Here is a 57,671-nt window from a genome sequence, read left to right as displayed (position 1 = left end):
CTGGAGTTCCTGGGCGATTCGGTCCTCGGTTTGAGCATCACCGAGCGCCTGTACCTCGAGCATCCGGAGAAATCCGAGGGTGAGCTCGCCAAACTGCGTGCCAGTGTGGTGAATATGCACGCCCTGGCCGAGGTCGCGCGCGGCCTGGGTGAGGGCGGCCTCGGCCGTCATCTGCTGCTCGGCAAGGGCGAGGAGCTCACCGGCGGTCGGGACAAGGCGAGCATCCTCGCCGACGGGATGGAATCGCTGCTGGGCGCGGTCCATCTGCAACACGGCATCGAGGTCGCGCGCGGAGTCGTGCTGCGGCTGTTCGCCGAACTGCTCGAACGCGGTCCCCGGATGGGCGCCGGCCTGGACTGGAAGACCAGCCTGCAGGAGCTCACCGCGGAACGCGGTATCGGCGTGCCCAGCTACGAGATCACCTCGACCGGTCCCGACCACGACAAGGAATTCACCGCTACCGCGGTGATCGGCGGCACGGCCTACGGGCAGGGCGTCGGCCGGTCGAAGAAGGAAGCCGAGCAGAAGGCCGCCGGCGCCGCCTGGCAGGCGCTCACCGCGGACGGTTCCACCGAAGCCGGGGACTGATGCCCGAGCTGCCCGAGGTCGAGGTGGTGCGGCGTGGACTCGAGGAACACGTCGTCGGCCACGTCGTGGAATCGGTCCTGGTCAAACATCCGCGGTCGGTACGCCGCCACGAACTCGGCGGCGACGATCTCGCCGCCCGGATGGCGGGCCTGCGGATCGAAGCGGCCCGCCGCCGCGGCAAATTCCTCTGGCTGACCTTCGACGATCCCGATGCCGCACTCGTCGTCCACCTCGGTATGAGCGGGCAGATGCTGGTGCAGTCCGCGCAGGCCCCGCTGGAGAAGCATGCGCATATCGTCGCCGGACTCGACAACGGCTCGCAGTTGCGCTTCATCGATCAGCGCACCTTCGGTGGCTGGGCGCTGAACCGGCTCGTCACGCTCGACGGTGAGGAGCTGCCGGAATCGGTCGCCCACATCGCGCGCGATCCGCTCGACCCCCGTTTCGACACCGAGGCCGTGGTCGCGCGCATGCGGACCAAATCCTCCGAGATCAAACGCGTGCTGCTGGATCAGACGGTGGTCTCGGGCATCGGCAACATCTACGCCGACGAGGCGTTGTGGCGAGCCCGCGTCCACGGCGAACGCCCCGCCGCGGCGCTCACCCGGCCCGCGCTGCGGCGACTGCTGAGCGAGGTGCAGGCGGTGATGGGCGCGGCCCTCGACGCGGGCGGCACCTCCTTCGACGCGCTGTATGTCAACGTCAACGGCAATTCCGGTTACTTCGAGCGGTCGCTGGCCGCCTACGGTCGTGAGGACGAGCCGTGCCGTCGCTGCGGCGCCCCGATCCGCCGCGAGAAGTTCATGAACCGCTCCTCCTACTCCTGTCCGCGATGCCAGCCGAAGCCCCGGCGATAGTGGCGAGCACGCGCTAAATTTGCGGTGTGTCCGATGACGCCACTTCGCATGAAGGGAGAACGGATGCGCAAGCTCACCTACTTCGTGGCCTCGACCATCGACGGGTATATCGCCACCTCGGACGGATCGGTCGATTTCTTCCCGGTCGGCGGTGACCACGGCCCGGCCATCACCGCCCAGTATCCGGAGACGCTGCCGACCAAGATCCGGGAATCGCTCGGGATCGACAGTCCGGGGGAAAGCTTCGACACCGTGCTGATGGGCCGCAAAACCCACGATTTCGGCGTGCGGACCGGCACGTCGAGCCCGTATTCACATCTGCGGCAGTTCGTCGTGTCGACCACCCTGCCCGGCGATCCGGCCCGAGACGTCGAGCTGATCTCCTCCGACCCGCTGGGACGCGTGCGCGGACTCAAGCAGGAGCAGGGGTCGGGCATCTGGTTGTGCGGCGGCGGCGAATTGGCCCAGGCGCTGCTGCCGGAAATCGACCAGATCTTCCTGAAGTTGTATCCGATCGTGCTGGGGCACGGCCGGCCGCTGTTCGGCGCGGGACCGCGGCTGCCGGAGCCGGCACTGTTCCGGGTCCTCACGGGCCGCGTGTTCGAGGACGGGGTGGCATTCGTCAAGTACAGCCGGATCCGCTAGTGGCCGATCACGTTCCGGACCCGGGGGCCGCGCTGCGCGAGATCGCGTTCTGGATGGAACGCGATCGCGCCCAGACCCATCGGGTCAAGGCCTACCGGCGCGCGGCCGATGTCGTGTCCGAGCTGTCGGACGCCGATTTCGATCGGTACCGCGAATCCGGTGCCTGGCAGGAGCTTTCGGGTATCGGACCCAAGACCGCCGCGGTGATCGAGCAGGCCGTGTCCGGTGCCGTACCGCAGCGGCTGGCCGAATTGCGTTCCGGCGCACAGCCGATCGCACCCGCGGGCGCCGAGGTTCGCGCGCTGCTGCGGGGCGATCTGCACACCCACTCCGACTGGTCCGACGGCGGCAGCCCGATCGAGGAGATGATGCGCACCGCGCAGGCGCTGGGCCACGAATATTGTGCGCTGACCGATCATTCGCCGCGGTTGAAAGTCGCCAACGGCCTGTCCGCGGAGCGGCTGCGCCGCCAGTTGGACGTGGTCGCCGAACTCAACGAGCGGCTGGCGCCGTTTCGGATCCTCACCGGTATCGAGGTCGACATCCTCGACGACGGCACCCTCGACCAGGAGGCCGATCTGCTCGCTCGCCTGGATGTCGTTGTGGCCAGCGTACATTCGAACCTGCGGGCCGACTCGGCGACGATGACGAAACGCATGGTGTACGCGGTGGCGAATCCGAATGTCGATGTGCTCGGCCACTGCACCGGACGATTGGTCGCCGGCAATCGCGGCATCCGGCCGGAATCGTCGTTCGACGCCGAACTCGTCTTCGAGGCCTGCCGCCGCTACGGGACGGCGGTGGAAATCAACAGCCGCCCGGAACGTCTCGATCCGCCGAGCCGGTTGCTGCGCCTGGCCGTGGAGATGGGCTGCCACTTCAGCATCGATACCGACGCGCACGCGCCGGGCCAGCTGGATTGGCAGGGCTACGGTTGCGAACGTGCCGCGGCGAACCAGGTCCCGGCCGACCGGATCATCAACAGCCTTCCGCTGAGCGAACTCCTGGCGTTCACCGCGCGGTGACACCGCGCGGCCGACCGCGCCCGTTCAGAGGATCGCGAACGCGACGACCATGCCGATCGCCAGGTGCGCGGCGGCCACCAGCAGCGACTGAATCTGGTACGTGGCCGATTTCAGCAGATCGCCGATGTGCAGGCCGACCAGCCATTCCAGCAGCCGGATGGAGACCACCTGCGCGATGATGCCCACCAGCCCGTAGATCCCGGTGGCGATGAGGCCCTCGATGAGCCGGCCGCCGGAGGAGTAGATCGCCAGCACCACGATCAACGCCATACTCACCATGCCCGCGGAGGCGATGACGACCGCGTTCGGATTACCGGCGGCGACCATCTTGCGCAGCGGTCCGGGCGTGGAGCTGTCGATGGCCTGGAAGCCGATCAGCATCAGGGCCAGACCCAGCACCGCGTAGAGCGCGATCGCGCCGACGCCGTGGCCGACGGAGCTCCAATACCCTGATTCGAGCGCGAGGGTGGACGACACAGGTTCCTCCGGTGATGTTGATCGAGTCGCTGAATGCTACTTGGTCGGAATACGATGCGGAACGAAGGTGGCGCCGTCGTCGGTGATCAGGCCGGGTGATTCGCGGATGCCGAGACCGGCCGAGGTGTCGCCGACGATCCAGGCGCCGAGCACCGGGCGCAGGCCGTCGAACTCCGGCAGCGGATCGAGGAGTTGGTAGACGAACCCCTCCTCGCCGTACACACCGCCGGTCGAGGTTTCCATCCCGGCGCCGACGATGGTCATATTGGCGCCCTCACGACCCAGCTTCGGTTTGCGGATGTATTCGGTGAGTTCGTGCGGATCGTCGAGGTAGGCCGGCAGCAGATTCGGATGCCCGGGATACATCTCCCACAGCACCGCCAGCAGCGCCTTGTTGGAAAGCAGTGTCTTCCACAGCGGTTCGACCCAGGCGGTCTCCGGGACGGAGTTCACCACGCGCTTGCCGAAATCGTCGTCGAGGGCCCATTCCCACGGATACAGCTTGAAGATCGAACCGATCGGCGCCTCGGCCAGATCGACGAAACGCTCCAGCTCGGTGTCGAAGCCGATCTCCTCGATCGGCAGCGCGATGGTGTCGAATCCGGCCTCGGCGGCGGTCTCCTGCATATACGCGGTGGTCACGTTGTCCTCGCCGGAAGCGTCGGCCGAGGACCAGGTGAAGTGCAGCTGGTTGGTGGGCAGCTGGTCGAGCAGCTCGCCCCAGCGCTCGACGAGGCGTTCGTGCAGCGAATTCCACTGGTCGTCGTCGGGGTAGACGTCGGTGAGCCAGTGCCACTGCACGATGGCCGCTTCCAGCAGTGAGGTCGGCGTATCGGCGTTGTACTCCAGCAGTTTCGCGGGTCCGCGGCCGTCGTAGCGCAGATCGAAACGTCCGTAGACGTACGGGTCGCTGCGCTGCCACGACTTCTTGATCGGCTCCCAACTCCATTCGGGCAGGCCGAAATCGGCGAAGCGCTCGGTGAGCACGATCTGCTCGACCGCGTGCAGGCACATCGAATGCAGCACCTCGACCTGGGCCTCGAGCGCGAGGATTTCGTCGAGATCGAATTCGTAGTGCACCGATTCGTCCCAGTACGGGCGCGACTGTCCGTTCGCGTCGCGGCCGGGCGAGCCGAATACCAGCCCTTGATCGGCGATGATCTTCTGCCAGCCGGTACGTTGCCGGTTGCGCATCCGACGCATCTAGGAGCCTCCACTGGTGGAACCGGATTTACTGCCGAGACCGCCTCGTACGACGGTCCCGCTCTTGGTGCTGACGGTGGCCTTCTTCGGCGCGACCGTGCTGCCGCCGACGGGCGCGCGCCCGACGGCGTTGTTGCCGCCGTAGTAGTAGCGGTACTGGTGGCCGTTGTAGAGGAAGATGCCGGGCCCGAGCCCGCCACCGCCGTAATAGCCGCCGGTACTGGCGTAGGACTGGGCGCGCACGCAGTCGTCGTCGGGGACGACCTGCTGCTGCCCGTTGTCGTCGGTGATGCAGTAGGCGGTCACATTCGCCGGCCGGTGTGCGGCCTGGTAGGCGAGATAGCCGGTGCCGACCACCGCGGCGATGCCGGCGACCGCCACGCCGCCGATGAGCAGCCGTTTGCGGTTGCGCCGCTTGGTTTCCGCGGCCTCGGCCGCGGCCCGTTCGGCCTCTTCGGCGCGTTTGCGGGCCTTGTCGCGCGCTCGCGCCTCGGCCACCGTCGGCGGCCGGGGCTGGGTGACGCCGGCCTCCTGCCGTTGCATGCTGCCGCGCATGCGTCGGGGTTTGCCGGATTCGCCTGCGCCGCCGGGATTCTCACCTTCGGATCCGGTCGAGCCCCCGGCGTCGGCGCCGAAGGCGTTGTCCGACAGCGGGTTCGGCACGCCGGGGGTGGCGAGGCCGGGGATCGGCGCGGTGGGGTCGGGGAAGCCGGGCAGGATGGGTGTGCCCGGAAGCGTCGGCGCGGTCTGAGGATTCGGGAGTGTGGGGTCCGGTTCGCCCAGCCGTCGCGTCGGTTCCGCTCGGGATCCGCCGGTCTCGCCCTCGCCGGGCTGTGCGCCGAAACGCACCGTCGGATCCGAGGCGCCTATTCCCTTCGGCTTTCCGGACTCCGGGCCGCCGTCGGTGCTGTCGTCCCCCGCGGGTGGGGTGTCGCGGGGGACGTGCGAATCCCGATCCCCGGGCCCGCCCGGCTCATGTGTTGCCAACGATCGACTCCTGTATCCCCGCCGCTACCGTTCCTCGAACCCGGTGATTCCGCCGAGGGCGGCGCCCCAGTTTTCCACAACCAGATCGACTCGACCAGGAGTGTCACCCGAACGCAACAATGCCAGCAAACGCTCGCACGCCGGTCGCGGACCCTCGGCCACCACGTGCACCCGCCCGTCCCGGGTGTTGCGGGCGTGGCCCACCACACCGAGCTCCAACGCCCGCGCGCGCGTCCACCAGCGGAACCCGACGCCCTGCACGTAGCCGTGCACCCAGGCGCTGAGCCGGACGGGGTCGGAGCTCACGACTCGATCTTGTCGATCTGGAACGTCAGGTTCACCGTGGTGCCCGCCTTCAGCGTCCGTCCTACGGTGCACACCTTGTCGATGGCGCGCTGCACGGTGACCAGCAAGCGCTGGCGACCGGCCTCGTCGAGTTCGGACAGGTCCAGCTCGACGACCTCTTTCAGCTCCGGATACACCTCGTTCTCGCGGTCGGCGTCGCCGGAGACGCGGATGGTGGTGTCGTAATTCTCGCCGAGCCGGTTGGACAGCGGGAAGTCCGAACTCATCCCGGTGCAGGCGGCCAGCGCGATCTTCAGCAGCTCACCGGGGGTGAAGACGCCCTCGACGCCGTCGGAGCCGATGAGCACCTCGGCCCCGCGCGAACTGCGCCCGGTGTAGCGGCGGGTGCCGGTCCGCTCCACCCACAATTCGGTCACCGGCTTCGGTGCCTTGGTCTGCGGTGCCGCCGCGACGGTCGCGGGCTGCGAGGCGGCGGCGGTGGGTGCGGCGGAGTTGGCGGTCTGTTCGGACATACCGTCGATCCTGCCATCGGGCCCGGCGCAGGCGCATCGCACACCGGATTTCACCACGGCGTGAGTGGGTGGTTGTGTCCGATATCACCGGTTTTGTCCAGCTCGGGCGGGGACTGGTCAGGCCTGGAAGCGGTATCCCATGCCGGCCTCGGTCAGCAGATGTTTCGGCTGCGACGGATCGTCTTCGAGCTTGCGCCGCAGCTGCGCCAGATATACCCGCAGATAGTGGGTTTCGGTCGCGTACGTCGGCCCCCACACCTCGCGCAGCAGTTCGCGCCGCCCCACCAGCTTGCCCTGGTTGCGCACCAGCATCTCCAGCACACCCCATTCGGTCGGGGTGAGGTGCACGTCGCGGCCGCCGCGGACGACCTTCTTCGCCGCGAGATCGACGGTGAAGGAGGAGGTTTCGACAATCGGCGCGGACTCCTCGGCCGCCGAGGCGGACCGCCGCACCGCCGCCCGCAGCCGGGCCAGCAGCTCGTCCATGCCGAACGGTTTGGTGACGTAGTCGTCGGCTCCGGTGTCGAGGGCCTGCACCTTGTCCGAGGAATCGGTGCGGGCCGAGAGCACGATGACCGGCATCGAACTCCAGCCGCGAATGCCGGCCAGCACCTCGACACCGTCGATATCGGGCAGGCCCAGATCCAGCACGACCACGTCGGGATGCTTCTCCGCGGCCGCGCGCAGGGCCGCCGCGCCCGTGGCCGCGGTGATCACCTCGTAGCCGCGTACCGACAGGTTGATCCGCAGTGCGCGCAGGATCTGCGGTTCGTCGTCGACGACCAGCACCCGGACGGCGGCCGGCGGTCGTTCGGCCGATGTCACGACGCCTCCTGTGTTGTGCGGGACACCCGCACCCGGTCGGCGTCGCGAGCGGGCTGCGCAGTGTCGCTCACGACGCCTCCTGTGTTGTGCCGGCCGGCAGCTCGATCACCATGGTCAGACCACCTCCCGGCGTCGGCTCGGCGTGGACGGTGCCGCCCATCGCCTCGACGAATCCGCGGACCACCGACAGGCCCAGGCCCACGCCGGTCGAATTGTCGCGGTCGCCCAATCGTTGGAACGGTTCGAACATCTGGTCCTCGAGTCCGGTCGGAACGCCCGGACCGTAGTCGACCACTGTGATGGATACCCGGTCGCCGTCGCGTTCGGCGCCAACCCGCACCGGTGTGTCGGGGGCCGCCATACCGGTCGGGGCCGAGTAGCGCAGCGCGTTGTCGACCAGATTGGCCAGCACCCGTTCCAGCAGGCCGCTGTCGGCGCAGACCGAGACCTCGCCGACCTCGACCTTGACCCGGTCCATCGCCGCCTGGCGGACACCGCGGGTCCCCATCCCGACACCGACGACCGCGCGGTTGACCACCTCCTCCAGGTACACCTGTTTGAGGTTGGGCTCCACCGCGCCGGCCGCCAGCCGCGAGGAGTCGAGCAGATTGCCGACGAGCGCGGTGAGCTGATCGGTGGATTCCTCGATGGTTTCCAGCAATTCGGCGGTATCGGCGGGGGAGAACTGCACGTCCTCACTGCGCAGACTCGACACCGCCGCCTTCGCCGCGGCCAGCGGCGTGCGCAGGTCGTGGCTGACCGCCGACAGCAGCGCGCGCCGCAGCCGGTCCGTCGCCATCACACCCGCGGCGGCCTGGGCCTGATCGGCGAGTTCGCGCTGGCGCACGAGCCCGGCCGCCTGCCCGGCCACCGCCGCGAGCACCCGGCGGTCACCGGGGGTCAGCGCGCGCCCGCTGAGCAGCAGCCAATGTTCCTCGTCGCCGGCGCCGATCGCGGTATCGGCGGCGGCGGGTGTGCACGCCGGATCGTGACCGACGCAGGCGATCACCTCCTCGTCACCGACGAAACTCACCGCCCGCTGCCGGTAGATCTCGCGGGCCCGCTCGAGCAGATCGGGCAGGTCGGCGCCGTGCAGGATCGCCCCGGCGAACAGGGTCAGCAACTCGGCCTCACGGGAGGCGGTGCGTGCCTCGCGGGTGCGATTGGCGGAGATGTCGACCAGCGCCGCCACCGCCACCGCGACTCCCGCCATCACGACGATGGTGAGGAAATTGTTGGGTTCGGCGATGGTGAGACTGTGCCGCGGGGTGGTGAAGAACCAGTTCAGCAGCAGCCCGCCCAGCACCGCCGACAACGCGGCCGGTGCGACACCGCCGAGCAGCGCGACCGCGATCACGCCGATGAAATACATCGCGCTCTCACCGGCCAGATCCAGGCGCGAATCCAGCCACAGATAGCAGACCAGGGTGATCAGGGTGGGCACCACCAGGGCGGCCAGCCATGACACCGTCGACCGCTGCCGCCGTAGCAGGGCCGACCAGCGCAGCCCCCGTTGCGCCTCCTCGTGGGTGACCATGTGGACGTCGATACTGCCCGAGCGCTGCACCACGGTCGCGCCGATGCCCTGGTCGAGGATGCGCGCCCAGCGCGAGCGGCGGGAGGTGCCCACCACCAGCTGAGTGGCGTTGACCTGGCGGGCGAAATCCAGCAGGGCATTGGGGACGTTCTCGCCGGTCACCGTGTGCAGGCTGGAACCGAGCCCGGCGGCCAGCTCACGCAGCCGATGCAGCCGTTGTGCCGACACTCCGGCCAGTCCGTCCCCGCGCACGACGTGCACGACGAGCAGTTCGGCACTGGATTTGGTGGCGATGCGGCTCGCGCGCCGCACGATCGTCTCCGATTCCGGGCCGCCGGTCACCGCGACGACCACGCGTTCGCGCGCCTCCCAGGTCGCGGTGATCTTGTGGTCGGCCCGGTATCTGGCCAGCGCGGCGTCGACCTGATCGGCCAGCCACAACAGGGCCAGTTCGCGTAACGCGGTGAGATTGCCCGGCCGGAAGTAGTTGCGCAGCGCCGCGTCCACCTTGTCGGCGGTGTAGACGTTGCCGTGGGAAAGCCTGCGCCGCAACGCCTCCGGCGTGATGTCGACCAGTTCGACCTGATCGGCGCCGCGCACCACCCAATCCGGCACGGTTTCGCGCTGCACCACGCCGGTGATCTGCTCGACGACGTCGTTGAGGCTGTCCAGGTGCTGAACGTTGACCGTGGAGATGACGTCGATACCGGCGTCGAGCAGTTCGTGGACGTCCTGCCAGCGCTTCTCGTTCTTCGATCCCGGCACGTTCGTATGCGCGAGTTCGTCCACCAGCGCGACGGCCGGCGCCCGCCGCAGCACCGCCTCGACATCCAGTTCGGGCAGGGTCGTGCCGCGGTAGGTGCGCATCGCCGGCGGTATCCGCTCGATGCCCTCGAGTAGTTCCGCGGTCTTGCTGCGGCCGTGGGTCTCCACCACCGCGGCCACCACGTCGCGGTCACGGCCTATTCGCCGGTGCGCCTCGCCGAGCATCGCGTAGGTCTTACCCACGCCGGGCGCGGCCCCGAGATAGATGCGTAGTTGTCCGCGCTTCACAGGTCCATCATCGCGCGATTCGGACGACGTGGACGGCGCGAAACCCGGACGACCCGAGTGGTGCGCCCGGCGGCCACGCGCAGGCCCAGCGCGCAGCTGACGAAGGCGAGGATCACCATCGCCGCGACCGCGAAATCCGGCACTGTCTTCTCCTCACGACCGGGTGATTGCCGCTGTGCCGGTCGACTGGACCGGACAACACACTGTGCACCGCCGCGCGGGCCCGATCGCCGATCTTTACGACTCCTTGACGGGGTCGCCGCCGACCTTGACGGCGCGGCAGCGGGGCCGCGGCGGCCTGTAAGCACCCCGTCAATGCCGTCGCCGCGACCGCTAAGAAGCCGTCAACGCCGTCGAAATCGGTCGTTTCGCGAGCTTGACTCACTGCGGCGCATTCGCTTCCGGATGCCGTCAACAGAGAGGACTGCACTATGTCCGTCGCGGTGTTCACCGTCGTGACCGTGGCGATCTTCGCCCTGCTCGGCCTGCTCCAACGGGGGGTGGAACGGCTGTGATCGCGAACATCGTCGGTCTGATCCTGGCCCTCGGCGTCGCCGTCTACATGGTCGCGGCGCTGCTGTTCCCGGAAAGGTTCTAGGTGAGCACAACCACTGCCGGGGTCGTGTTCGTCGCGACCCTGATCATCGCGCTCGCGGCGGTCCACATCCCGCTCGGCGACTACATGTACCGGGTGTACTCGGGCACGAAACACTCGCGGGCCGAACGCATCGTCTACCGCGCCATCGGGGTCCAGCCCGGCGTGGAGCAGACCTGGGGCGTCTACGCCCGCAGCGTGCTGGCCTTCTCCGCGATGAGCGTGCTGGCGCTGTTCTTCCTGCAGCTGATCCAGGGCCGGCTGCCGCTGCATCTGCACGAGCCCGGGACCGAGATGACCGCGGCGCTGGCGTGGAATACCGCGATCAGCTTCGTCACCAATACCAATTGGCAGAACTACGCCGGGGAGTCGACCCAGGGACATCTGGTCCAGATGGCGGGCCTGGCCGTGCAGAACTTCGTCTCGGCCGCGGTCGGGACGGCGGTCGCGGTCGCGCTGGTGCGCGGTTTCGCCCGCCGTCACACCGGTGACCTCGGCAACTTCTGGGTCGATTTGGTGCGCGGCACGCTGCGGATCCTGTTGCCGATCGCGTTCGTGTTCGCGATCGTGCTGATCGCCGGCGGCGCGATCCAGAACTTCCACCTTTACGATCAGGTCGCCCAGACGATCACCGGTGCGCCACAGACGATTCCGGGCGGCCCGGTCGCCTCGCAGGAAAGCATCAAACTGCTGGGCACCAACGGCGGCGGCTTCTTCAACGTGAACTCCGCGCACCCGTTCGAGAATCCGACGGCCTGGACCAACTGGGTCGAGATCTTCCTGATCCTGCTGATCGCCTTCTCGCTGCCGCGAACCTTCGGCCGCATGGTGGGCAGCACGAAGCAGGGGTATGCGATCGCGTCGGTGATGGCAGTGCTCGCGCTGATCAGCGTGACGCTGACCAACCTCCTGCAGCTGCGCCACCACGGCACCGTGCCGACGGCGGCCGGCGCGGCGCTCGAGGGTGTCGAAACACGATTCGGCGTAGCGGATTCCGCGACGTTCGCGGCGTCGAGCACGCTGACCTCCACCGGCGCCGTCGACTCCGCCCACGATTCCTACACCAGCCTCGGCGGCATGGTGACGATGGTGAACATGCAGCTGGGCGAGGTCGCGCCCGGCGGTGTCGGATCGGGCCTGTACGGCATGCTGATCCTGGCCGTGATCACCGTCTTCGTCGCCGGGCTGATGGTCGGGCGCACGCCCGAATATCTCGGCAAGAAGATCACCCCGCGCGAAATCAAGTTCGCCGCATCGTATTTCCTGGTCAGTCCGCTGATCGTGCTGGTGGGCACCGCGCTGGCGATGGCGTTGCCGGGCGAGCGCGCGGCCATGGCGAATGCGGGGCCGCACGGCCTGTCGGAGGTGTTGTACGCCTTCACCTCGGCCGCCAACAACAACGGCTCGGCCTTCGCCGGGCTCGGCGGCAACACCGTGTGGTGGAATACCGCCCTCGGTCTGGCGATGGTGTTCGGCCGGTTCGTTCCGATCGTTCTCGTGCTCGCGCTGGCCGGATCGCTGGCGCGCCAGGGGCATACGCCGGAATCGATCGGCACCCTGCCGACGCACCGGCCGCAGTTCGTCGGCATGGTCGCCGGCGTGACGCTGATCCTGGTCGCCCTCACCTTCCTGCCCATGCTGGCGCTCGGGCCGCTCGCCGAAGGAATTCACTGAAATGACCGCTCCGACAACCAATTCCGTGGCCGTCCCGCGCGCTGCCGGACCGTCGCCGCGCCGAGGCAGCCGTGGCATGTTCGATCCGGCGATACTGGCCCGGTCGCTGCCCGACGCCCTGCGCAAACTGGATCCGCGCACACTGTGGCGCAATCCGGTGATGCTGATCGTGGAGCTCGGCGCACTCTGGTCCACCATCCTCGCGGTCGCCCATCCCACGGTCTTCGCCTGGGCGATCGTGATCTGGCTGTGGCTGACGGTGATCTTCGCCAACCTGGCCGAGGCCGTCGCCGAGGGGCGCGGCAAGGCGCAGGCCGATACGCTGCGAAAAGCCAAGACCGACACCGTCGCCCGGCGATTGGTGAACTGGCACCCGGGCGCCGCGGCGCCGCTCGAGGACACCGTTGCCGCACCCGAACTGCGGCGCGGCGACTACGTGGTGGTCGAGGCCGGGCAGGTGGTTCCGGGCGACGGTGACGTCGTGGAGGGCATCGCCTCGGTCGACGAATCGGCGATCACCGGTGAATCGGCGCCGGTGATCCGCGAATCCGGCGGCGACCGGTCCGCGGTCACCGGCGGCACCACCGTGCTCTCGGACCGCATCGTCGTCGAGATCACCCAGGAGCCGGGCGGCAGTTTCATCGACAAGATGATCGCCCTGGTGGAGGGCGCCAGCCGGCAGAAGACACCCAACGAGATCGCGCTGAACATCCTGCTGGCGGCGTTGACGATCATCTTCGTGTTCGCGGTCGTGACGTTGCAGCCGCCCGCGATCTTCGCCAAGGCGAACAATCCGGGAGTCGGCGACAGCGCGGCGCTGAACGCGCACGGGGTCACCGGCATCGTCATGGTGTCGCTGCTGGTCTGTCTCATCCCGACCACGATCGGCGCACTGTTGTCGGCGATCGGCATCGCGGGAATGGATCGGCTCGTCCAGCGCAATGTGCTGGCGATGTCGGGTCGCGCGGTCGAGGCCGCCGGCGATGTGAACACGCTGCTGCTCGACAAGACCGGCACCATCACTCTCGGCAACCGGCAGGCCGCCGGCTTCGTCGCCATGCCGGGTGTCACCGAGGACGAGATGGCCGACGCCGCACAGCTTTCCAGCCTCGCCGACGAAACTCCCGAGGGCCGTTCGATCGTGGTGTTCGCGAAATCCGCGTACGGCAAACGCGAGCGCACGCCGGGTGAACTGGCGGGCGCGACCTGGGTGGAATTCAGTGCCCAGACCCGGATGTCGGGCGTGGACCTGCGCGACGGGCATGGGTTGCGCAAGGGCGCGGCGAGTGCGGTCACCGAATGGGTACGGGCCCACGGTGGTTCGGTGCCGGAGGAGGTCGGGCGGACCGTGGACGGTATCTCGGCCTCCGGTGGCACACCGCTGGTGGTCGGCGAACTGCTCGACGGGCAGGCCCGGCTGCTGGGTGTGGTCCATCTGAAGGATGTGGTGAAACAGGGCATGCGGGAACGCTTCGACGAGATGCGCCGCATGGGAATTCGCACGGTCATGATCACCGGCGACAATCCGCTCACGGCCAAGGCGATCGCGGACGAGGCCGGGGTCGACGACTTCCTGGCCGAGGCCACCCCCGAGGACAAGCTGGCGCTGATCAAGGGCGAACAGGCCGGCGGGCGCCTGGTCGCCATGACCGGCGACGGCACCAACGACGCGCCGGCGTTGGCGCAGGCCGACGTCGGCGTCGCGATGAACACCGGGACGTCGGCGGCCAAGGAGGCCGGCAATATGGTCGATCTGGACTCGGATCCGACCAAACTGATCGAGATCGTCGAGATCGGCAAACAGTTGCTGATCACCCGGGGCGCGCTGACGACCTTCTCCATCGCCAACGACGTCGCCAAGTACTTCGCGATCATTCCGGCGCTGTTCGTGGCGTTGTTCCCGGGCCTGGATGTACTCAACGTGATGCGGTTGCACAGTCCGCAGTCGGCGATCCTGTCCGCGGTGATCTTCAACGCGATCGTCATCGTGGCGCTGATCCCGCTGGCGTTGCGCGGCGTCGGCTACCGCCCGTCGAGTGCGTCGAAACTGTTGAGCCGCAACCTCGCCATCTACGGGGCGGGCGGCATCGTCGCTCCGTTCATCGGCATCAAACTCATCGACCTTGTCGTCCGATTCCTTCCTGGGATGTCCTGATATGCCTTCGTTCTCGATGCGATACACCACCTGGTTCCGTCAGCATCTGGCCGCGGTGCGAGCACTGCTCGTGCTGACGGTGATCACCGGAATCGTCTACCCGCTGGCGGTCTTCGCGCTCGCCCAGCTGCCGGGACTGCACGACCGGGCCGAAGGCTCGCTGGTCCACCGGGACGGAAAGCTGGTGGGCAGCAGCCTGATCGGTCAGGCGTTCACCGACGGTAAGGGCGCGGCACTACCGCGGTACTTCCAGACCCGGCCGTCGAATTCCGCGCCCGCCGACGGCAGCCGCCCCGACGGCTACGACCCGACCAACACCGGTTTCGGCAACAAAGGCCCCGAGGACGTCGTCGACACCCTGGCGGCCGACCAGTCGCAATCGACGACCGGTTTGCTGACCACGGTCTGCACGCGCAGCAAACAGATCGGCGAGCGCGAGGGCGTCTCCGGCGCGCGACCGTTCTGCACGCCCGGCGGGGTCGGTGCGGTGCTCGCGGTCTTCGGTCCCCGCGACGGCCACGGGCAGGTCACCGCGCCCACGAAGGTCGTCAGCGTGAACGAGGCGTGCCCGGCGGTGCCGTTCCAGGACGCCTACCGCGGGGTCCGGGTGGACTGCGCCCAGCCCGGGACGGACTATTCGGCCGGACTGATCGTCCCCGTCCGCGGTGACGCGCCGGCCGACACCCCGGTGCCCTCCGACGCGGTCACCGCATCGGGCTCCGGACTGGATCCGCACATCTCACCGCGCTACGCGCAGATCCAGAGCGCGCGGGTGGCGGCCGCGCGGGGCATCACGGCCGAGCAGGTCGCCGCCGTGGTGGCAGCACACACCGCCGGGCGCGACCTGGGCTTCCTGGGGGAGCCCAGGGTCGACGTCCTCGGTGTGAATCTCGAGCTGGACCAGCGCTATCCGACGCGGCACTGAACTCGGCAGCTGTGGTGATCGGTGCGGGTGGCGATCAGGAGTGCAGCGCGCTGCCGGCCACCCACTGATCCCACGGCACGATCCAGTCGCCGTTGTTCCACGAGGGCAGCGGCGGACCGCTGGTGTTGCGGACTTCGACCACATCGCCGGGGATCGCGAAGTTGTAGAACCAGCGCGCGTTGTCGAGGTTCAGGTTCAGGCAGCCGTGTGAGGTGTCGGTATTACCCTGCGCCCACACCGTGGAGTCGAGCTGGTGCAGGTAGATCCCGTCGCCACTGATCTGGGTGGCCCAGCCGATCGCCTCCTTGTAACCCAGGCGCGAGTTCACCGGCAGCCCGTAACTCGAGGAGTCCATGATCACCGGATTGCCCTTGCCCATCACGGTGTAGATGCCCGCGGGGGTGTTGAAGTAGATCGTCTTACCGCCGACCTGCTCGCTGCCGCCGCGGCCCATCGAGGTGGGCATGGTGCGGATCAGTTTGCCGTTCTCGAACACCTGCACTTCGTGGGTGTTGTCGTCGGCGATGGAGACATGCGAGTCGCCGATGGTGAAGCTGGTCTTCGAATCCTCCTGGCCGAACAGGCCGGGGCCCAGCTGCGCGCCGAAGATGTTTGCCGCGACGGTGACCTTGGTGCCGGGCTGCCAGTACTGCTGCGGCCGCCAGTGCGCGTTCTTGTCGTCGAGCCAGTACCACGAGCCCTGGACCTGCGGTTCCGTCGTCACCGAGAGACGCTTCTCGGCCGCCGCGCGGTCGCCGACCGCCTCGTCGAAGTGGGCGACGATCACGGTGCCCACGCCGTAGGTTCCGCCGTCGGCCAGCGGCTGCCCACCGGTGGTGGTCAGATACGCCTTGACCTGGTTGCTGGGAGTGAGCGTGGTGAACGACGAGGTCATCGGACCGCTGGGTCCGGTGACGGTGATGCCGTTCGCGCTCATCTTGTAGTTGTGGCCGTAACCGAGCGGAACCTTCGGCTTCCACGCGGTTCGCTCCGGATTGAGCGTGCCGTCGACCTGTTTGCCTTCTTCGTTGGTCAACGTCACATCCGTGAGGATGCCGTCGGTTGCGCTCACCTCGATCGTGCCGAGCGGATCGACGTCGGCACTACCCGGCGCCGGGACCATCGCAATGGCCGGCGCGGCGGGCCCCGGGGTGCCGCGCGTCGGATTCGACGCCGGCTCCGGGGATGACGAGCACGCGGCCATCAGCGTCGTCACCAGGGCGATAGCTCCCAGCGCAACACTGAATCGGCAGCGGCGAGTGGACATGGTGTCTCCTGCGTTCGACGTGCGCCTGAGCAAGCCCTCGCAGCGCACCAATCGCCTTACTGTCTCGGTACGTAGTTTACGGGGCTTTTTCAGGTGCTTGCACCTCGGTGGTGTTGCCCCGTGTTTACGCATCGTGGTCCCGGGTACTCCGGTTACTGTTGTGTGCCCAGTGGGCGCTCAGGGACCGATCGGCCGGCGCCCGGCGTCGTGTGGTCCGCCACCGATGTCTGTGAGGGATGTGTGGTTATGAGAGAACGGTGCGAGACCACAGGCTGCGCGGCCGCTCGCACTGCTGACGAACGGACGGGTCGGGGAACCACGCTCCGATGACGCGCAGCTGGACGAGGTGTAGCGATGAGTGCAAATTTGATGATCGTAGAGGACGACGACCGGGTTCGCAGTGCGCTGCGACTGGCCATGGAGGACGAGGGCTACGACGTCGCCGAGGCCGAGGAGGCCGAGGATGCGCTCGAACATCTGCGTGACAACGGCGCACCGGATGTGATGATCGTGGATCTGATGCTGGGGGAGATGGACGGATTCACCTGTATACGTGAGATTCGTCGCGATCACGACGTGCCGATCATCGTGGTCAGCGCGCGGGACGACACCCACGACGTGGTAGCCGCGCTGGAGGCCGGCGCCGACGACTTCGTCACCAAGCCGTTCGAGATCAAGGAGATCACCGCCCGGATGCGGGCCCTGCGCCGCCGCGCCCAGCAGACCGTGGAGCCGCCGGCCCCGCAGGAGATCGTGCTCGACGCCTATCCCGAAGCGCCGCTGGTGCTTTCGGCCGACGGCGGTACCGTCCACCGCGGTGACGAGGAACTGCACCTGACCCTCACCGAATTCCGGTTGCTGTGCGAACTGGCCGAGACCCCCGGCCGGGTGCTGTCGCGCAGTGTCCTGCTCGAAAGGGTTTGGGACCGTGGGTTCTTCGGTGACGAGCGGATCGTGGACGTGCACGTCCGGCGGCTGCGGACCAAGATCGAGCGCGACCCGTCGGAGCCGGCGATCGTGGTAACCGTGCGCGGGCTCGGCTACCGCCTCGATGTGCAGCGCTAGATTTCCGCGCCTGCCCCGCCGCCAGATTCTGCGCGGTCGCGTGATCGTCGCTTTCACCGTCACCGGGCTGGTCTCGGCACTGCTGGCGGTGCTGATCGCCAAGCTCGACGGCGGCGGATGGCGCACCGCGCTGGCCTGCGCACTCGGCGGCACCGTGATCGGCGCGATCTTCGGAATCTGGTTGTCGCACCGTTTGCTGGAACCGTTGCGCCAGGTCACGGGCACTGCGGCCAAGATCGCCTCCGGTGAGCTCGGCACCCGGCTGCCCGATACCGACGATCCCGATCTGGCCCCGACCGTGGACGCGTTCAACACCATGGTCGACTCCCTGCAGAACCGCATCGATCGCGAACGCCGGCTGGTGGGTGACGTGAGTCACGAACTGCGCACCCCGCTGACCACCCTCACCACCAGCGTCGGCGTGATGTCGCGCTATGAGGATCAACTTCCGGAACGGTCGCGGCGGGCGCTGGAACTGGTCCGCGCCGAACTCGACCATCTGCGCAGGTTGCTCGACGATCTGCTGGCACTGGCCCGGGCCGAGGCGCGGATGCACGGCGCCGACGCCGAACCGTTGTCGGTGCGCGAACTGCTCACCCACACCCTCGCGGAAATGCGTTATTCACCGGAACTGCTGACCGTCGCCGACGACGGAATCGTTACCGGCCGAAAGCTCGAACTCGAGCGAGCGCTGGTGAATTTGCTCGAGAATGCGCAGCGGCACGGCGGCGGAGTGGTCGCGGTGGGGGTCGCACGCGCCGGGGACGAAATGGTGATCACGGTTGACGACGCCGGTCCGGGAGTGGCGCCACAGGATCGGCAACGCATCTTCGAAAGATTCGTGACAGTGCGCCGCGGGAAACGGTCGGGCACCGGCATCGGATTGGCATTGGTGGCCGAAACCGTTGCCGCCCACGGGGGCCGCGTGAAATGTGACGACCGTCCCGGCGGAGGTGCCCGATTCATGGTGTGGTTGCCCACCGTGACGAAATTCACCGATCATACTTCTGTAACACAACCGTAAAGTAGTCGCACGATAGACCTCAACGTTCGCGGGCAATTCTGAAGAGGTGATGCAGACCCGAACGCGGAGTATGTCGTTCAGTTCTCCGGCAACCGACGAGCCGAACGGCCGTCGGCACGTTTCCTCCCAGACGCTGATTCGTCGGCCGCGGGTGGAAGACGGAGCGCGGATGTGGCGAATCGCAGTGGATTCCCAAGTGCTCGACGCCAATTCGAGTTACGCGTATCTGCTCTGGAGCCGTGACTTCGCCTCGACCACCGTCGTGGCCGAAATCGACTCGGAGATAGCAGGATTCGTCACCGGATATCTGCGCCCGGAATCGCCGGACACACTGTTCATCTGGCAGGTAGCCGTCGATCACGCCTTCCGCGGCCGCGGAGTGGGCGTTGCAATGCTGGATCGGCTCGTCGAAGACGTTGCCGACCAAGGTGTTTCGAAGTTGGAGACAACCGTTTCGCCGGACAACGAAGCCTCGCTGGCAATGTTCGCGTCACTGGCCCGGCGCCGTGACGCGGAAATGACGCGAGAAACGTTGTTCGAGCCAGAAGATTTTCCGGACGGGCACGAATCGGAGGACCTGTACCGGATCGCGCCACTGCAGGGTGACGCAAAACGATAGGAAGGATCATCGATGACCACCGCTGAGATGACCGTTTTCGAATCGCTCGAATCGAATGTCCGTGGATATTGCCGCTCGTGGCCCACGCTGTTCGACACCGCCTCCGGCGCCTGGCTGCGCGACGGTAGCGGACGTGATTACCTCGATTTCTTCGCGGGCGCGGGAGCGCTCAACTACGGGCACAACAACCCCGTTCTCAAAGAAGCATTGATCGATTACATCGCCCGTGACGGAATTACCCACGGACTCGATATGTCGACCGTCGCGAAGCGTGAATTGCTGGAGACGATCAACAACGTTCTGCTGGATCCGCGCGGCCTCGATTACAAGGTGCAGTTCCCCGGTCCCACCGGTGCGAACGCGGTGGAATCGGCGCTGAAACTGGCCCGCAAGGTGACCGGCCGCACGTCGATCCTGAATTTCACCAACGCATTTCACGGCATGACCCTCGGCGCGCTGTCGGTGACCGGAAACGCGACCAAGCGCGCGGGCGCCGGAGTACCGTTGAACCACGTGAATCCGATGCCCTACGACGGGTATCTGGACGGCACCGACGATCTGGCGTGGATGGAGCGGGTCCTCGATGACAATTCCTCCGGTGTGGACAAGCCCGCGGCGGTGATCGTGGAAACCGTGCAGGGCGAGGGCGGCGTGAACGTCGCTCGGGCACAGTGGCTGCGGCACCTGTCGGAGCTGTGCGCCGCGCGCGGAATTCTGCTCATCGTCGACGACGTGCAGATGGGCTGCGGCCGGACCGGCCCGTTCTTCTCCTTCGAGATCGCCGGCATCACCCCCGACATCGTCACCCTGTCGAAGTCGATCGGCGGTTACGGCATGCCGCTGGCGCTGGTGCTGATGAAGCGCGAGCTGGACCAGTGGGCGCCCGGTGAGCACAACGGCACCTTCCGCGGCAACAACCCGGCGTTCGTGACCGCCCGCGTGGCGCTCGAGCACTACTGGACCGATGACCGGCTGGAGGTGTCCACCGCCGCCAAGGGCGAGAAGATCCGAAAGTCGTTCGAGGCCCTCGCGGAGAACTTCGAGGGTGTCTCGACCCGCGGACGCGGGCTGGTGCAGGGACTGGTGTTCGACGACGCCTCGGAGGCGGGCAAGGTCAGCAGCATCGCCTTCGAGGAGGGCCTGCTGGTGGAGACCTCCGGCGCCGAAGACCAGGTGGTCAAGCTGCTGCCGCCGCTGACCATTACCGACGACGAACTCGACCACGGCCTGGCCATCCTGGACCGGGCAGTCGACATGGCCCGAGGAGGCAACTGACCATGATCGTGCGTACCACTGCCGAGATCACCGGAACCGACCGCGACGTCGCGGCCGAGGACTGGCGCAGCAAGCGGATCATCCTCGGCGGCGACGGGGTGGGTTTCTCCTTCCACGAGACGACGATCCAGCCGAACACCGTGCACGAGTTCCACTATCAGAACCACGTCGAAGCGGTGTGGCTGGTGGAGGGCGAGGGCACGCTCACAGATCTGACCAACGACGTCACCTACGACCTGGCGCCGGGAACGATGTACCTGCTCAACGGGCACGAGCGGCATCGGGTCGAGACCCGCACCCTGATGCGGATGCTGTGTGTGTTCAACCCTCCGGTCACGGGCAAGGAAGTTCACGACGAGAACGGCGTCTATCCGCTGGTGGCCGTAGGCGAGTAGTGATGTAGTTAGGAGGGCGACGCCGCGATGACATTGGCGGAGAGTCGAATCGACCGCTATCGGACCAGAACTGCCGTAGCGGTACCGCCGGTGGAGCGCACCGACCCCACGGTGTGGGGCACGGTCACCTCGCCGGAGCTGCAGAATTTCGATGCCGATGGGTACGCGATCATCGACGAGTTGCTGACCCCGATGGAGGTGGCCGATATCGCCACCGACATCGATCGGCTGGCCGCCGATCCGGTGTTGCGTGCCGACGAGCGGGTGATCATCGAGAAGAAGTCGAACAGCGTTCGTTCGATCTTCGAGGTGCACAAGATCAGCGCCGTGGTGGCGGAGCTGGTGCGCGACGAGCGGATCGTCGGGATGGCCCGCCAGATTCTCGGTTCCGAGGTCTACATCCATCAGAGCCGGGTGAACTACATGCCCGGTTTCGAGGGCGCCGGGTTCTACTGGCATTCGGATTTCGAGACCTGGCACGCCGAGGACGGGATGCCCTCACCGCGTGCGGTGAGCCTGTCGATCGCGCTGACCGACAACTATCCGTTCAACGGCAGCCTGTTGCTGCTGCCGGGCTCGCACCGGCAGTTCATGCCGTGCCAGGGCGAGACTCCCGACGAGCACTACCGGGAATCGTTGCGAGAGCAGCAGATCGGTGTGCCCGCGCAGGAGGATCTGGCCCAGCTGGCCGACAAGTACGGCATCGCGCAGTTCACCGGCGCACGCGGTTCGGCGCTGCTGTTCGATTCCAACATCATGCACGGCTCGTCGAACAACATCACGCCGTTCGCGCGCTCGAACGTCTTCCTGGTGTTCAACAGCGTGGAGAACACTCTCGAAGAACCGTATTCGGCTCTGCATCAGCGGCCGACCTATATCGCCTCGCGCGATTTCACCCCCCTGCGCTGAGTGGGGTGACCCGATCACGTCGGGACCGATGATCGCGCGGGTTCGCTCCCGACGGTGGCGGGGCGAGCCCGGCATCCCCGGCGCGTTTTCGGCCGGAATCCATTCGGATTCCGGCCGAAAACATGTCCGGGGCGTCGGCGGTATGGGACCGCGCCCCGGCGATCGGTGCGCGCCGCTCAGGCCCGCGTGAGCGCGGCGTAGCGGGCGATGTGCTGATCCGCGGAACCCCATTCGGTGCGAATCGCGGTGAGCCGCTTGAAGAAATGCCCGATCGCGAGTTCCTCGGTCATGCCCATCGCGCCGTGCAGTTGCACCGCGTGCTGGCCGATGAACCCGGCGGCGCGGGCGACGGTGGCCTTGGCCGCCGCGGCGGCCCGGGCGCGGACCTTCGGTTCGGCGTCGAGTTTCAGCGTCACCAGATAGGTGGCGGCCACGGCTTGTTCGAGCTCCAGGTGCATATCGACCATGCGGTGCTGCAGCACCTGGAAACTGGCGATCGGCACGCCGAACTGGCGGCGCTGCTTGCTGTATTCGACGGTGTCGGCCAGTACCCGCCGCATTCCGCCCACGGCCTCGGCGCAGATGGCGGCGATCGCCTCGTCGATGGCCCGCTCGACCGACTCGTCGGCCGCACCCTCGGCACCGAGCAGCGCGTCGGCGGGGACCCGGACGCCGTCGAGGACCAGATCGGCCGCGCGGCGTTCGTCGATCGTGCGATAGGGGTGCTGCGTGAGACCGGCCGCGTCGGCCGCCACCACGAACAGTGACAGACCGGCCGCGTCGGCGGTGCGTGCGGTCACCAGCAGATGGGTGGCCAGCGGTGCGGTGGTCACCACCCCCTTGGCGCCGTCGAGGACCCAGTCGTCGCCGTCGCGGCGGGCGGTCGTAGCCACGCGTGCGGGGTCGTACCCGGAGTCGGCTTCCAGGGCGGCGAAGGCCGTGATCACCGAGCCGTCGACGATGCCGCGCAACAGTTCCTCGGCCCGCGCACCGCCGGCGCGGCGCAGCAGTCCGCCGCCCAGGACGGCGGTGTCGACATAGGGTTCGACGACCAGGGCGCCGCCGAGCGCCTCGGCGATGATCATGGTCTCGATGGGGCCGCCGTCGAATCCGCCGACACTCTCGGGCAGGCTCGCCCCCAGAATGCCGACCTCCTCGGCGAAGCCGCGCCAGATCTCCGGCTGATGGCCGGCGCCGACCCGCGCCGCGGCCCGGCTTTTCTCCAGATCGTAACGGGCGGCGAGAAATTCGGTGACCGTGTCACGGAGCAGTTGCTGTTCGGCAGTGAATTCGAAGTCCATCTCTCACAGTCCCAGGGTTGCCTTGGCGATGATGTTGCGCTGAATCTCGTTGCTGCCCGCGTAGATCGAGCCCGCGCGGTCGTTGAAGTACCGCAGCGGCGCGACGGCCTGCCACGGTTCGCCGCTGAGATATCCGTCGGCGGGCGCGACGAAGTCGGCGACCGGACCGCCCGGCATGGCGGCGTGCGGCTGATAGGCGCGCCCGCGCGGGCCGGCGGCCTCGAAGGCCAATTCGGTGAGCCGCTGGCTCAATTCGGTGCCCAGGATCTTGATCGTGGACGCGGCCGGACCCGGATCCTTACCGCGCGAGATGGCCGACATGGTGCGGTATTCCAGGATCTCGAGGACGTCGGCCCGGATCCGCGCATCGGCCAGTTTCGCCGCGAAGGCTGGTTCGTCGAGCAGGCTGCCGCCGGCGAAACCGGGCTGTCCGGCCGCGTGCCCGGCCAGCGATTCGGCCAGCACCTGCAGCGCCGGGCCGTAGGCCGAACCGCCGCGCTCGAAGTTCAGCAGATGTTTGGCGACCGTCCAGCCCTCATCGATGCGGCCGATGACGTTGGACTTCGACACCCGGACACCATCGAAGAACACCTGGTTCTGCACCTGCTCGCCGGAGGTCATGACCAGCGGGCGGATCTCGATGCCGGGGGTGTCCATCGGGATCAGCACGAAGGTGATGCCCTGCTGTTTGCGTTCCTGTTTCGAGGTGCGGACCAGGGCGAAGATCCAGTTGGCCTCGGTGGCGTGGGTGGTCCAGATCTTGGAACCCGTGCACACCAGATCGTCGCCGTCGGAGACCGCGGCCATGGTCAGCGAGGCCAGATCGGAGCCCGCCTCGGGTTCGGAATAGCCCTGGCAGAAGAACACCTCGCCGGTGAGGATGCGCGGCAGGAAGTAGTCCTTCTGCTCCGGGGTGCCGAAGGCGATGATCGCGTGCGCGACCATCCGGATGCCCATCGGCGAGAGTGCGGGCGCGCCCGCGAGGGTGGATTCACGATCGAAGATGTAGTGCTGCGTCATGCTCCAGTCACAGCCGCCGTGGGCGACCGGCCAGGCCGGCGCCGCCCAGCCACGGGCGTGCAGGATGTGCTGCCACTGCATGCTGGCCTCGTGATCCGGGTACACGCTGGTGGCGAGCTGACCGGCGCGACGTAGTTCCGGGGTCAAATTCTCGTCCAGGAAGCGCCGCACCTCGTCGCGAAACGCCAGATCGGTGGGCGACCAGTCCAGATTCACGAAGAACTCCTTGTGCGATAAACGGGCCTCTACCTTCTCATTTACTCTGGGTCGAGCGCAAATGGTCGTTAACTTATCGAGGTAGCGGGCGGTGTGCCGAGACGGTCCGCCGCAGGCTGGGCCAGGGCCGTGTGTGTCCGAAACACGCGCGGGGACTTGCATTTCGGAGCCTCGTGTGAGGAAAGATGGACCCTCATGTACGCATCTCGAGTGCTTCGTGTGTTCGTCCGGGCGGTCCCGGCCGTGCTGGTCGCGTTGCTCGCCGCCGCCACCTTCGCGGTCGCCGGCGGCGTCGCCTCGGCAGCTCCGATGCCGCTGCCGTCGATCGACAGCGGTGGTGTCACGAGACTGGCGATCGCGCCCGGCCAGAACTCCGTCACCGGCCAGGGGTCCGTGGTGGCGAACAAGATCGCCAATTACTCCATCGGATCGGTCGGGGGGCAGAAGCTGATCTTCGACATCACCTCGAACAACGGCCAGGCCCGCGTGACCGTGGCGCCGCTGATCGGAGGTCCGATCGCAGCCGACGTCCCGCACGCCGAGGTCGTGGCCGACGGCCTCGACTACCAGATCTACGTCAGCTCCGCCGACGGCTCGCCCAGCGACTTCACGCTGACCGTCACCGCCGCCTGATTCCGGGCTCTATTCGGCGGATGCCGGGCGAACACGTTCGCCCGGCATCCGACCGGCAACGCACCCCGACCGGGTAGCCTGACCGACTGTGCACCTGAAGAGTCTGACGCTGAAGGGATTCAAATCCTTCGCGTCCGCGACGACGCTGCGGCTCGAGCCCGGCATCACCTGCGTGGTGGGGCCGAACGGGTCCGGCAAATCGAACGTCGTCGACGCGCTGACCTGGGTGATGGGGGAGCAGGGCGCCAAGGCGCTGCGCGGCGGGAAGATGCAGGACGTCATCTTCGCCGGTACCGCCGGACGGGCGCCGCTGGGCCGCGCCGAAGTCACCCTGACCATCGACAATTCCGACGGCGCGCTGCCCATCGACTACTCCGAGGTCTCGATCACCCGCCGGATGTTCCGCGACGGCGCCGGTGAATACGAGATCAACGGCAACTCCTGCCGGTTGATGGATGTCCAGGAACTGCTGTCCGACTCCGGTATCGGCCGGGAAATGCACGTCATCGTCGGCCAGGGCCAGCTCTCGGCGATTCTGGAATCGCGTCCCGAGGACCGCCGCGCCTTCATCGAAGAGGCCGCGGGCGTGCTCAAACATCGCAAGCGCAAAGAGAAGGCGGTCCGCAAACTCGATGCGATGCAGGCGAATCTGGCCCGTCTGACCGACCTCACCACCGAACTGCGCCGCCAGCTCAAACCGCTGGGCCGCCAGGCCGAGGTGGCCCGGCGCGCGGCCACCGTCCAATCCGAACTGCGCGATGCCCGGCTGCGATTGGCCGCCGACGATCTGGTGGCACGCCGGCGCGAATTGGAAAGTCAGCAGAGCAAGGAAGCCTTCGCGCGCGAACAGCAGATCACCGTGCAGGCCGAATTGGATGCCGCGAATGCGGCGCTGGCGCAGCAGGAATTCCAGCTCTCGCGGCTCACGCCCGGCGCCGAGGCGGCCGCGCAGACCTGGTTCCAGCTGTCGGCGCTGGTGGAACGGGTCAACGCGACCATCCGGATCGCCCGCGACCGGGCCCGCAACCTCACCATCGAACAGCCCACCGGCACCGGCCGCGACCCTGAACAACTCGAGGCCGAGGCGGACCGGGTGCAGGCCGAGGAGGCCGAACTGCTCGAGGCGGTCGAGGTGGCCACGGCGACCCTGGAGGCCGCCCGCGATCAGCTGCTCGACCGCGAACAGGCCGCCAAGGCCGCCGAACAGGCCCACCTGGCCGCGGTGCGCGCCATCGCCGATCGGCGCGAGGGCCTGGCCCGCCTGGCCGGGCAGGTCGATACGCTGCGCCACCGCGCCCAGTCGGCCGACGGCGATATCGCCCGGCTGTCGGAGGCGCTGGCCGCCGCCCGGCAGCGCGGTGATGCCGCCGAGGCCGAATTCGAGTCCGTGCAAACCGAATTGAGCGAACTCGACGCCGGTGAGGAAGGCCTCGACGCCGCCTACGAACACGCCGCCCAGGCGCTGGAGCTGGCCGATGCGCGGGTGACCGAACTGCGCGAAGGCGACCGCGAGGCGGGGAAGAAGGTCGCCTCGCTGACCGCCCGCATCGAGGCGCTGACCATGGGATTGGCCCGCAAGGACGGCGGCGCCTGGCTGCTGGACAACCGCGCCGACGGATTGCAGGGCCGGCTCTCGGGAATGGTGCGGGTACACAGCGGATTCGAGGCCGCGGTGGCCGCCGCGCTCGGTCCGCTGGCCGACGCCATCGCCGCGGACGCACACCCCACCGCGCAGGCGGCGGTGCGGGCGCTCAAGGACGCCGACGGTGGCCGCGCGGCCGTCGTCTACGGCGGTGCGGCGCAGCCCCGCGGCGAGATCGGTGACCTGCCCGCGGGAGTGCGCCCGCTCGCGGACGTGATCGATTGTCCGGACCCGCTGCGCGGTGCGGTCGCGGCGCTCACCGCCGGCACCGTGGTCGTCGACGATCTGACGCAGGCGGCCGAAATCCTCTCCAGCCGACCGGAATTGCGGGTGGTGACCCGCGACGGCGATCTGAGCGGTTCGGGCTGGGTGCTCGGCGGTTCGGACCGCGCGCCGAGCCAGATCGAGGTGCAGGCCGATATCGATGCCGCCGCCGCCGAACTGGTGTCGTGGCAGCGGCAGGCCGAAGAGGTCGAGGCCGCGCTGTCGGGTGCGCTCGCCGAGCAGAACGATCGCAAACAGGCCGTCGACCAGGCATTGCTGGCATTGCACGAATCCGATCAGGCGCTGGTCGCGATCTACGACCGGCTGGGCCGCCTCGGTGCGACAGCGCGCAGCGCGCACTCCGAATACGAGCGGCTGCTGGCCCAGCGCGCCGAGGCCGAATCCGCGCGCGACGAGAACCTGACGGCCCTGGCCGAACTCGAAAGCCGGCTGCGTCACGCCGAATCCGAGCAGTCCGATCTGGATTCCGATGCCGACGCGGGCACCGACACCGCCGGGCAGGAGCGCGAAGAGGCCGCCGCGGCGCTGGCCGAGGCCCGTGCCATGGAGGTGGAGGCCCGGCTGTCGGTGCGCACCGCCGAGGAGCGCGCGGAATCGGTCCGGGGCAAAGCGGATTCGCTGCGCCGCGCGGCGCGCGCCGAACGCGAGACCCGCGCCCGCGCCGAACGGGCCCAGGCCGCCCGCCGCCGTGCCGCCGAGGTGGCGGCGGTGGTCGCCGAATCGGCCGAGCGGATCGCCGCCGAACTGGAAACCGTGGTGGGGGAGGCGGCCGCGCGGCGCGACGAGCTGGTCCGCCGGCGTACCGAATGCGCCGGCCAGGTGGATCAGATCAAGGAGCGGGTGCGCGCGCTGAGCACGCAACTCACACAGCTGACCGACGCCGTGCATCGCGACGAGGTCGCGCGGGCCCAATCCGCGCTGCGCATCGAGCAATTGGAAACCACCATCGCCGAGCAGTTCGGCATCGCGCTCGACGAACTCGTCGCCGAATACGGTCCGCACGTGCCGATGCCGCCGACCGCCCTGGAGATGCAGGAGTACGAGCAGGCCCGCGAACGCGGCGACCAGGTGAGCCCACCGCAGGAAATGCCCTACGACCGCGCCACCCAGGAGCGGCGCGTCAAACGCGCCGAGAAGGATCTCGCCACCCTCGGCAAGGTCAATCCCCTGGCGCTGGAGGAATTCGCGGCCCTGGAGGAGCGCTACAACTTCCTGTCCACCCAACTCGAGGATGTCAAGAAGGCCCGGCAGGATCTCCTCGATGTGGTGGCCGAGGTCGACGCCCGCATTCTGCAGGTGTTCACCGAGGCCTACGAGGACGTGGAACGCGAATTCGTGCAGGTGTTCGGCCGCCTGTTCCCTGGCGGCGAGGGACGGCTGCTGCTGACCGATCCCAGCGATATGCTCACCACCGGTATCGAGGTGGAGGCGCGGCCGCCGGGTAAGAAGGTGAAGCGGCTGTCGCTGTTGTCCGGCGGCGAGAAATCCCTTGCCGCCGTGGCGTTTCTGGTGTCGATCTTCCGGGCCCGCCCCTCCCCGTTCTACGTGATGGACGAGGTCGAGGCGGCCCTGGACGACACCAACCTGCGCCGCCTGATCGGGCTGTTCGAGCAACTGCGGGAGAAGTCGCAGCTGATCGTCATCACCCACCAGAAGCCGACCATGGAGATCGCCGACGCGCTGTACGGCGTCAGCATGCGCGGCGACGGCATCACCCAGGTCATCTCCCAGCGACTGCGCGGGGAGAATCTGGTGGGCGCGACGACCTAGTCGCCCGCCGCGAACCGGGACTTCAGAACCGCGGCGCCGGTGGTGGCCAGCCAGGTCTCCAGGCTCTGCAGACCGGGATGGAACGAGCGGGTCTGCTCGATATCGGCATGCCAGCCGTGGCCCTGATGGCTCAGGCGCCAGGTATTGCCGATCTGTTCACCCAGTGCGTCGGCCTCCGCCTCGGTGATTTCGCGATACCGCACCGGATATCCGGTCGCGCGGGAGATCAGCTCGACGGCGGCGGCGGGGGTCACGGCGTCGCCGGCGAGTTCGAGTGTCTGCCCGGAGAACCGTTCGGGATCGGCGAACGCCAGCGCGGCCACCGCGGCGATATCGTCGACCGCGATCATCTGTGCCGGTCGATCGGCCGGAAACAGGTGGACGTTCACCCCGTCGACGAAGCCGTCGAGCGGCATACCCTGCGCCAGATAGTTCTCCATGAACCGGACCGGGCGCAGCACGGTGTAGCGCATGCCGCTGTCGGCCAGCGCCTGCTCGATCTGCCGCTTTCCGGTACTGCCCCAGGAGATTTCCTTGTCGAACGAGGCCACACCGGTGAAGACGACGTGGTCGGTTCCGGCGTTCCGGGCGGCCTCGATCACGGCGGCACCGCGGGTCGTCTCCAGGTCGACATCCCAGCCGTCGGGCCCGAAGGCCGCCGGTGGAACGAGGAAGACGCCTCGTGTCCCGGCTACCGCCGCGGTCAGGGTGGCCGGTTCGTCGAAGTCGCCGACGGCCACTTCCGCGCCGAGGGCGGCGAGTTCGCGCGCCGCCTCGGCAGCGGGATCACGGACCAGGATGCGGACGGCGACGTTGTCGGCGAGCAGCGCGCGGGCCGTGGCGCCGCCCTGCTTGCCGGTCGCGCCGGTGACGAGAACGAGGTTGTTCTGAATGGTCATTTCGGAGGAGCCCTTCGGTAGAATCGGGTCGGTCGACCCGTATTCGCACGATAGGAGCAGCGTTGTCGTCTCCGCTATTCGCCGACGCGGGGTTTCGTTACGGGGTGCGCGAACCGGCGCCCGCAGCGCCGGGCACCCGGATCGACGCGCGCCGCAACCGGGCTCGTGTCCTCGCCGCCGCCCAGCGGGCCTTCGCCGAATCCGGAACGTCGGTGTCGCTGGCCGAGATCGCCCGCCGCGCCGGTGTGGGGGCGGGCACCGTGCACCGCCATTTCCCGACCAAGACCGACCTGCTCGAGGCCGTGCTGCAGCAACGGATCGACCAGCTCACCGCGCGGGCGTTGATGCTGCGCGACGATCCGGACCCCGCCGCGGCCTTCCTGGCATTCTGCGCGGAGGTCGTCACGCGCACGCCCGGGAACAAGGCGATGTGCGATCTGCTCGACGCCGACGACGGCTGGCCACGGATGCTGCTCCGGGATGCGGGCGAGCGATTTCACCTCGCCCTCGGGCAGTTGCTGGAGGCGGCGCGGCGTGCGGGCGGGGTGCGTGCCGACCTGACCCTGGCCGACGTGCTGGCGATCTTCGCCGGTTGCGTTGCCATGCAGCGTGTTTCGACTGCCCGCGACGAACTGTCCCGCCCCGCCGCCATGCTGCTGGCGGCGATGCGAGCCGACTCGGCCGTAACGAAACCGGCGAATTTTTCTCTCGGCCGTAACGAAACGACGGTGGCCGACGGGAATCGTGACAGCGGGAGTTGCCCGATCTGCGGGGCGCACGTGGCGCATGCGGAGACCGGACGGCCCGCCCGGTACTGCTCGTCCGCGTGCAGGCAGAAGGCCCACCGGCTGCGTCGTGCCGCGAGTGCGGCGGGAAGGAATCCGGTCGGCATCGAGTGATCCACGGCACCATGGGGTTCGGCACTTCGTCGACGGACCGGGTTCTGCGGTACCCGTCCGCGGCCATCCGGCCGCGGGCGTGCAGACCGATTCAGCGCGCCGCCGGCCGCAGCCCGTCGAACACGATGGCGAGCACTCGGTCCACCGCCGCCGGATAGGACTCCCCGGGCTGGGCGTAGACCTGCACGGTCATCAGGAGACCGACTTCGGTGAGGCCGACATCGGTGCGCAGGTCGCCGTCGTGCTGGGCTCGCCGGATCAATTCGCCGATCCGGTCCAGAACTCCCGCACGCACCGCGCCGATCCGCGGGTCGGTGCGGACCATCGCGTGGACGGCCGGTTCGATGGCCGCCGCCAGCGCACCCAGGCGCAGCAGTGCGCACTCGCGCAGGAACCGGCACAACCCGTCCCATGCCGTCGCTTCCTGCGCACCCGCCGATTCGGCCATGCGGGCGAGGCGGTTCAGGTGTGCCTGGGCGGTGGCGACCACCAGGGCGTCGCGGTCGGGGAACCGGCGATACAGCGTGCCGACTCCGACCCCGGCGCGATCGGCGATCAGCTTCATCGGTACATCGGTGCCGCGCTCGGCGAAGACGTCCAGGGCGGCCAGCAGGATGTGATCGCGATTGCTGCGCGCGTCGGCGCGCAGGAACTCCGGGTCGATCGGCTCCGAAACCATCGGCGGCTCCAATCGTGCTCAACAAGTGGACGAATTGCGTCCGCTTAAATTACCATCTACCTAAGCGGACGAAAATCGTCCACTTGAGAAAGGTGGCGACATGGTTGACGTACTCGTCTCCGGCGCGGGGATCGCGGGATCGACGCTGGCCTACTGGCTGAGCCGACACGGATTCGACGTGACCGTGGTCGAGCGGGCCGCCGGGCTGCGCTCCAGCGGCAACCCGGTCGACGTGCGCGGACCGGCGCTCGAAGTGGTGAGCGCCATGGGTGTGCTGCCCGAATTGCATGCTGCCGCAACGGCCGTGGATCGCCTGCGGTTCGTCGATGCGCGGGGCCGTGGGCGCGCCTCGATGCGCGTCGGCGATCGAGAGCGCGGTGAGGTGGAGCTCGCTCGCGCCGATCTCGCCACCATTCTCGCCGGGGCCTCCCGCGACCACGTCGAGATGCGCTGGGGTGACGGTATTTCCGAGATCGAGCAGTCCTCGTCGGGAGTCACCGTCGGGTTCGAGTCGGGGGAGCGGGCGCACTACGACTACGTGCTCGGCGCCGACGGCCTCCATTCGGCGGTGCGCCGGCTGACCTTCGGCGACGACCGGGAATTCGTGCGGCACATGGGGATCTACATCGCCACCGTGCCCCTCACGCGGGCGGCGGGCGCCGGGGACGAGGTGGTCATGTACAACTCGCCTGGGCGGTCGGTATCGGTCCATCCCGCCGGTGGTCGTCCGATCGCGGCCTTCATGTTCCGGCGCGCGCCGGTGGCCGGTCTGGATCACCGCGACGGTGAGGCGCAGCGCCGATTGCTGGTCGCGGAATTCGCCGGGCGGATGGGACCGTTCGAGGATGTGCTGGACGAGGTGCGCGCCGGGGGTGAGCTCTACTTCGACGCCGTCAGTAAGGTGTCGCTTCCGCGCTGGTCGCGGGGCCGGGTCGCCGTCGTGGGAGACGCCGCCTCATGCCTGTCGCTGTTCGGCGACGGATCGAGCCTGGCCATCGCGGGCGCACACACCCTGGCCGAGGAGCTGGCGCGGGCGCCGCACGACCCGGCTACGGCGTGGGAACGCTACGAGCGGCGGCATCGCGATCGGATCGGCGCATCACATCGAGGGGTTCGATTCGCCTCGGCGCTGATGGTGCCCGGGTCGCGTCCGGCTATCGGGCTGCGCAATACTGCGGTCCGCCTGTTCGCGGCTGCGTGATGCTCGCCCGATCGCCGATCCGGCGAGCGACTACAACAGGTCGCTCACGTCGTCGGGGACGTCGACGGCGTATTTGCGCAGGGTTTCCATCGGCACGACCTCGAGTGCGTTCTCGTGGGTCGCGGCCAGGACGACCGGCGCGGCCACCCCGTCCTCATGGGCGTGCAGCCACCGCACCGCGACCACACACCAGCGGTCGCCGGGTTGCAGTCCGGGGAAATTGTTCTCCGGGCGTGGGGTCAGCAGATCGTTGCCGATCGATTTCTGATGCTCCAGGAACTCCTGGGTCACAACAGTGCAGACGGTGTGGCTACCCAGATCCTCGGGGCCGGTGCTGCAGCAGCCGTCCCGGTAGAAGCCGGTGAGAGGATCGGTGCCACACTCCTCCAGCGGTCCCCCAAGCACATTTCGATCGGTCACGAGCCGATCCTATTGTCTCTGTGTCGGATTCGCCGCGCCTTGGGCGGTTGGTATCGGGACGGTTGCCGGTGATGCGTGGCCGGACGGCTTATCGTCCGACGTCGTCGGCGTGTCGGACGTACTCGGACAGTTGCGCGGATAGTGACGAATCGCCCGTACCGTCGCGGGCGCAACACCCGCCTGCCGCCACGCAGGCGCGTTCGCGGGTTCTGACAGGATGGGAACCGTGACTGCGCAAGCCTGGATTCTGATCGCCGCGATCGTCGCCGTACTACTGGTGGCGTTCGTTGCCGGATTCGTCCTGTACAAGCGCCGCCGAGTGAGTATCACCCCGGCGGAGGAGCAGGACAAGCAGCTGACCGACCGATCGGGCGGGTACACCGCAGCCGGTGGCTTCAACTTCAGTCAGGGCGGTGCGGGCTCCGGCACGCTGACCCCACCGCGGCCCGAACCGGTCCCGATCGAACGCACCGACGACGAGGGTCAGCCGCACGTCGGCGACGACGCCGCCATCCCGCGCGACTCGGTGCGCCGGACCATCACCGACGTGCGGTTGCCGGAACCGGAAACCCTCGCCGACCGCCCGGCGGACGGGGCGAGCGCGAGCGCGCCGGCCATCGAACCGGAAACGACGGAAACCCCCGGCGACGGTGTGGCCGCGCCGGAAGCCCCGGAAGCCCCGGCCGAGGCCCCCGCCGCGCCGCCCTCGACCGACGGCGCCACCGCGGTCACGCCCGCCCCCGTCGAGACACCCGAATCCGCTCCGGTGGATTCGGCTCCGACCACGGCTCCGAGCACCCCGACCGCACCTACTCCGACAGCACCGACCCCCACCGCACCGGCGCCCCAGCCCACCGCGGTAGAGGAGATCGAACCCACCGCCGGCCGCCTGACCCGCCTGCGCGGGCGGCTCTCGCGGTCGCAGAACGCGGTCGGCAAGAGCCTGCTCGGCCTGCTCGGCGGCGGTGACCTCGACGAGGACTCGTGGGAAGAGATCGAGGACACCCTGGTCATGGCCGACCTCGGCACCTCGGTCACGACGACCGTGGTCGAGCGGCTGCGCGAGGAATTGGCCGCGCGCAGCGTGCGCACCGCCGAGCAGGCGCGGCAGGTCCTGCGGGATGTGCTGATCGAGGCCCTGCGCCCGGACCTGGATCGTGCGATCCGGGCGCTTCCGCATGCCGACCATCCGTCGATCCTGCTGGTCGTCGGTGTGAACGGCACCGGTAAGACCACCACGACCGGCAAACTGGCGCGCGTCCTGGTCGCCGACGGCCGGCGCGTACTGCTCGGCGCCGCCGACACCTTCCGCGCCGCCGCCGCCGACCAGCTGCAGACCTGGGGTGAGCGGGTCGGCGCCGATACGGTCCGCGGCCGCGAGGGTGCCGATCCGGCATCGGTGGCCTTCGACGCGGTCAGCACCGGCATCGAAGAGGGTGTCGACGCGGTCCTCGTCGACACCGCCGGCCGCCTGCACACCAAGACGGGCCTGATGGACGAGCTGGGCAAGGTCAAGCGCGTGGTGGAGAAGAAGGCCGCCGTCGACGAAGTCCTGCTGGTGCTCGACGCGACCGTCGGGCAGAACGGGCTCACCCAGGCCCGCGTCTTCGCCGAGGTCGTCGACATCACCGGCGTGGTACTCACCAAACTCGACGGCACCGCCAAGGGCGGCATCGTCTTCCAGGTGCAGCACGAGCTCGGCGTGCCGGTGAAACTGGTCGGCCTCGGCGAGGGCGCCGACGATCTGGCCCCCTTCGAACCATCCGCATTCGTCGACGCCCTCCTCGGGTAGCGGCGAGCAGCGAAAACGGCAGTTCCTCCTCATTTCGACACGATCCTCACAGTGCGCCGACATGCGCTGTGTACGCGCTGAAACCTGGTAGCAACACGGCAAGCGGATCCGTTCACGCATGCGAAACATCGCGGCGGCACGGATGAAACACCAGATCGCGACCCTTCTGTGCAGGCTCGTTTGCCGCAGTTTCGGCCGGGCCCGAGATGAGGAGGAACAAGGTGGCGTATCCCTTGCTCGGTGTGCCCGACACCGGCGACACCGCGTGGATGCTGGCGAGCTCCGCGCTCGTTTTGTTGATGACCCCAGGGCTGGCGTTCTTCTACGGCGGTATGGTCCGCTCGAAGAACGTGCTCAACATGATCATGATGAGCATCAGCGCGATGGGCATCGTCGGCGTGCTGTGGTCGCTCTACGGCTTTTCCGAGGCATTCGGTGACAACAAATTCGGCCTGATCGGCAACCCCGCCCAGTTCTTCGGGCTCAAGGGCCTGATCGGCACCAATGCCGTCAAGGCCAGCCCGGCGGACCCGTCGACCGGCGCGTCGGCGGTGGATCAGGTGAACATCCCGCTGGCCGGCACCATTCCGATGACGGTGTTCGTGGCGTTCCAGCTGATGTTCGCCATCATCACAGTGGCTCTGATCTCGGGTGCGGTCGCCGACCGCATGAAGTTCCGCGCATGGGTGGTCTTCGCGATCGCGTGGTCGACCATCGTCTACTTCCCGGTCGCGCACTGGGTGTTCGACTTCGACGTCAAGGACGCCGCGGGCAACATCGTCCACCACGGCGGCTGGATCGCGAACAAGCTGCAGGCCATCGACTTCGCCGGTGGTACCGCGGTGCACATCAACGCCGGTGCCGCGGGCCTGGCGCTGTGCCTGGTGCTCGGCAAGCGCAAGGGCTGGCCGAAGACGCCGATGCGCCCGCACAACCTGCCCTTCGTCATGCTCGGCGCCGGTCTGCTGTGGTTCGGCTGGTTCGGCTTCAACGCCGGTTCCTCGGTGAGCTCCAACGGCCTGGCCGGCTCCACCTTCCTGACCACCACCTTCGCCACCTGCGCCGCGATGATCGGCTGGCTGGTCGTGGAGAAGTTCCGCGACGGCAAGCCCACCAGCCTCGGCGCCGCCTCGGGCATCGTCGCCGGCCTGGTCGCGATCACGCCGTCCTGCTCGTCGGTGAACGTGCTGGGCGCGCTGGTGATCGGCGCGGTGGCCGGTGTGCTGTGCGCGCTGGCGGTCGGGCTGAAGTTCAAGCTCGGTTTCGACGACTCGCTCGACGTGGTCGGCGTGCACCTGGTCGGCGGTGTGGTCGGTACGCTGCTGATCGGTCTGTTCCTCACCCCGGAATCGGGTGCGGGCGCCGGCGGTGCGAAGGGCTTGTTCTACGGCGGCGGTTTCGATCAGCTCGGCAAGCAGGCCGTCGGCGCCTTCACCGTGCTGGCGTTCTCCTTCGTCGTCTCGCTGATTCTGGGTCTGATCATCAAGTACACGATCGGCATTCGTGCTTCCGAGGAAGACGAGTTCAAGGGTATGGACGAGTCGGAGCACGCGGAGACGTCATACGATTTCGCTGCTGTGGGTGGCACGGCACGTACCGCCGTCAAGGAGGCATGACGCAATGAAACTGATCACTGCAATCGTCAAACCGTTCACACTCGAGGACGTCAAGTCCGGGCTCGAGCAAGCCGGTGTGCTGGGAATGACGGTCAGCGAAGTCCAGGGGTACGGCCGCCAGAAGGGGCACACCGAGGTTTACCGCGGCGCGGAGTACTCGGTCGATTTCGTGCCGAAGGTACGGGTCGAGGTCGTCGTGGACGACGCCTCGGTCGAAAAGGTTGTCGAGGTGATCGTCGAGGCCGCGCGCACCGGCAAGATCGGTGACGGCAAGGTCTGGGTGACCCCGGTCGAATCGGTGATCCGGGTCCGAACCGGTGAACGCGGTGCCGACGCACTATAGGAGATGAAGGATTCGGGCAGCCCCGCTCCTGGCACCGGCCGGGGACGGGGCTGCCCGCATGATACGGGTGGTGGTTGCGGGTATGAGTGCAGACGAATTGTCCCAGGGCGCCAAGGAACTGGTGGCCGCCCGAGATCAACTGCTCGACGGTGGTGATCCCCGGCGCCCGCGGCTGAGCGCCGAGGCGCTGCGGCAGGCGCTGGTCGACCTGCACGAGCTGTGGTTGACCACCAAGGGCGCGGAGCTGGGCATCACCGCCGACAGCGGGCTGGCCGTGGTGGCGGTCGGAGGACTGGGCCGGCGCGAGATGCTGCCGTATTCCGATCTGGATCTGATGTTGCTGCACGACGATGTCGATCCCGCGCGGGTGGCCGAGGTGGCCGATCGGCTCTGGTATCCGTTGTGGGACGCCCACATCAAACTGGATCACAGCGTGCGGACCGTGCCGCAGGCGTTGCGCGTGGCCGCCGACGATCTCACCGCCGCGCTGGGCATGCTCGATGCCCGCCACATCGTCGGCGACGCGGAGCTGAGCAATCTGCTCATCGGAGGCGTGCGCCGCGAATGGCGTACCGGAATCCGTTCCCGCTTCGGCGAATTGGTGGAACAGGCGCAGGCGCGGTGGAAGCGCAACGGCGAGATCGCACATCGCGCCGAACCCGACCTCAAGAGCGGTCGCGGTGGGCTGCGCGATATCCAGCTACTCGACGCGCTGGCCATCGCCCAGCTGACCGACGCCATGCCCGGCCTGGGCCCCGACGTTCCCGGCGGAGGTCTCGAGGCCGCCCACCGCCGGCTGCTCGACGTGCGGACCGAACTGCATCGGGTGGCCGGGCGTTCCCGCGATCAGCTGCGCGCCCAGGACGCGGACGAGATCGGCGCCGCGCTGCGCATCGGCGATCGATTCGATCTGGCGCGCACGCTCAGCGATGCGGCGCGCACGGTCGTCTACTCGGTCGACGTCGGCCTGCGCACCGCCGGCAACGCGCTGCCGCGCCGCGGTCTGGCCCGGCTGCGGCGTCTGCCCGTTCGCCGACCTCTCGACGAGGGCGTGGTCGAACACGCCGGCGAGGTGGTGCTGGCCCGCGACGCGCGGCCGCAGCGCGATCCCGGCCTGATCCTGCGGGTCGCCGCCGCCTCGGCGCGCACCGGCCTGCCGATGTCGGCGACCACCCTCAACCGCCTGTCCGAAGACGCTCCCGAACTGCGCGAGCCATGGCCGCGCGAGGCGCTCAACGATCTGCTGGTGCTGCTCGGCGCCGGCCGCAACACCATCGACGCGGTGGAGGCCCTGGATCGAACGGGCTTGTGGGGCAGGCTCTTTCCGGAATGGGGAGCGGTGCGCGACCTGCCGCCGCGCGATGCCGTGCACACCTGGACCGTCGACCGCCACCTGGTCGAAACCGTCGCCTACGCCAGTGCGCTGAGCACCCGGGTCGCCCGGCCGGATCTGCTGCTGCTCGGAGCGTTGCTGCACGATATCGGCAAGGGCCGCACCGAGGATCACAGCGTGGTGGGTGCCGAACTGGCCGACCGGATCGGTCATCGGCTGGGTCTGTGGCCCGACGATGTGCGCAGCCTGGCCACGATCGTGCGGCATCACCTGCTGCTGCCCGAAACAGCGACCCGGCGCGATCTCGATGATCCGGCGACCGCCGCCCGTGTGGTCGACGCGTTGGGCGGTGACCGCCAGCTGCTGGATCTGCTGCACACCCTCGCCGAGGCCGATTCGCTGGCGACCGGTCCGGGTGTGTGGGGGGAGTGGAAGGCGTCCCTGATCGGGGAACTCGTGCGCCGCGGCGAAGCCGCGATGGCGGGAGAGCCCGCACCGCAACGGGTTTCGCCCACGCCGACGGTGGTCGACGCGGCTGTCATGGACAAGGTCGCGGCCGGTGGCGTGCACGTGGAATTGGCGCCCGGTGACGGGCGCTACATCCACACCGTCACGGTCGTGGCTCCCGATACTCCGGGTCTGCTCTCGGAAGCGGCCGGGGTGCTCGCCCTGCACTCCCTGCGGGTGCTCTCCGCGACCTTGACGGCGTCCGGAGACACCGCGATCGACACCTTCGTGGTGACACCGACTTTCGGCAATCCGCCCGACGCCGGTTTGCTGCGCCAGGAGCTGATCCGCGCGATCAACGGCGATCTGAAGCTGGCCTCCGTGCTGGCGGACAAGGAGCGTGAGGCGGCGGCTCGGACCAGCCGGTACGCGCAGGCTCAGCCGAAGGTGATCTGGACCGAGGTCGACCGGCCCGGCGAGGTGGTGCTCGAACTGCGCGCCGAGGACCGCATCGGCCTGCTCAGCCGGTTGGCCGCGGCGCTGGCCGCCCAGGGTGCGGATGTGCGGTGGGCGAAAGCGGACACGATGGGCTCGGTGGTGGTCGACTCGTTCGGCCTCGGCCTGGGCGAGGACGACACTCCGCCGCGGCGCCGTGCCATCGAGGCGGCGCTACTGGGGGTCGTCCCGCATCAGGAGCCGAAGAAACCGAGCGAAACGGACACCGGCGCCGATGCCGGTTAGGTTTACCAACCTCCCGCCGGTTATCGGGCCAACCTGGTCGTTTGGTCCGTAGTGAGGTAACCAGATCGTTGCGGCAACCTCTGCTGGATGTGATGTCTGCCACTCTACGATCTGTGTAGATCGTGAAGTTGATCGTGATCGCTAGCTGTTCGAGCTGTTGCTGTACCTGTCCGGCGAGTTGGGTGCGTTGAGGGGAGCAGGTCGATGGCAAACGAAGTCGTGTCCTCATCCATGATCACCAGCGATTCGACCCACCACATCGCTCGCTGTGTCGGCGGCGACCATTGGGTGGTTTCCTGGCTTCCGGGCCGGACGCTGACCGGCGGTCAGGCGGTGGCGGCCATGAAGCTGGCCGGCGCGCTCGTCGACGGCACGCCAGGTGACTCCGACTGGGCGACCCTGGACGCCATGGCACTGCCACTGGGGCTGACCGGCCGCGAGGCGGTCTATCTGGTGGCCTACGAACAGCACGACTTCAGCCGGGCCCCGCGGCCGCGGCACAGCGCGCTGTCCTGACCGCAGTCCCGGTGACGGGCCTGCCGCCCGGTCGGCGGCAGGCCTTGGACTAGGGCGAATCCACCGATCGCGGAGTTGCCCGTACCCTGGTAACCCGAGTGACGTCCCTCGACGAGACCAGGAGCGCGATCGGTGTTCGAATCCCTTTCCGACCGGTTGACCGGTGCCCTGAAGGATCTGCGTGGCAAGGGGCGTCTGTCACCGGCCGACATCGACGCGACCGCGCGCGAGATCCGGCTGGCTCTGCTCGAGGCCGACGTGGCGCTGCCGGTCGTGCGGCAGTTCATCGCCCGCGTCAAGGAACGCGCCAAGGGCGCCGAGGTATCGGCCGCGCTGAATCCCGCGCAGCAGGTCGTGAAGATCGTCAACGAGGAATTGATCGGCATCCTCGGTGGCGAGACCCGGCGTCTGCAATTCGCGAAGAACCCGCCCACGGTCGTCATGCTCGCCGGTCTGCAGGGTGCCGGTAAGACCACGCTCGCGGGCAAGCTCGCGAAATGGCTGAAGGGCCAGGGGCATACCCCGTTGCTGGTGGCTTGTGACCTGCAGCGGCCGGGCGCCGTCACCCAGCTGCAGGTGGTCGGCGAACGGGCCGGTGTGCCGGTGTTCGCCCCGCATCCGGGGACGTCGATCGGCGGAGGCGACAACGCCCTCGGCGTCACCGCCGCCGACCCGATCCGGGTCGCCGAGGCCGGCATCGAGGAAGCCGAGCAGAAGCACTACGACATCGTCATCGTCGACACCGCGGGTCGCCTGGGTATCGACGAGGAGTTGATGCGCCAGGCCGCCGGCATCCGCGACGCGGTGCACCCGGACGAGACGCTGTTCGTCCTCGACGCCATGATCGGCCAGGACGCCGTCAGCACCGCCGAGGCCTTCCGGGACGGCGTCGGCTTCACCGGTGTCGTGCTGACCAAACTCGACGGTGACGCCCGCGGTGGCGCCGCGCTGTCGGTCCGCGAGGTTACCGGCGTCCCGATCCTGTTCGCCTCCACCGGTGAGAAGCTCGAGGACTTCGACGTCTTCCACCCCGACCGCATGTCGAGCCGCATCCTCGGCATGGGTGATCTGCTCACCCTGATCGAGCAGGCCGAACAGGTCTACGACCAGCAGCAGGCCGAGGAGGCCGCCCGCAAGATCGGTTCCGGCGAACTCACCCTCGAGGACTTCCTCGACCAGATGCTGGCCATCCGCAAGATGGGCCCGATCGGCAACCTGCTCGGCATGCTGCCGGGCGCCGGCCAGATGAAGGACGTGCTGGCCCAGGTCGACGACAAACAACTCGACCGGGTGCAGGCCATCATCCGCGGTATGACCCCCGCCGAGCGGGCCAATCCGAAGATCATCAACGCCTCCCGCCGCCTGCGCATCGCCAACGGCTCCGGCGTCACCGTCACCGATGTGAACCAGCTGGTCGACCGCTTCTTCGAAGCCCGCAAGATGATGGCCGCGATGGGCCGGCAGATGGGTCTGCCGGGCGCGCGCCGCAACGCCAAGGGCAAGAAGGGGAAGAAGGGCAAGAAGGGCGGACGCGGACCGACGCCGCCGAAGGGGATGCGCGGAGGGTTCCCGGGTATGCCGGGTCTGCCGGGCGGAATGCCGGGGATGCCCGCGGCCGGGATGCCGGATCTGTCGAATATGCCCGCGGGGCTGGACGAATTGCCGCCGGGCCTGGAGGGATTCGATCTGAGCAAGCTGAAGTTCCCGAAGAACTGAGTTGTGTAGCGAGCGATGCGGGCGGCGCCTGGTGGTGCCGTCCGCATCGTTGTTCGGGGACTCGTCGACCACGCATCTCGTGCGCACTCCGTCGCGATCGCAGCGGTAGTTTGGGGAGCGGCGGTGCGGCCGGAGCGGGCGACGTGGTCAGGAGGCGGTATGCGGATGCATGTGCGCGGGGTGGTTCTTCCCGACGACGAGGTGCGCGATCTGTGGGTTCGCGACGGGACGATCTCGTACGAGCCGGTGCCCGATGCCGAAACCCTGTGTGACACAGGCTGGCTCGTGCCCGGCCTCGTCGACGCCCACTGTCACGTCGGCATTCGCTACGGCGGCGGGCACGAGGACCGCGCGGGTGCGATCGCGCAGGCGGAGGTGGAACGCGATGCGGGGGCGCTGCTGCTGCGCGATGCCGGATCGCCCATCGATACCCGCTTCATCGACGACCACCACGAACTGCCGAAGATCATCCGGGCCGGCCGCCACATCGCTCGCCCCAAGCGGTATATCCGCGAATTGGGCATCGAACTGGACGACGAGCGCGACCTGCCCGAGATCGTCGCCGAACAGGCCCGCTTCGGCGACGGCTGGGTCAAGATCGTCGGCGACTGGATCGATCGGTCCGCCGGTGATCTGCGGCCGCTGTGGAGCGACGCGATCCTGAAGGAGGCCATCGACGCCGCCCACCGGGAGGGCGCCCGCGTCACCGCGCACGTCTTCGGCGAGGACGCGCTGCCCGGCCTGATCAGCGCCGGCATCGACTGCCTCGAGCACGGCACCGGACTCACCGACGACACCATCGAGATGATGGCCGAACACGGCACCGCCCTGGTGCCCACCCTGGTCAATATCGACACCTTCCCCGATATCGCCGACAGCGCCGGCAAATTCCCGGTCTACGCCGCCCATATGCGCGATCTGCACCGCCGGGTCCGCGACACCGTCGCCGACGCCCATGCGGCGGGGGTGCCGATCTACACCGGCACCGACGCCGGCGGTTCGATCGTGCACGGCCGCATCGCCGACGAGATCGACGCGCTGGCCGGGGCCGGGTTGTCGCGGCACGAGGCGCTGGCGGCGGCGTCGTGGCGGGCGCGTGAATGGCTCGGCCGACCGGGTATCGAGGACGGCGCACCGGCCGATTTCGTCGTCTACCGCACCGATCCGCGGTCGAGCCGCGACGCGCTCGACGCCCCGGCATACGTCGTCCTGCGCGGGCGGGTGTACCCGGGCCGCGATCCCGTCACCGGACACCGGTAGGGGCGTCGGCGCGACGAACGTTCGGCAACGGCGCTGGTCATCGATCTCCGCATGCTCGGCGAACGGTCCGCTCGATGCAAGGGCGATTTCTCCGGGTGCGGGCGCATCTGGCACAATGAACGACCGTCCTCGTCGACGACCGCGACCCGCTCGCGGGGCCGTGTTCGAGGACAGTGTCAGCCCGTCTCCGGTTACGTACCGCGCGGCGGTCACACACTCAACGCAAAACCGGGCCCACACCCCGTGCGGGCTGCTGAATTGCGCCGTGACCACTCAGGCTGCCCCCGGGCGGCCGCCATCGAAAGGCATCGATACAGCCATGGCTGTCAAGATCAAGCTGACCCGTCTGGGCAAGATCCGCAACCCCCAGTACCGCATCGTCATCGCCGATGCGCGCACCCGCCGCGACGGCCGCGCCATCGAGAACGTCGGCAAGTACCACCCGAAGGAAGAGCCCTCGCTGATCGAGGTCGACTCCGAGCGCGTGCAGTACTGGCTGGGCGTCGGCGCGCAGCCGACCGAGCCGGTCAAGCGTCTGCTGGAGATCACCGGTGACTGGCAGAAGTTCAAGGGCCTGCCGGGCGCCGAGGGCACCCTGAAGGTCAAGGCCGCCAAGCCGAGCAAGCTGGACCTGTTCAACGCCGCCCTGGCCGCCGCCGACAGCGAGCCGGTCGCCGAGGCCGTCACCCCCAAGAAGAAGAAGTCCAAGGCCGCCGAGGGCGAGGGTGAGGCCGAGGCCGCGACCGAGGCTGCCGAGTAATGAGTGCGGTCGTCGCCGATGCCGTCGAGCACCTGGTGCGCGGCATCGTCGCCAATCCGGACGACGTGCGCGTCGATCTGATCACCAGCCGGCGGGGACGCACCGTCGAGGTCCACGTCCACCCGGACGATCTGGGCAAGGTGATCGGCCGCGGCGGTCGTACCGCGACCGCGCTGCGCACCCTGGTCGCCGGTATCGGTGGCCGGGGTATCCGGGTCGACGTGGTCGACACCGATCAGTAGATGGAACTGGTAGTCGGGCGGGTCGCCAAATCGCACGGTGTGCGCGGCGAACTCGTGGTCGAGGTACGTACCGACGAACCCGAACTCCGCTTCGCTCCCGGCGCCCGCCTGCGTGGCCGGGCGCCGAAAAGTGAGGCGGTGGACATATTCACGGTGGAGTCGGCCCGAGAGCATTCGGGCCGGCTTCTCGTCCGTCTCGAGGGTGTCGGCGATCGCACCGCCGCGGATGCGTTGCGCGGCACTCTGTTTCTCGTCGACACCGATGATCTTCCGCCCTCGGAGGATCCCGACGAGTTCTACGATCACGAACTCGAGGGACTGAGCGTGCGGCTCGCGGACGGGACCGAGATCGGCACCGTGAACGAGGTATTGCATTCGGCCGCAGGCGAATTGCTGTCGATCCGGGCCGGTGCGGGCGCCGGGGGGCGCGCCGGTCGTGAAATTCTGGTGCCCTTCGTCACCGCGATCGTGCCGACCGTGTCGCTCGCCGAGGGCGTGATCGTGATCGACCCACCCGAAGGCCTGCTGGACGAGGAGTAGTGATGGCCACCGGAGCCGACGAACCCGCGCAGCGCTCGTCAGCTCTGCGCATCGACGTCGTCACCATCTTCCCCGAATATCTCGAGCCGCTGCGAACGGCGTTGCTGGGCAAGGCGATCGAGAAGGGCATTGTCGAACTCGACGTGCACAATCTGCGGCGCTGGACCCACGATGTGCACCAGTCGGTCGACGATGCGCCCTACGGGGGCGGTCCGGGCATGGTCATGAAACCCGTCGTCTGGGGTGATGCGCTCGACGAGGTGTGCCCGGACGAGGCATTGCTCGTCGTCCCGACGCCGGCCGGCGTGCCGTTCACTCAGGAGACGGCCCAGCGCTGGTCTGCCGAATCGCATCTGGTCTTCGCCTGCGGCCGCTACGAGGGTATCGATCAGCGTGTCTTCGACGATGCCGCCCGCCGGGTCCGGGTGGAAGAGGTCAGCATCGGCGACTACGTCCTGATCGGCGGGGAGGCCGCCGTGCTCGTGATGACCGAGGCGGTGGTGCGCCTGATCCCCGGGGTACTGGGCAATCAGGCCTCCCACCAACAGGATTCGTTCTCCGACGGCTTGCTCGAAGGCCCCAGCTACACCCGGCCGGTGAGCTGGCGCGGACTCGATGTGCCCGAAATTCTGCTGTCGGGCAATCACGCGCGCATCGAGGCGTGGCGGCATGACCAATCGGTGCTGCGGACCAGGCAGCGGCGCCCGGATCTGCTGCCGCCGGAGTAACCGAAAACTCTGCGCGACAGGACTTCACCGCGCCGTGATCCGGCATTCGCGCCGCCGTCGTATCGCGTGCCGAACATCGCCGACGCGCCCGTGACGGGGTGCGGATGTGCGGCCGCCGGGAACATCGGGGTCGATCGCGGTGACGAGATCGGCGAGGCTGTGGCCAGCCAATTTTCGGCCGTTCCCGTCCCTGGCGCGCCGACACCGGGTGCGGCTGTGCGAGCACCGGCCGCTCCACCTGGTCTGCTGTCGGCGGCCGACGGTAGTGTCAGCCAGCGTGACGACAGCCTCCGAACCCGTCAGCACCGAAGCAACCACCGGCACGGAAGCCTCCGTGGGCACCGCTCCGGCCGATGCCCCCGCCACCGGCAAGGTCCGCCTGGCCAGTGTCGGCAGGCGGATCGCCGAGGAGCTCTCGGTCCGTGACGAACAGGTCCGTGCCGCCGTAGAGCTGCTCGACGGCGGGTCGACCGTGCCGTTCATCGCCCGCTATCGCAAGGAGGTGACGGGCGGGCTCGACGACGCGCAGCTGCGGCAACTGGAGGAGCGGCTGCACTACCTGCGCGAACTCGACGAGCGCCGGAACTCGATCCTGGAATCCATTCGCGGGCAGGGCAAATTGGATGCCGCGCTGGAACAGCAGATCATGCTCGCGGAGACCAAGGCCCGCCTCGAGGACATCTACCTGCCCTACAAGCCCAAGCGGCGCACCAAGGCGCAGATCGCCCGCGAAGCCGGGCACGAGCCGGTCGCGGACGCCCTCATCGGCGACCCCGCCACCGATCCGGCCGGCTACACCGCCGAACAGCTCGACGGCGCCCGCGCGATTCTCGTGGAGCGATTCGCCGAAGACGCCGACCTCGTCGGTGAACTGCGCGAATTGATGTGGGAGCGCGGACAGGTCACCTCTCGGGTCCGGACCGGCAAGGAAGAGGCCGGGGCCAAATTCGCCGACTACTTCGAATTCAGCGAACCCTTCGCCAAACTGCCCTCGCACCGCATCCTCGCGCTGTTGCGCGGCGAGAAGGAAGACGTGCTGAGCCTGTCGCTCGAACCCGACACCGAGGAACCGGAACCGGGGCAGCGCACCATCTACGAGGGCCGCATCGCGCACAAGTTCGGCATCGCCGACCAGGGGCGCCCGGCCGACACCTGGCTGCTGGACACGGTGCGCTGGGCGTGGCGGACCAAGCTGCAGGTCAGCCTCGGCATCGATATCCGGATGCGGTTGCGGCAGTCCGCGGAGAAGGACGCCGTCGACATCTTCGCCGCCAATCTGCGTGACCTGCTGCTCGCCGCACCGGCCGGCACCCGCACCACCATGGGCCTGGATCCGGGCTACCGCACCGGCGTGAAGGTGGCCGTGGTGGACGGCACCGGCAAGGTGGTGGCCACCGAGACGATCTACCCGCACAAGCCGCAGGGGCAGACCGAGAAGTCACTGGCCGTCCTCGGCGCGCTGGTGGCGCGGTTCGACGTGGAGCTCATCGCGATCGGCAACGGCACCGCTTCCCGGGAGACCGACGCCCTTGCCGCGGAACTGATTTCGCGGATCGGTGCGACGCCCGGCGCGCGGAAGCCGACCAAGATCGTGGTGTCGGAAGCGGGCGCCTCGGTGTATTCCGCCTCCGCGTATGCCTCGCAGGAGCTGCCGGAACTGGACGTCTCGTTGCGCGGCGCGGTCTCGATCGCGCGCCGGCTGCAGGATCCGCTGGCCGAACTGGTGAAGATCGAGCCGAAGTCCATCGGCGTCGGCCAGTACCAGCACGACGTCTCCGAGACGTTGCTGGCCCGGTCGCTGGGCGCCGTGGTCGAGGATGCGGTGAACGCGGTCGGTGTCGACGTCAACACCGCCTCGGTGCCGCTGCTGTCCCGCGTCTCCGGCATCGCGTCCTCGGTCGCGGAATCGATTGTGGCGCATCGTGATCAGAACGGACCCTTCCGCAGTCGCACCGCGCTGCTCGGTGTTCCGCGGCTGGGCCCCAAGGTGTTCGAACAGTGCGCGGGCTTCCTGCGCATCCGCGGCGGCGACGATCCGCTGGATTCCTCGGCCGTGCACCCCGAGGCCTATCCGGTGGTGCGCCGGATGCTGGAGGCGACCGGACGCGACGTACCCGGCCTGATCGGCAACACCTCCGCCCTGCGGGCACTGCGGCCGAGCGAATTCACCGACGAGAAATTCGGTGTGCCGACCGTCACCGACATCATCGCCGAACTCGAGAAGCCCGGCCGTGACCCGCGCCCGGAGTTCAAGACCGCCGAATTCGCCGCCGGGGTGGAGAAGGTCGCCGACCTCGAACCCGGCATGGTGCTCGAAGGTGTGGTGACGAACGTGGCCGCCTTCGGCGCCTTCGTCGATGTGGGTGTCCATCAGGACGGACTCGTCCACGTCTCGGCGATGTCGCATTCGTTCGTCCGCGATCCCCGCGAGATCGTGAAGTCCGGTGACGTGGTGAAGGTGAAGGTGCTGGAGGTCGACGTCGCCCGCCAGCGCATCGGCCTGAGCCTGCGCCTGGACGACGAGCCCGGCGCCGGCAAGGCCGAGAAGGGCGGCGCGGGCCAGCGCGGCGGGCAGAACCGTGGTGGTCAGCCGCGCGGCGGCCAGGGCAATCAGGGCCGTGGCGGCCAGGATCGTGGCGGTCAGGATCGCGGTGGACAGAACCGCGGCGGCGGCCAGAACAGCGGCGGCCAGAACAAGGGGCAGGGCCGAAACCAGCAGCGCCGCAGCGCGCCCGAGCCGTCGGGCGCGATGGCGGATGCGCTGCGCCGCGCCGGTTTCGGGCGGTAGGACCCCGGCGGCCGTCGCATGCGGGTTTGTCCCGACCGCGGCGGCCGGGTACGGGACAATGGACTCGCGGGTTCGATCTCGGTGATCGGCCCCGCGGGGCATCACTACCCCGACCCCGGTTCCGAGTGAGGGGACGACGGCTGTGCGGCGCTGGTTCGACGACGCGATTCTCGCGGAGGGACGCCTGCCGTTGCTGTGCTTCCTGCTCGGCTTCATCGTCGGATTCCTGCTGATCCGGCTCAGTGTGCGGATGATTCGCAAGCAGGTGCGCTGGTGGCCCGGCAACCTGCGCGCCGGCAACGTGCACATCCACCACATGGTGTTCGGGGTGGTGCTGGTGCTGACGTCGGGACTGGGCATGGTCGCGACCTACAACAGTGGGGTCGGCACCATCTCCGCGCTCGCCTCGACGTTCGGTGTCGGTGCGGCGCTGGTGCTCGACGAATTCGCGCTGATCTATTACCTGCGCGACGTGTACTGGGAGGAGCAGGGGCGCACATCGGTCGATGCGGTGTTCGTCGCGGTGGCCGTCACAGGGCTGCTGTTGCTCGGCTTCCATCCGCTGTGGTTGCTCGACGTCAACGACATCCGGCACGACGGCAGCGTCGCGGGGCGCAGCTTCCTCGGCATCTTCGCGCTGGTGAATCTGGTGCTGGCCGCGATCGTCATCGCCAAGGGCAAGATCTGGACCGGATTGTTCGGCATGTTCTTCCTGCCGTTGCTGGTCGTGGGCGCCCTGCGGCTGAGCCGGCCGGGCGCGCCGTGGGCGCGCTGGCGCTACGGCGAGCGCCGCCGCCTGATGTACCGGGCAGTCGTGCGCGAACGCCGGTACCGGCGCCCGGTGATCCGGGCCAAGATTTTCGTACAGGATCTGGTCGCCGGGAAGCCCGATGTCGCCCACGTCCGCAGCGCCGCCGAGGAAGAGTTGGCGCGGACCGTGGTCCCCGCTCCGCCCGCCCACCTGCGCACCAGGGCCATGCGGGCCTCGATGCACGACGGTCCGGTCCGGACGAACTCTGCCGAGACGTCGCCACCTGCGGATACGCCGCGACCGGCCGATGCGGACGGCCTGACCGCGGCCCACCCCCACCATTCCGGACACTGACGCCCGGACCGCGCGGACTTCGGGGGGCGATTTTTCGTGCAGCGGCCTGATCTGGCACAATGCTCAGGTTGCTCTGGGCGAATTCGGCCCGGCGCACCGCCCACTATCCGGAGCACGAACCGGCCGAGCAGTTGCCGCCAGGTTCCTCTGTTCACGCGAACTTCCAAAGGACGGAAATGAACACCCTCGACTTCGTCGACGAAAAGTCGCTGCGCACCGACATCCCGGACTTCCGCCCGGGTGACACGGTGAACGTGCACGTGAAGGTTATCGAAGGTAACAAGGAGCGCATCCAGGTCTTCAAGGGTGCGGTCATCCGCCGCCAGGGCGGCGGCATCCGCGAGACCTTCACCGTGCGCAAGGTGTCGTTCGGCGTTGGTGTCGAGCGCACCTTCCCGGTACACAGCCCCAACATCGACCACATCGATGTGGTGACCCGCGGCGACGTCCGCCGGGCCAAGCTGTACTACCTGCGCGATCTGCGTGGCAAGGCCGCCAAGATCAAGGAGAAGCGCTGAACATCAGGGCTCTGCCCGTTCACGCCTGCCCCCGGTCCTCGCGACCGGGGGTTTTCCCTTTTCCGGCCGGGATGCGCCCCGAGATGCCCGCCTTCCCGGCGCGCAGGGTGCGCCGGGGCGACGACGAACATGGCTGCGGGATAACCTGTTCGGCGTGGCAGACGAAAGCGAGTCGGTGGCGGTGCCCGGAGCCGATGACAACCGTGCCGGTGGCGAACGCAAAGGCGAGTCCGCATCGCGCAGCCGGCGAGGCAGGCGCAAGCGCAAGCAGCGGCCCTTCTGGCAGGAACTGCCGATCCTGATCGTCATCGCCGCCGTGATCGCGGCGCTGGTGGTGAATTTCATCGGCCGGCCCTATGTGATCCCGTCACAGTCGATGGAACCGACCCTGCACGGCTGTGCCGGCTGCACGGGCGACCGGATCTACGTCGAGAAGCTGAGCTACGACTTCGGGGATCCCAAGCCCGGCGACGTCGTGGTCTTCGTCGGACCGAGCGGCTCCTGGAACAAGTCCTACCACTCCAACCGCTCCAGCAATGTCGCCGTGCGCGGTGTGCAGAACTTCTTCTCATTCTTCGGATTGGTGCCGCCGGACGAGAACGACCTGGTCAAGCGCGTGATCGCGACCGGCGGTCAAACCGTGCAGTGCTGCGATGCGCAGGGCCGGGTGATGGTCGACGGCAAACCGCTCGACGAGCCCTACGCGCACTACATCTATCCCTATCAGCCGGGGCTGGCCTATGCGACCAAGGTGGCCGGCGGGCTGTCGATCGACCCGCGCGGTCGCGAATTCGGCCCGGTCAAGGTGCCCGACGGCAATCTGTGGGTGATGGGTGACAACCGCAACGAATCCGCGGATTCGCGCGCTCATGTCGACGACGAGTACTCCGGTACCGTGCCGATCGACGCTGTGCGCGGTAAAGCGGTGTTCAAGATCTGGCCGCCGAACCGGATCGGCCCGGTCAAGTCACAGAATCCGCAGACGAACTGAGGCGCGCGGCGCGAGATAATCGAGTCACGGGATAGTCGAACGGTAGGTGCAGTGGCGGAGACATCGCGACGCACGACGCGCAACGGTAAGGGCGGCAAGATCATCCGGCCGGTGGTTCGCACAGGGGATTGGCCGCCGCGAGTGGTGATGCGGCGGGCCGGTGGCCTGCGCACCCTGGAAGCGGCGCTGATCCGCAGCGGCCTCGGCCCCGTCGCGGGTGTCGACGAGGCCGGCCGGGGATGCTGCGCCGGCCCGCTCGTGGTCGCGGCCTGTCTGCTCGCGCCCAAGGCGTACGATTCCCTTGCGGGACTGGACGATTCGAAGAAGCTGACCGAGGCCGTGCGCGAGCAGCTGTATCCGGTGATCGTGCGCCGGGCGCTGGCCTGGAAGGTCGTGGTGATCCCCGCCTGGGAGATCGACGCGATCGGCATTCACGTCGCCAATATCGAGGGCATGCGCCGGGCCGTGGCGGGTCTGGAGGTGCGGCCCGGCTACGTACTCACCGACGGCTTCCGGGTGCCGGGCATCAGCGTTCCGTCGCTGCCGGTGATCGGCGGTGACGCGGCGGCGGCGTGTATTGCCGCGGCCAGCATTCTGGCCAAGGTCACCCGCGACCGGATGATGGTCGAGATGGATCGTGACCTGCCCGGATACGGTTTCGCCGCGCACAAGGGCTACAACACACCCGAACATCTGGCGGCGCTGGAGCGGCTGGGGCCCAGCGACGAACACCGCCGGTCGTGGCGCAACGTGCGGGGCACCGAGGCCGGGGAGACCGGGCGGGTGGCTGCCGATCCGGCCCATGCGGGATGATGTGACCTACAGCGTTCGTGGCGATAGAGGAGGATATTCCACCCGATGAGCGAGCGGAGCGAGGCATGAGCGCCGAGGACCTCGAGAAGTACGAAACCGAGATGGAACTCTCGCTGTATCGCGAGTACAAGGACATCGTCGGTCAGTTCTCGTACGTCGTCGAGACCGAACGCCGCTTCTATCTGGCCAATTCTGTCGAGTTGCGCCCGCAGAACGCCGACGGTGAAGTGTATTTCGAAGTGCGGATGTCGGACGCGTGGGTGTGGGACATGTATCGGCCCGCCCGCTTCGTCAAACACGTCCGCGTGATCACGTTCAAGGATGTGAACATCGAGGAACTGGAGAAGCCGGACCTGCGCCTGCCCGAATAGTCGTAGGCCGCGAGACCCGTCCCACCTGGGGCGATCGGTTGCCGGCACCGCCGTTGATCCACAGCCCCGGGTTCATCCACAGACTTTCTGTTTCCGCAGGTGAGGCCCGCGGGCCGCGATCACGCCGACGGCATCCTGAGCGGGTGGCACACAATCTGGCGCTCGGCGCCCACGGAGAAGAACTGGCCGCGCAGTTCCTGCAGGGGGCCGGGATGCGGATCGTCGAACGAAACTGGCGGTGTCGCTACGGCGAACTGGACCTCATCGTCCGGGAGTCCGATACCACCGCCTTCGTCGAGGTCAAGACGCGTTCCGGGCTGGGGTTCGGTACACCGGCCGAGTCGGTGACCTTCGCCAAACAGCAGCGCATCCGGCGGCTGGCGCTGCTGTGGCTGGCCGAACAGAGCGGACCGTGGCGGCGAGTCCGCTTCGATGTGGTGTCGGTCCTGCTGCTGCCGGGCCGGGACCCGCAGATCGAGCATGTCCGGGCGGCCTTCTGATGGCCCTGGGACGCGCTCATTCGGTGGCTGTGACCGGGGTGGACGGACAACTCGTCGAGATCGAGGCCGATATCGGGCAGGGGCTGCCGTCGGTCCACCTGGTCGGGCGCCCGGACACCACGTTGCAGGAATCGCGGGACCGGGTCCGGGCCGCGGTGGCGAACTCGGGGGAGAAGTGGCCCGACGGGCGTGTGATTCTCGCCCTGTCGCCCGCGACGCTGCCGAAAGTCGGCAGCGTGTACGACCTGGCATTGGCCGCGGCCGTACTGCACGCCGGCGATTCGGTGCCCGGCGCGAAGCTCGCCGGTACGGTCCTGCTCGGCGAACTGGCCCTCGACGGCCGGGTTCGGCGGGTGCGCGGCATTCTCCCCGCCGTGCTGGCGGCGCGGACCGCCGGCCGCCGGACCGTCGTGGTGCCCGAGTCGGTGCTCGGTGAGGCCGGGCTGGTGGACGGCATCACCGTCCTCGGTGCGCCGACACTGCGGGCACTCATCGACTGGCTGCGCGGTGACGGCGAATTGTCGGCCCCGGACGGCAGCTACACCGCCCCGCGGCGAAGTATCGGCGATCTCAACGAGGTGGTCGGGCAGGACGAGGCGCGCTGGGCGTTGGAGGTGGCCGCGGCCGGCGGCCATCATCTGCTGTTGACCGGGCCGCCCGGCATCGGCAAAACGATGTTGGCGCAACGACTTCCGGGGTTGCTGCCGGCATTGACGGAATCGGAGTCACTGGAGGTCACCCCATCCATTCGGTGGCCGGGACGTTGTCGGACGATCATCCGCTCATCACGACGGCGCCGTTCGTGGCGCCGCACCATTCGACATCGGTGTCGGCGATGGTCGGCGGCGGTTCCGGATCCGCGCGTCCGGGGGCCGTCAGCCGTGCGCACCGCGGTGTCCTCTTCCTCGACGAATGTGCCGAGATCGGCACCAAGGTGCTGGAGGCGTTGCGAACTCCGTTGGAGGAGGGCGAGGTTCGCATCGCCCGCCGCGACGGCGTGGCTCGATATCCGGCACGCTTCCAGCTCATCCTGGCGGCGAACCCCTGCCCGTGTGCTCCCGCCCGCGACGTCGACTGCATCTGTGCGCCCCTGGCCCGCCGCAGGTATCTGGGCAAACTGTCGGGGCCGCTGATGGATCGCATCGACATCTGGGTCCAGATGCACGCGCACGCCGCCGGAACGTTCACCCCGTCCGACGCCGAATCCAGTGTCGTCGTGCGGGAACGGGTCGAGCTGGCGCGGCAGGTCGCGGCGCGGCGCTGGTCCGAGTACGGGTGGACCGTCAACGCCGAGGTGCCGGGACATGTCCTGCGCCAGCGCTTCCGGTTGCCGGCCGATGCGCTGGCACCGGTGGAGAGTGCGCTGCGGCAGGGCCGGATGTCCGCCCGCGGTGCCGACCGGGCGATCCGAGTCGCCTGGACCGTCTGCGACTTACGCGGGGGAGAGGTGCCGTCGGCGCAGGATGTCCTGCAGGCGTTGAACTTTCGGCAACGCGGCGTGTCCTGAGTCGTTTTGCGCCGGACTTCGGCGCCCATCGTCTGGGCGTGGGCGTGGGCGTGGGCGTGGGCGTGGGCGTGGGCGTGGGCGTGGGCGTGGGCGTGGGCGTGGGCGTGGGCGTGGGCGTGGGCGTGGGCGTGGGCGTGGGTACGGAGCGTGAGGCGTTGTGGGGCGCGTAAGGCGTGGGGGCGTGGGGACCGGTGACCGAATGCGCAGTAAGGGAGGGAATAAATGATTCGCAGAACGATGGGCCGCACGGGAACGGGGATCGCCGAACGCGTTCGGAGTCGAGATCGAGCGGCCAGGCACGGTGTTTTTCGCCGGGCGGGGGACGACATGACCGCGACGCCGGGCTGTCGATTTCCGCGGCACCACCGGCATGCGTGCCGCGTCGGCGGCGAGACGGAGGTGTGGCGGTGACCGGTCACGATGTCGGCATGGACGGCGATTCGGGTGGTGGTGTCGCGTCTCTGCTGACTGTCGACGCGGACGAACGGCGGCTGGCATGGGTCTATCTGTCTCGCGTGGTGGAGGGTCCGTGTCCGGCGTTGTCGGCGCTGATCGCGCGCGTCGGCGTGGTGGAGGCGGCGCGTGCGGTGCGTGAATGCGATCTGCCCGAATCGCTGCGTGGTCCGACCGAACGCCGGCGCGAAGTCGACCGTGCCGAACGCGATCTCGAGCTGATGGCGCGCATCGGTGGACGCGTGATCACTCCCGACGACCCGGAGTGGCCGCAGTGGCGCCTGCTGGGCCTGACCCAGCTCGACCCGGCCCGCGACGCCGACGCCGCGGTGCCGCTGGTGCTGTGGGCCCGCGGTCCGTTGTCGTTGCAGCAGTACACCGAACAAGCCCTCGCCGTGGTGGGCGCTCGCTGCTCCTCCGGATACGGCGAACAGGTCACCGCCGAACTCGCGGGTGAACTGGCCGCGCACGGTTGGACGATCGTGTCCGGAGCGGCATTCGGCATCGACGGGATGGCGCATCGTGCGGCGCTGGCCGTCGGCGCCCCCACCATCGCCGTACTGGCCTGCGGCGTCGACCGCCCCTATCCCGCTCAGCACGAACGCCTGCTGGCCGAGATCGCCGAAACGGGTGTGGTGGTGAGCGAATACCCGCCCGGCGCCGCTGCTCTCAAACACCGGTTCCTGGCGCGGAACCGTTTGATCGCGGCCCTGTCCGACGGCGTGCTGGTGGTCGAGGCGGGCATGCGCAGCGGTGCGCGCAATACCGCGAAATGGGCTCGGCGCCTGGGCCGTCCGGCCCTCGCGGTGCCGGGGCCGATCACCGCCGCGGCGTCGGTCGGCTGCCACCGCATGATCCGCGACCGGGAAGCGATCCTCGTCACTCGCGTCGACGAAATCCACGACGAGGTCGGGCCACTGCGCCTGTCGCTGCCCACGGGTAGCGAGGTCGGTGCGAATCTCGCCGGGGACCAGGCGGCGGTCTTCGCCGATTTGCCGGTGGCCGGTTCGCGCCTGCCGAAACAGATCGCCGACGAGAGCGGCCTCACCATCCACGCGGTGCGCGCGGCACTGGTCGCCCTCGAGGTCGCCGGGCTGGTCGGGTCCGACAGTTCGGGGTGGTTCCGCACCGTGCGAAAGGGGGCGTGAAAGGTCAGTACGACGTGATCGGGGTGCAAGTGCGTCTGGCTGTCGACGTGCTCGGCGGTGGTGGGTCTGACGGTCGGTGGTGAGCGGATGTCCCGGTCGAGAGATACCGGGGTGGCCGAACGACGCCACCGGAAGCCGGGCGAGGGAGGGTGTGCGGGTTCTGCGGGATGCTGTCGGCGCGGGGGCTTGCGCGCGGGGCGGCCGCCGGTGAACGTGGAGAAATGGACGGATTACCGGGCGATCTTGCGGATCTGCTCGAGCAGTACGAACGGCACCTGCTTCTCGGACGCAACCGGTCCGCGCACACGGTGCGGGCCTATCTCGGGGATGCGCGATCTCTGCTGGAACATCTGTGCGCCCGCTCGCCCGATGCCGCGGTGGGAGAGATCGATCTGCCGCTGTTGCGTTCGTGGTTGGCCGGACAGTCGGCCGGGGGCGCCGCCCGCACCACCATGGCGCGGCGTGCCTCGGCCGCACGGACGTTCACCGCCTGGTTGACGCACACCGGCCGCCTCGCGGCCGATCCCGGCCCACGGCTGGGCTCGGCGCGTGCACACCGGGTCCTGCCCGCCGTCCTGGGCAAGGACCAGGCCGACGCGGCCATGAACGCCGCCGAATCCGGTGCGGCGCAGCGCGACCCGATGGCGCTGCGGGATCGGCTCGTCGTGGAGATGTTGTACGCCACCGGGATCCGGGTCAGCGAACTGTGCGGGCTCGACATCGACGACGTCGACCGGGGCAGGAGGCTGGTCCGGGTATTGGGCAAGGGCAACAAGGAGCGCTCGGTACCGTTCGGCCTGCCCGCCGACCGGGCATTGGAGAATTGGCTCAACTTCGGGCGCCCGCACCTCGCCACCGCCGAATCCGGGCGAGCGCTGCTGCTCGGCCGGCGCGGCCGCAGACTGAATCAGCGCCAGGCCAGAACCGTTGTCCACGAGGTCGTTTCGGCGGTTCCGGGAGCGCCGGACCTGGGTCCGCACGGCTTGCGCCACACCGCTGCCACCCATCTGCTGGAAGGGGGAGCAGACCTGCGTGTGGTCCAGGAACTGCTCGGCCACGCCAGTATGGCGACCACCCAGCTCTACACCCACGTCTCGATCGAACGCCTGAAACGGGTGCACGACCAGGCCCACCCCCGCGCCTGAGCAGCGCGGCGATGGACGACCCGCGGGAGCGCGGCGATGGTGTCGTCTGGCTGCTGAGCTCAACGCTCGGATGCGAAGCCTCCGATCAGAAGGTGGACCAAGGCGAAGATTTTCGCGTCGCCGCCTACGGCCCGATCATGTCGTCACCCACGGCTTAGCCTCGCCTAGGGGCGGATGGCGTCGATGTAGCGGCCGGCGATGAAGTGCTGGATCGCGCGGACGACGGGGCCACCGAGTTTCGTGTACCAGGTGGCGGGACGGGAGAAGGCGGCCACCACGCCGTACACCGTCTCGTCGGCGGGGTCGTATTCCACCGCGAAGAGTTCCTCGCCGATTTCCGGATGCCCCGGCAGGGTTCCGTAGGCGAAGCCGCGGCGGGTCGGTTCGTCGACCACGTAGATGACTCGGCAGGGTGCCGTGATGCCGAGACCGGCGATGCCCAGCCGCACCGTGAGGGCTGTTCCCGGTTCGGCGACCGGGGTATCGGCGTGCTGGAAGATGCCGGTGCCACGCTGCATGCGGTAGGCCCGGATCTGATCGCCGGCGGAGTCGAACAGCGCTCGTCCGCTGCCGATGCGGCGGCGCAGGCGGAAGTGGTGATAGCCGGGCGGGAATTCTCCGGCGGTCGCTCCGACTTCCGGATAGGTGAACGGCTCGGCGGCCGCGGAATTCGCCATATCCCCATCCTCGCTCGCGGCGGGAGTGACACACCAGGGATACCGGAGCGACGCAGCCCACCGAATTTATCACCGATATACTCCGAGCTATCGGAGATAAGTCGTGCTACGCTACCTTAGGTAACCCTAATATCGGAGGTATCGCACTGTGGCTCGTACCCGCACCAAACTGTCCTTCGAGGTCAGGCGCACCCGACGACTGACCGACCACCTGATCCGGGTGTACCTGGGCGGTCCGGGATTCGCTGGATTCCAGCCGAACGGATTCACCGACGCCTACGTCAAACTGCTGTTCCCCGGCCCCGACGGCGAGACGATGCGCACTTACACCGTGAGCGCCATCGATACCGAGGCCGAGGAGATCGCCATCGATTTCGTCTATCACGGTGACGAGGGTGTGGCAGGGCCGTGGGCGGCCGCGGCTCGGCCCGGCGACCCCATCGAACTCTTCGGGCCGGGAGGTGCGTATTCCCCCAGGCCCGAGGCGGATTGGCATCTGCTCGCCGGTGACGAGGCCGCCCTGCCCGCCATCGCCGCCGCATGTGTCGCCCTGCCGTCCGATGCCGTCGGCCGGGTGTTCGTCGAAATCGCCGGTCCCGCAGACGAATTGGATGTCCCGCGCCCCGCGGCGGTCGAACTCGACTGGGTGCATCGCGGGGATCGCGCCCCGGGCGAAGCGCTCGCCGCCGCGGTCCGTGCCGAGCCCTGGCGCGAGGGCCGCGTGCACGTCTTCATCCA

54 protein-coding genes and 1 pseudogene (2 of these 55 running past the window's edge) are annotated in these 57,671 nt (G+C 68.4%); 40 read left to right on the top strand and 15 right to left on the bottom strand.

Annotated features, from left to right (window positions below):
• From rnc to AC5592_RS19340, 4 genes are all read left to right on the top strand, one after another.
• A protein-coding gene (rnc, locus tag AC5592_RS19355; protein ID WP_036503747.1) for a ribonuclease III crosses the window boundary here: on the top strand, positions 1–588 show its 3' portion. 168 nt of this gene lie to the left of the window's left edge; only the last 588 of its 756 coding nucleotides appear in the window; the start codon falls outside the window, past its left edge; the stop codon is at positions 586–588.
• The gene (mutM, locus tag AC5592_RS19350) at positions 588–1,445 is read left to right on the top strand and encodes a bifunctional DNA-formamidopyrimidine glycosylase/DNA-(apurinic or apyrimidinic site) lyase (protein ID WP_063065015.1); all 858 of its coding nucleotides are present in this window, start codon (positions 588–590) and stop codon (positions 1,443–1,445) included. The genes rnc and mutM overlap by 1 nt, the downstream gene beginning before the upstream one ends.
• Positions 1,446–1,508: 63 nt before the next feature.
• Entirely contained in the window at positions 1,509–2,090 is a 582-nt protein-coding gene (locus AC5592_RS19345) for a dihydrofolate reductase family protein (RefSeq protein WP_036503792.1), read from the top strand.
• Positions 2,090–3,115, top strand: coding sequence for a PHP domain-containing protein (locus AC5592_RS19340; RefSeq protein ID WP_269750198.1), 1,026 nt, complete (start codon positions 2,090–2,092; stop codon positions 3,113–3,115). Before AC5592_RS19345 ends, AC5592_RS19340 begins: the two co-directional genes overlap by 1 nt.
• Before the next feature lie 24 nt (positions 3,116–3,139).
• Here the strand turns inward: AC5592_RS19340 and AC5592_RS19335 are convergent, their stop codons facing one another.
• From AC5592_RS19335 to AC5592_RS19300, 8 genes are all read right to left on the bottom strand, one after another.
• A complete protein-coding gene (locus AC5592_RS19335) occupies positions 3,140–3,592 on the bottom strand; it encodes a DUF350 domain-containing protein (RefSeq protein WP_036503742.1) in 453 nt (150 codons plus the stop codon).
• A 36-nt stretch (positions 3,593–3,628) separates the two neighbouring features.
• Positions 3,629–4,795 carry a glutathionylspermidine synthase family protein gene (locus AC5592_RS19330; protein WP_036503738.1) on the bottom strand — a complete coding sequence of 389 codons (1,167 nt, stop codon included), beginning with the start codon at positions 4,793–4,795 and terminating at the stop codon, positions 3,629–3,631.
• Positions 4,796–5,782 carry a hypothetical protein gene (locus AC5592_RS19325; protein WP_232329437.1) on the bottom strand — a complete coding sequence of 329 codons (987 nt, stop codon included), beginning with the start codon at positions 5,780–5,782 and terminating at the stop codon, positions 4,796–4,798.
• A gap of 24 nt (positions 5,783–5,806) precedes the next feature.
• Positions 5,807–6,088 carry an acylphosphatase gene (locus tag AC5592_RS19320; protein ID WP_036503737.1) on the bottom strand — a complete coding sequence of 94 codons (282 nt, stop codon included), beginning with the start codon at positions 6,086–6,088 and terminating at the stop codon, positions 5,807–5,809.
• Positions 6,085–6,600 (bottom strand): OsmC family protein, encoded by a 516-nt coding sequence (locus AC5592_RS19315; RefSeq protein WP_084506886.1) that lies wholly within the window; start codon positions 6,598–6,600, stop codon positions 6,085–6,087. Before AC5592_RS19315 ends, AC5592_RS19320 begins: the two co-directional genes overlap by 4 nt.
• A 117-nt stretch (positions 6,601–6,717) precedes the next feature.
• Positions 6,718–7,425 carry a response regulator gene (locus AC5592_RS19310; protein WP_036503736.1) on the bottom strand — a complete coding sequence of 236 codons (708 nt, stop codon included), beginning with the start codon at positions 7,423–7,425 and terminating at the stop codon, positions 6,718–6,720.
• 67 nt (positions 7,426–7,492) lie between these two features.
• The gene (locus AC5592_RS19305; protein ID WP_063065014.1) at positions 7,493–10,015 is read right to left on the bottom strand and encodes a DUF4118 domain-containing protein; all 2,523 of its coding nucleotides are present in this window, start codon (positions 10,013–10,015) and stop codon (positions 7,493–7,495) included.
• The gene (locus AC5592_RS19300; RefSeq protein WP_157122018.1) at positions 10,012–10,158 is read right to left on the bottom strand and encodes a hypothetical protein; all 147 of its coding nucleotides are present in this window, start codon (positions 10,156–10,158) and stop codon (positions 10,012–10,014) included. The genes AC5592_RS19305 and AC5592_RS19300 overlap by 4 nt, the downstream gene beginning before the upstream one ends.
• Positions 10,159–10,526: 368 nt before the next feature.
• Between AC5592_RS19300 and kdpF the strand changes: the two genes are divergently transcribed.
• Genes kdpF through AC5592_RS19280 form a run of 4 tightly spaced genes read left to right on the top strand, consistent with a single transcriptional unit; the run spans position 10,527 to position 15,364 of the window.
• Entirely contained in the window at positions 10,527–10,613 is an 87-nt protein-coding gene (kdpF, locus tag AC5592_RS19295; RefSeq protein WP_223273250.1) for a K(+)-transporting ATPase subunit F, read from the top strand.
• On the top strand, positions 10,614–12,284 hold the full coding sequence (kdpA, locus tag AC5592_RS19290; protein WP_063065013.1) for a potassium-transporting ATPase subunit KdpA: 1,671 nt from the start codon (positions 10,614–10,616) through the stop codon (positions 12,282–12,284).
• Between the two features lies 1 nt (position 12,285).
• Positions 12,286–14,439, top strand: coding sequence for a potassium-transporting ATPase subunit KdpB (kdpB, locus tag AC5592_RS19285; protein ID WP_063065012.1), 2,154 nt, complete (start codon positions 12,286–12,288; stop codon positions 14,437–14,439).
• 16 nt (positions 14,440–14,455) lie between these two features.
• Positions 14,456–15,364, top strand: a complete 909-nt coding sequence (locus AC5592_RS19280) for a potassium-transporting ATPase subunit C (protein WP_036503786.1) — start codon at positions 14,456–14,458, stop codon at positions 15,362–15,364.
• Between the two features lie 34 nt (positions 15,365–15,398).
• Here AC5592_RS19280 and AC5592_RS19275 read toward each other — a convergent pair whose 3' ends face one another.
• Entirely contained in the window at positions 15,399–16,631 is a 1,233-nt protein-coding gene (locus tag AC5592_RS19275) for a L,D-transpeptidase (protein ID WP_051024799.1), read from the bottom strand.
• Between the two features lie 354 nt (positions 16,632–16,985).
• Here AC5592_RS19275 and AC5592_RS19270 point away from each other — a divergent pair, with 354 nt between their 5' ends.
• The 6 genes from AC5592_RS19270 (at position 16,986) to thpD (ending at position 21,918) form a co-directional block, all read left to right on the top strand.
• Positions 16,986–17,696, top strand: coding sequence for a response regulator transcription factor (locus AC5592_RS19270; protein ID WP_036503729.1), 711 nt, complete (start codon positions 16,986–16,988; stop codon positions 17,694–17,696).
• Between the two features lie 40 nt (positions 17,697–17,736).
• Positions 17,737–18,720 carry a HAMP domain-containing sensor histidine kinase gene (locus AC5592_RS19265; protein WP_051024798.1) on the top strand — a complete coding sequence of 328 codons (984 nt, stop codon included), beginning with the start codon at positions 17,737–17,739 and terminating at the stop codon, positions 18,718–18,720.
• A 196-nt stretch (positions 18,721–18,916) separates the two neighbouring features.
• Complete coding sequence (gene ectA, locus AC5592_RS19260) at positions 18,917–19,339, top strand: diaminobutyrate acetyltransferase (protein WP_231509009.1); 423 nt, start codon at positions 18,917–18,919, stop codon at positions 19,337–19,339.
• A gap of 12 nt (positions 19,340–19,351) precedes the next feature.
• Entirely contained in the window at positions 19,352–20,614 is a 1,263-nt protein-coding gene (gene ectB, locus AC5592_RS19255) for a diaminobutyrate--2-oxoglutarate transaminase (protein ID WP_036503728.1), read from the top strand.
• Between the two features lie 2 nt (positions 20,615–20,616).
• Positions 20,617–21,009: an ectoine synthase gene (locus tag AC5592_RS19250; protein ID WP_030513045.1), complete on the top strand. Its 393-nt coding sequence runs from the start codon at positions 20,617–20,619 to the stop codon at positions 21,007–21,009.
• Between the two features lie 27 nt (positions 21,010–21,036).
• Positions 21,037–21,918 carry an ectoine hydroxylase gene (thpD, locus tag AC5592_RS19245; protein ID WP_063065009.1) on the top strand — a complete coding sequence of 294 codons (882 nt, stop codon included), beginning with the start codon at positions 21,037–21,039 and terminating at the stop codon, positions 21,916–21,918.
• A 176-nt stretch (positions 21,919–22,094) separates the two neighbouring features.
• Here thpD and AC5592_RS19240 read toward each other — a convergent pair whose 3' ends face one another.
• Together AC5592_RS19240 and AC5592_RS19235 are read right to left on the bottom strand one after the other, a co-directional pair.
• Positions 22,095–23,219 (bottom strand): acyl-CoA dehydrogenase family protein, encoded by a 1,125-nt coding sequence (locus tag AC5592_RS19240; protein WP_063065008.1) that lies wholly within the window; start codon positions 23,217–23,219, stop codon positions 22,095–22,097.
• 3 nt (positions 23,220–23,222) lie between these two features.
• A complete protein-coding gene (locus AC5592_RS19235) occupies positions 23,223–24,455 on the bottom strand; it encodes an acyl-CoA dehydrogenase family protein (RefSeq protein WP_036503723.1) in 1,233 nt (410 codons plus the stop codon).
• A 210-nt stretch (positions 24,456–24,665) separates the two neighbouring features.
• Between AC5592_RS19235 and AC5592_RS19230 the strand changes: the two genes are divergently transcribed.
• Positions 24,666–25,088, top strand: a complete 423-nt coding sequence (locus tag AC5592_RS19230; RefSeq protein WP_157122015.1) for a hypothetical protein — start codon at positions 24,666–24,668, stop codon at positions 25,086–25,088.
• Between the two features lie 88 nt (positions 25,089–25,176).
• The gene (smc, locus tag AC5592_RS19225) at positions 25,177–28,785 is read left to right on the top strand and encodes a chromosome segregation protein SMC (protein ID WP_063065007.1); all 3,609 of its coding nucleotides are present in this window, start codon (positions 25,177–25,179) and stop codon (positions 28,783–28,785) included.
• Here the strand turns inward: smc and AC5592_RS19220 are convergent.
• Positions 28,782–29,684 carry an NmrA family NAD(P)-binding protein gene (locus tag AC5592_RS19220; RefSeq protein WP_084506874.1) on the bottom strand — a complete coding sequence of 301 codons (903 nt, stop codon included), beginning with the start codon at positions 29,682–29,684 and terminating at the stop codon, positions 28,782–28,784. The genes smc and AC5592_RS19220 overlap by 4 nt on opposite strands.
• 62 nt (positions 29,685–29,746) lie before the next feature.
• Between AC5592_RS19220 and AC5592_RS19215 the strand changes: the two genes are divergently transcribed.
• A complete protein-coding gene (locus tag AC5592_RS19215; protein WP_232329436.1) occupies positions 29,747–30,583 on the top strand; it encodes a TetR/AcrR family transcriptional regulator in 837 nt (278 codons plus the stop codon).
• 91 nt (positions 30,584–30,674) lie between these two features.
• Here AC5592_RS19215 and AC5592_RS19210 read toward each other — a convergent pair whose 3' ends face one another.
• The gene (locus tag AC5592_RS19210; protein WP_063065006.1) at positions 30,675–31,262 is read right to left on the bottom strand and encodes a TetR/AcrR family transcriptional regulator; all 588 of its coding nucleotides are present in this window, start codon (positions 31,260–31,262) and stop codon (positions 30,675–30,677) included.
• Between the two features lie 100 nt (positions 31,263–31,362).
• Between AC5592_RS19210 and AC5592_RS19205 the strand changes: the two genes are divergently transcribed.
• The gene (locus AC5592_RS19205) at positions 31,363–32,463 is read left to right on the top strand and encodes an FAD-dependent oxidoreductase (RefSeq protein ID WP_063065005.1); all 1,101 of its coding nucleotides are present in this window, start codon (positions 31,363–31,365) and stop codon (positions 32,461–32,463) included.
• Between the two features lie 30 nt (positions 32,464–32,493).
• Here AC5592_RS19205 and AC5592_RS19200 read toward each other — a convergent pair whose 3' ends face one another.
• Entirely contained in the window at positions 32,494–32,883 is a 390-nt protein-coding gene (locus AC5592_RS19200) for a DUF2237 family protein (RefSeq protein ID WP_030513055.1), read from the bottom strand.
• Between the two features lie 226 nt (positions 32,884–33,109).
• Between AC5592_RS19200 and ftsY the strand changes: the two genes are divergently transcribed.
• The 21 genes and pseudogenes from ftsY to AC5592_RS19095 all read left to right on the top strand — a co-directional run bounded on the left by ftsY (position 33,110) and on the right by AC5592_RS19095 (position 56,256).
• Positions 33,110–34,675 carry a signal recognition particle-docking protein FtsY gene (gene ftsY, locus AC5592_RS19195; protein WP_063065037.1) on the top strand — a complete coding sequence of 522 codons (1,566 nt, stop codon included), beginning with the start codon at positions 33,110–33,112 and terminating at the stop codon, positions 34,673–34,675.
• A gap of 206 nt (positions 34,676–34,881) precedes the next feature.
• Positions 34,882–36,291 (top strand): ammonium transporter, encoded by a 1,410-nt coding sequence (locus tag AC5592_RS19190; protein WP_086007268.1) that lies wholly within the window; start codon positions 34,882–34,884, stop codon positions 36,289–36,291.
• A gap of 4 nt (positions 36,292–36,295) precedes the next feature.
• The gene (locus AC5592_RS19185; protein WP_030513058.1) at positions 36,296–36,634 is read left to right on the top strand and encodes a P-II family nitrogen regulator; all 339 of its coding nucleotides are present in this window, start codon (positions 36,296–36,298) and stop codon (positions 36,632–36,634) included.
• Positions 36,635–36,716: 82 nt separating this feature from the next.
• Positions 36,717–39,155: a [protein-PII] uridylyltransferase gene (locus AC5592_RS19180; RefSeq protein ID WP_232329435.1), complete on the top strand. Its 2,439-nt coding sequence runs from the start codon at positions 36,717–36,719 to the stop codon at positions 39,153–39,155.
• A 204-nt stretch (positions 39,156–39,359) separates the two neighbouring features.
• Entirely contained in the window at positions 39,360–39,671 is a 312-nt protein-coding gene (locus AC5592_RS19175) for a hypothetical protein (RefSeq protein ID WP_036503669.1), read from the top strand.
• Positions 39,672–39,803: 132 nt separating this feature from the next.
• Positions 39,804–41,387: a signal recognition particle protein gene (gene ffh / locus AC5592_RS19170; RefSeq protein ID WP_036503666.1), complete on the top strand. Its 1,584-nt coding sequence runs from the start codon at positions 39,804–39,806 to the stop codon at positions 41,385–41,387.
• A gap of 159 nt (positions 41,388–41,546) precedes the next feature.
• A complete protein-coding gene (locus AC5592_RS19165; protein ID WP_371507269.1) occupies positions 41,547–42,647 on the top strand; it encodes an amidohydrolase family protein in 1,101 nt (366 codons plus the stop codon).
• A gap of 319 nt (positions 42,648–42,966) precedes the next feature.
• Positions 42,967–43,407 (top strand): 30S ribosomal protein S16, encoded by a 441-nt coding sequence (gene rpsP / locus AC5592_RS19160; protein WP_036503664.1) that lies wholly within the window; start codon positions 42,967–42,969, stop codon positions 43,405–43,407.
• Positions 43,407–43,649, top strand: coding sequence for an RNA-binding protein (locus AC5592_RS19155; protein ID WP_036503663.1), 243 nt, complete (start codon positions 43,407–43,409; stop codon positions 43,647–43,649). Before rpsP ends, AC5592_RS19155 begins: the two co-directional genes overlap by 1 nt.
• A complete protein-coding gene (rimM, locus tag AC5592_RS19150) occupies positions 43,650–44,189 on the top strand; it encodes a ribosome maturation factor RimM (protein ID WP_063065003.1) in 540 nt (179 codons plus the stop codon).
• A gap of 44 nt (positions 44,190–44,233) precedes the next feature.
• Positions 44,234–44,917: a tRNA (guanosine(37)-N1)-methyltransferase TrmD gene (trmD, locus tag AC5592_RS19145; protein ID WP_036503697.1), complete on the top strand. Its 684-nt coding sequence runs from the start codon at positions 44,234–44,236 to the stop codon at positions 44,915–44,917.
• A gap of 334 nt (positions 44,918–45,251) precedes the next feature.
• Positions 45,252–47,705 (top strand): Tex family protein, encoded by a 2,454-nt coding sequence (locus AC5592_RS19140; RefSeq protein ID WP_157122024.1) that lies wholly within the window; start codon positions 45,252–45,254, stop codon positions 47,703–47,705.
• Between the two features lie 142 nt (positions 47,706–47,847).
• Complete coding sequence (locus AC5592_RS19135; protein ID WP_232329434.1) at positions 47,848–48,810, top strand: hypothetical protein; 963 nt, start codon at positions 47,848–47,850, stop codon at positions 48,808–48,810.
• 176 nt (positions 48,811–48,986) lie between these two features.
• Positions 48,987–49,328 (top strand): 50S ribosomal protein L19, encoded by a 342-nt coding sequence (rplS, locus tag AC5592_RS19130; protein ID WP_030513071.1) that lies wholly within the window; start codon positions 48,987–48,989, stop codon positions 49,326–49,328.
• 154 nt (positions 49,329–49,482) lie between these two features.
• Positions 49,483–50,319 (top strand): signal peptidase I, encoded by an 837-nt coding sequence (gene lepB, locus AC5592_RS19125; protein ID WP_036503658.1) that lies wholly within the window; start codon positions 49,483–49,485, stop codon positions 50,317–50,319.
• Between the two features lie 111 nt (positions 50,320–50,430).
• Positions 50,431–51,132 (top strand): ribonuclease HII, encoded by a 702-nt coding sequence (locus AC5592_RS19120; protein WP_269750200.1) that lies wholly within the window; start codon positions 50,431–50,433, stop codon positions 51,130–51,132.
• 65 nt (positions 51,133–51,197) lie between these two features.
• Positions 51,198–51,503 carry a DUF2469 domain-containing protein gene (locus AC5592_RS19115; RefSeq protein WP_011210678.1) on the top strand — a complete coding sequence of 102 codons (306 nt, stop codon included), beginning with the start codon at positions 51,198–51,200 and terminating at the stop codon, positions 51,501–51,503.
• 143 nt (positions 51,504–51,646) lie between these two features.
• Positions 51,647–52,003, top strand: coding sequence for a YraN family protein (locus AC5592_RS19110; protein WP_039779810.1), 357 nt, complete (start codon positions 51,647–51,649; stop codon positions 52,001–52,003).
• Positions 52,003–53,510, top strand: a pseudogene (locus AC5592_RS19105) (YifB family Mg chelatase-like AAA ATPase). The gene AC5592_RS19110 and the pseudogene AC5592_RS19105 overlap by 1 nt, the downstream one beginning before the upstream one ends.
• Before the next feature lie 428 nt (positions 53,511–53,938).
• A complete protein-coding gene (dprA, locus tag AC5592_RS19100; protein WP_063065034.1) occupies positions 53,939–55,111 on the top strand; it encodes a DNA-processing protein DprA in 1,173 nt (390 codons plus the stop codon).
• Positions 55,112–55,332: 221 nt separating this feature from the next.
• The gene (locus tag AC5592_RS19095) at positions 55,333–56,256 is read left to right on the top strand and encodes a tyrosine recombinase XerC (RefSeq protein WP_036503651.1); all 924 of its coding nucleotides are present in this window, start codon (positions 55,333–55,335) and stop codon (positions 56,254–56,256) included.
• A gap of 164 nt (positions 56,257–56,420) precedes the next feature.
• Here the strand turns inward: AC5592_RS19095 and AC5592_RS19090 are convergent, their stop codons facing one another.
• Positions 56,421–56,933 (bottom strand): DUF1990 domain-containing protein, encoded by a 513-nt coding sequence (locus AC5592_RS19090; protein ID WP_036503648.1) that lies wholly within the window; start codon positions 56,931–56,933, stop codon positions 56,421–56,423.
• 148 nt (positions 56,934–57,081) lie between these two features.
• Between AC5592_RS19090 and AC5592_RS19085 the strand changes: the two genes are divergently transcribed.
• Positions 57,082–57,671, top strand: the 5' portion of a protein-coding gene (locus AC5592_RS19085) for a siderophore-interacting protein (RefSeq protein WP_063065002.1). It continues 181 nt past the right edge of the window; the window shows 590 of its 771 coding nt (coding positions 1–590); the start codon lies at positions 57,082–57,084; its stop codon lies off the right edge, out of view.

Origin of the sequence: Nocardia violaceofusca NBRC 14427 (genome assembly GCF_963869435.1) — a bacterium.
GTDB lineage: Bacteria > Actinomycetota > Actinomycetes > Mycobacteriales > Mycobacteriaceae > Nocardia > Nocardia aobensis.
Note: the sequence above shows the minus strand (reverse complement) of the source record. Positions and strands in the feature narration are given on the sequence as shown.

Excerpts from the sequence above, each read along its gene's own strand:
- AC5592_RS19250 (WP_030513045.1), top strand. The coding sequence starts at position 20,617 with ATGATCGTGCGTACCACTGCCGAGATCACCGGAACCGACCGCGACGTC.
- rplS (WP_030513071.1), top strand. The coding sequence starts at position 48,987 with ATGAACACCCTCGACTTCGTCGACGAAAAGTCGCTGCGCACCGACATC.
- AC5592_RS19240 (WP_063065008.1), bottom strand. The coding sequence starts at position 23,219 with ATGGACTTCGAATTCACTGCCGAACAGCAACTGCTCCGTGACACGGTC.
- AC5592_RS19190 (WP_086007268.1), top strand. The coding sequence starts at position 34,882 with ATGAGGAGGAACAAGGTGGCGTATCCCTTGCTCGGTGTGCCCGACACC.
- AC5592_RS19280 (WP_036503786.1), top strand. The coding sequence starts at position 14,456 with ATGCGATACACCACCTGGTTCCGTCAGCATCTGGCCGCGGTGCGAGCA.
- AC5592_RS19155 (WP_036503663.1), top strand. The coding sequence starts at position 43,407 with ATGAGTGCGGTCGTCGCCGATGCCGTCGAGCACCTGGTGCGCGGCATC.
- rimM (WP_063065003.1), top strand. The coding sequence starts at position 43,650 with ATGGAACTGGTAGTCGGGCGGGTCGCCAAATCGCACGGTGTGCGCGGC.
- ectB (WP_036503728.1), top strand. The coding sequence starts at position 19,352 with ATGACCACCGCTGAGATGACCGTTTTCGAATCGCTCGAATCGAATGTC.
- dprA (WP_063065034.1), top strand. The coding sequence starts at position 53,939 with ATGGACGGCGATTCGGGTGGTGGTGTCGCGTCTCTGCTGACTGTCGAC.
- AC5592_RS19270 (WP_036503729.1), top strand. The coding sequence starts at position 16,986 with ATGAGTGCAAATTTGATGATCGTAGAGGACGACGACCGGGTTCGCAGT.
- AC5592_RS19205 (WP_063065005.1), top strand. The coding sequence starts at position 31,363 with ATGGTTGACGTACTCGTCTCCGGCGCGGGGATCGCGGGATCGACGCTG.
- AC5592_RS19175 (WP_036503669.1), top strand. The coding sequence starts at position 39,360 with ATGGCAAACGAAGTCGTGTCCTCATCCATGATCACCAGCGATTCGACC.
- AC5592_RS19330 (WP_036503738.1), bottom strand. The coding sequence starts at position 4,795 with ATGCGTCGGATGCGCAACCGGCAACGTACCGGCTGGCAGAAGATCATC.
- AC5592_RS19220 (WP_084506874.1), bottom strand. The coding sequence starts at position 29,684 with ATGACCATTCAGAACAACCTCGTTCTCGTCACCGGCGCGACCGGCAAG.
- AC5592_RS19180 (WP_232329435.1), top strand. The coding sequence starts at position 36,717 with ATGAGTGCAGACGAATTGTCCCAGGGCGCCAAGGAACTGGTGGCCGCC.
- AC5592_RS19185 (WP_030513058.1), top strand. The coding sequence starts at position 36,296 with ATGAAACTGATCACTGCAATCGTCAAACCGTTCACACTCGAGGACGTC.
- AC5592_RS19315 (WP_084506886.1), bottom strand. The coding sequence starts at position 6,600 with ATGTCCGAACAGACCGCCAACTCCGCCGCACCCACCGCCGCCGCCTCG.
- AC5592_RS19090 (WP_036503648.1), bottom strand. The coding sequence starts at position 56,933 with ATGGCGAATTCCGCGGCCGCCGAGCCGTTCACCTATCCGGAAGTCGGA.
- kdpB (WP_063065012.1), top strand. The coding sequence starts at position 12,286 with ATGACCGCTCCGACAACCAATTCCGTGGCCGTCCCGCGCGCTGCCGGA.
- AC5592_RS19275 (WP_051024799.1), bottom strand. The coding sequence starts at position 16,631 with ATGTCCACTCGCCGCTGCCGATTCAGTGTTGCGCTGGGAGCTATCGCC.
- mutM (WP_063065015.1), top strand. The coding sequence starts at position 588 with ATGCCCGAGCTGCCCGAGGTCGAGGTGGTGCGGCGTGGACTCGAGGAA.
- AC5592_RS19095 (WP_036503651.1), top strand. The coding sequence starts at position 55,333 with ATGGACGGATTACCGGGCGATCTTGCGGATCTGCTCGAGCAGTACGAA.
- AC5592_RS19115 (WP_011210678.1), top strand. The coding sequence starts at position 51,198 with ATGAGCGCCGAGGACCTCGAGAAGTACGAAACCGAGATGGAACTCTCG.
- rpsP (WP_036503664.1), top strand. The coding sequence starts at position 42,967 with ATGGCTGTCAAGATCAAGCTGACCCGTCTGGGCAAGATCCGCAACCCC.
- AC5592_RS19345 (WP_036503792.1), top strand. The coding sequence starts at position 1,509 with ATGCGCAAGCTCACCTACTTCGTGGCCTCGACCATCGACGGGTATATC.
- AC5592_RS19210 (WP_063065006.1), bottom strand. The coding sequence starts at position 31,262 with ATGGTTTCGGAGCCGATCGACCCGGAGTTCCTGCGCGCCGACGCGCGC.
- thpD (WP_063065009.1), top strand. The coding sequence starts at position 21,037 with ATGACATTGGCGGAGAGTCGAATCGACCGCTATCGGACCAGAACTGCC.
- AC5592_RS19165 (WP_371507269.1), top strand. The coding sequence starts at position 41,547 with ATGCGGATGCATGTGCGCGGGGTGGTTCTTCCCGACGACGAGGTGCGC.